Here is a 57042-nt window from a genome sequence, read left to right as displayed (position 1 = left end):
GCGTAGGACTGGTTCGGGTGTCTGACACCGTGCGCGGTGCTTGCATGCGGTTCTTAAGACGCCCGGCGCGTCGTCGGTCTGGGGCGCGCGGGGCTACGATTGCGGTCCGGAGCCTTCGCTCCGGACTGCCCCTTCGTCAACCTCGTACGCCTTCGGCTCCCTTCGGTTTCCCTCGGGCGCATCTACACGCCCCGCGCACCCCAGACCGCCGCCACGCCGGGCTCGGGCAGCTTCAACTTGTCGGGAGCCGGGGCGGATTGAGTTCTTGAGGTTCTTGCCTGCGATTGCTCGAGCGCGAAGCATCTTGCGGTGCCCGCCCCACGCCGGCCGCGCGGGCGGCCTGGTGGGGCTTACGCCGTGTCTCGCGTCCACGGGCCTGCGCTGCGCGCGTAGGACTGATTCCGGTGTCAGACACCCGCCACGAGCGCGTAAGACTGATTCCGGTGTCAGACACCCCTCGCTTCTGCATCTTCTTATAGGCATGCCGCCGAATTCAGGTGTCTGACACCCGTTTGAGAAAGCCGTCATCGCGCTGCGGTCTTCGCCGGGTGTCTGACACCGTGCGAGCCTCTGCGCACTTTCTTATAGGCATGCCGCCGAATTCAGGTGTCTGACACCCGCATGAGAAAGCCGTCATCTTGCGGCAGTCTTCGCCGGGTGTCTGACACCGTGCGCGGTGCGTAGGACCGATTCCGGTGTCGGACACCTGAATCAGTCTTACGCACCCGCGCGCCGGGTCTCTTTCGGCAACTCCCCAAACCTCTCCCGGTAATACTCCGAGAACCTCCCCAAATGCCCAAACCCCACGCTCAGCGCCACCTCCGTGACGCTCGCATCCGGCTGGGTCTTCAGCCGGCTCCTCGCCGCGTCCAACCGGAACGCCCGCAGCGCATTCATCGGCGTCGTATTCCGGTGTTCCTGAAAAAGCCGGGTGAGCGCAGTCGCGCTCGCCCCGGCATGGCGGGCGATGGTGTTCAGGGTCAATGGCGCACCCAGGCGTTCGCGCATGAACGCCTCGGCCACGCTTAAACGTCGGGGAACCGCGTGGGGGACGCCCGCGTGGGTCTGCCACGTGTTCGGCTGGTTGTACAGCAGGTGCAAAACCAGCGTGTCTTCCAGGTGTTCCAGCCACGCGGCGGGCGGACGGCGGGCGCCATCGTCCAATGTGGGCAGCAAGTGGATCAGGCTGCCCATCATGCTGCGCCAGGCGGCGCCGATGGGGGTGTCCAGGCGCAGGGCGGGGCTGAAGTCCAGGGGGCGGGTGGCGGCTTCGCCGAAGGCGCGTTGGCCCATGGCTTCCAGTTTGCCTCTTGGGATCTTTAGCAGCAGTTGTTCGCAGCCGGCTTCCCAGTGCAGCCGCAGGCGGCGGTTGGGGGCGATGACGGCGGCGCAGTCGGGGTCGGCGTTGACGCCTTCGTCGCCGCATTCGATGCGGGCGCGGCCGCGTAGGGGGACCTGCACCAGCATGAAGTCCTGGAGGCGGTCGGGTTCGATGTGGACTTCGGCGCCGTAGCGCAGCGTACAGACGGTGAGGGAGCCGAAGCGGCCGCGGTTCAGTTCGGCGTCGACGCGGCCGCCCTTCCAGGTGAGGCGGTGGTCCTTTAGGGCTTCGGACACGCGGGCGCGGGTCTCATCCTGTTGCGTGGAGCTGAAGACGCGCCGTTTCAGCAAGGGCGCCAGCTCTAGTCGGGACCAGCCGTGCATGGAAGCCTCCGGGACGGGACCGATCCCGTATCTGCGGGCAGCGTAATGGAATCGCGCGTCATTGGGAATTAAGTGAATCCCGGATAAGCCTGGCGGAATTCGGATAGAGCCGGGGTGGGCGCGGGCCTAATCTTGCCGGGAGGCGCGTGCACGGTGGGCGGGCCTGTTGGAATGGAGGCGCCGCGGCGCGTAAGCTGGGCGACTTGGATCGGCGGCATGCGTGTACCGACGGCAGACGGGTTCTGTCAGCTTTCCGCCAGCGTGACTGGCGGCGAATACGGGGTGGCACATGAATCGACATGGATGGAGCCGGCGCGCGCTGGCGGCATTGGTTTGCATGGGCGCTGCGGTGGGCGCGCCGGGTGTGGCGTCGGCGGCCGACAAGGTGAAGGTGGGGCTGCTGACGACGTTGTCGGGGCCGGGCGCGGCGCTGGGCAACGAGATCCGGGACGGCTTCAATCTGGCGCTGCAGCATACGGGCGGCAAGCTGGGCGGGTTGGCGGCGGAAGTGGTGGTGGCCGATGACCAGCAGAAGGCGGATACCGGGCGTCAGGCGGTGGAACGTCTTCTTAAGCGTGACCGCGTGAACGTGATGACGGGCATCGTGTTTTCGAATGTGCTGCTTCCTGTGATGCCGGCGATTCTGCAGTCGGACACGATTTATCTCAGCACCAATACGGGCCCGGAAAACTATGCGGGCGCGGGCTGTAATCCGAATTTCTTTGCGGTGGCCTGGCAGAACGAGGACATTCCGGCGGCGATGGGCAAGTACGCGGCCGATCAGGGGTACAAGCGCGTGGCGTTGATTGCGCCGGACTACCCGGGCGGGCGCGAGTCGCTGAACGGTTTCAAGCGCCTGTACAAGGGCGGCGTGGCCGAGGAGATCTATACGCAGCTCGGCCAGCTGGACTATGGCGTGGAGATCACGCAGCTGCGCGCCAGCAAGCCGGACGCGGTGTTTTTCTTTTTGCCGGGCGGGATGGGCGTGAATTTCATCAAGCAGTTCAACGGCGCGGGGCTGTCCAAGGACATCGCGCTGCTGGCGCCGGGATTTTCCGGGGATGAAGACACGATCGCGGCAGTGGGCGCGCCGATCAAGGGCCTGCGCAATACGGCGCAATGGGCGGCCGAACTCGACAACCCGGCCAACCGCAAGTTCGTCGAGGATTTCAAGAAGACCTACAACCGCAGCCCGTCGCTGTATGCGTCGCAGGGTTATGACGCGGCGATGCTGCTGGACAGCGCGGTGCGCCAGACGGGCGGCAAGCTGGATGCCGAGGCGCTGCGTCCGGCGTTGCGGCGTGCGGACTTCAAGTCGGTGCGTGGCGATTTCAAGTTCAACCGCAATCAGTACCCGGTGCAGAACTATTACCTGCGCGTGGTCGAGGCGGACGCCAGCGGCAAGCTGTCGAACAAGCTGTCGGGCACGGTGCTGACGCATTACCAGGATCCCTTCGCCGCCGCATGCCAGATGAAGTAGGCCGCCGCAGCTTTGCAATAAAGGAGATACGCATGACTGAACGCATTACGACGCGCGAGGTGACGATCGCCTCGCACGATGGCAAGTCCTTCGGCGCCTATCTGGCGGTGCCGGCCTCGGGCCGCGGCCCGGGCCTGGTGTTGTGCCAGGAGATTTTCGGCGTCAACGATTTCATGCGGCGCAGCGCGCAGCTGCTGGCCGAGGAAGGCTATGTGGTGCTGGTGCCGGATCTGTTCTGGCGTCAGCAGCCGGGCATCCAGCTGACGGACGGGCCGGGGGACATGCCGCGCGCGTTCGAGCTGTACAAGGGTTTTGACGTGGATCTGGGCATCAAGGACATTGCGTCGACGCTGGCGGTGCTGCGCGAACTGCCCGAACAGGAAGGCGGCGCGGGCGTGCTGGGCTATTGCCTGGGCGGCAAGCTGGCTTATCTGGCGGCGTGCCGTACGGACGCGGATGTGGCGGTGGGATATTACGGCGTGGGCATCGAGGACAGCCTTGAGGAAGCCGGCAATCTGCGTGGCCGCCTGGTGCTGCACATTGCCGAGCAGGACGGGTTCTGTCCGCCCGAGGCTCGCAAGCGCATCCTGGAAGCGCTGGGCGGCAAGCCGGGCGTGGAGCTGTACGTGTATCCCGGCGTGGACCATGCGTTTGCACGCACGGGCGGCGATCACTACGACAAGCCGTCGGCGTTGATGGCGCACCAGCGCAGCATGGCGGCGCTGCAGCGCACGATCGGGCCGGAGTTCGATTATTCGTATCTGTGGGACAAGCACTGCGAATATGAATTCGGCACGCGCGACGTGGCGGCGACGATGGCGACAATGGTGGCCGAGCCTTACGTCAACCACATCCCGACGATGACGGGCGGCGTGGGCTACAAGGAGCTGTCGCGCTTCTATCAGCATCATTTCGTGAACAGCAACCCGCCGGACACGCGGCTGGTGCCGCTGTCGCGCACGGTGGGCGCGACGCAGATCGTGGACGAGTTGCTGTTCTGCTTTACCCACACGACCGAGATCGACTGGATGCTGCCGGGCGTCGCGCCGACGGGCAAGTATGTGGAGATCCCGCTGGTGGCCATCGTGAAGTTCCGCGGCGACAAGCTTTATCACGAGCACATCTATTGGGATCAGGCGAGCGTGCTGGTGCAGGTGGGCCTGCTGGATCCGGCCGGCCTGCCCACCGCGGGCCGCGAGACGGCGGCCAAGCTGCTGGACGAAACCCTGCCTTCCAACACGCTGATGGCGCGCTGGAAGGACAGCGCGAACAAGTAGGGAGACGACATGCCATATACCGACGAACAACTGGCGGGGCTGGTGCGCGGCGACAGCGTGCACCGGGCCCTGTACACCGATCCGGCGATCTTCGACCTTGAGATGCAGCGCATCTACGGCCGCGCTTGGATCTACGTGGGCCACGAAAGCCAGGTGCCCAAGACGGGCGACTATCACACGACGCGCCTGGGCGATCAGGACGTGCTGATGGTGCGCGCGGCCGATGGGCGCGTGCACGTGCTGTACAACCGCTGTCCGCACAAAGGGGCGAAGGTGGTGGCCGACGGCGAAGGCTGTGCGGGCAAGTTTTTCCGTTGTCCGTACCACGCGTGGACGTTCAAGCTGGACGGCAGCCATCTGGGGGTGCCGCTCAAGCAAGGGCTGGAAGGCACGTCGTACGATCCCACGGATCCGTCGTTCTCGATGCGGCGGTTGCCGCGCGTCGAAAGCTACCGCGGCTTCGTGTTCGCGAGCCAATCCGCTGAAGGGCAGCCGCTTGTGGATTTTCTGGGCGGCGTGCGCTCGTCCATCGACAACCTGTGCGACCGTTCGCCGGTGGGCGAGGTGGAAGTCGCGGGCGGCATCTTCCGTGTGATGCAGCGGTCGAACTGGAAGGTATTCTACGAGAACCTGCACGACACGATGCACGCGCGCGTGACGCATGAATCGTCGTATGCCGCGGCGCGCGACGAGGCCAAGGAAATGGGCGAGATGCCGCTCGAGCTGCACATCATGGATGGCAACGGCGAGCCCTACGAGTTCTGGGAGAAGCTGGAGCTGCGCGCCTACGACAACGGCCACGGCTACATGGAAGGCATCTTCAATCCGGGCGCCGCCGAACGCGATCCGGTGTCGCGCGCGCACTTCGAATCGCTGACCGGGGCTTATGGCGAGCAGCGCGCTCGCGAGATCCTGGGGATGAACCGCCACAACACGGTGATCTACGGCAGCGGATCGCCGCATACGGTGTTCCAGCAGTTCCGCGTGATCCGTCCGGTGGCGGTGGATCGCACGCTGATCGAGATCCAGACGTTTCGCTGCAAGGGCGCGCCGGAGGGCGTGTTCAAGCGCGCGATGCTGTACGCCAACGTCATCAATTCGCCGTCGTCCAACGTCATGCCGGACGACATCGAGCTCTACAACCGCTGCCAGGAAGGCAACGCGACGCGGGGCGGCGACTGGGTCAGCATGCACCGCTATCACGGCACAGACCGCGTCGAGGCCGACGGTATGGTGTCCGTGAACGGCACCAGCGAATTGCCCATGCGCAATCAATTCCGCGCGTGGAAGGCTTACATGGAGGCGGGCGCCGGGACCGGCGCAGACGCCACGGCCAAGGGAGACGGCGCATGCTGCTAGATCTGGATTTCGACGTCGGCACCGCGAATCTTGCGCCGGCCGACGTGCCCGCCGACGCCTATCATCGCATCGCGCAGTTCCTGTACCGCGAGGCACGGTTGCTGGACGAGCGGCGCTATGACGAGTGGCAGGCGTTGTGGACCGAGGACGGCATGTACTGGATGCCGCGCAAGCATGGCCAGGAAAGTCCGTACGACTTCATCTCGATCTTCTGGGAAGACCGCATGCTGCGCGACGTGCGCATCCGGCGCCTGGAGCATCCGCGCAACTGGTCGCAGCAACCGCCGACGCGCAGTGTGCGGCTGGTGGGCGGCGTGCAGGTCGAGGGTGTGGATGCAGCCGGCAACCTGGTTGTGCACTCGGTCTTTCAGATGACCGAATGGCGCAAGCGGCAGCCGCGCCAGCTTGCAGGCCGTTATACGCACAAGCTGGCCGCCGAGGGCGATGGTTGGCGCATCCGGATGAAGCGCGTGGACCTCGTGAACTGCGACGATGCGCACGACGCGTTCGAGGTGTTTGTGTGATGAACGCGGACGTGGCGGTGCTGGCGCTGCACTATCAGAACGATGTGCTGCATCCGGATGGCAAGATCCGCGTCGGGCTGGATGCCGACAGCGGGGCGCGCCAGCGCCTGCTGGACAACGCCGCGGCATTGCTAGAGGGCGCGCGGTCGCACGCGCTGCCCATCGTGCACGTGCGCATCGCGTTTCGTCCGGACTACGCGGATCTGCTGCCCAATTGCGAGATCTTCCGTAACGTGGCCACGATCGGCGCGGTGCCGGAAGGGCAGTGGGGCAGCGCGTTCTACGATGGCCTGCATCCGCTGGCGGGCAGCGCGCGCGAGTTCGTCGTCAAGCACACGCGCATCAGCGCGTTCTACGGCACGCCGCTTGAGGAAACCCTGCGGCTGCTGGGCGCGCGGCGGCTGGTGGTGGCGGGCGTGGCGACGCATTCGGTGGTTGAGGGCACGGTGCGCCATGCCGCGGATATCGGCTTCTCGGTGATGGTGGCCGAAGATGCCTGCGCGTCGGCCGATCCGGCGGTGCACGAGGCGTCGCTGGCCAGCATGCGGCTGATCGCGCAGACGGGCTCGGTGCACGACGCGGTACGCTGGGCCGCCGCGCCAAACTGACAAGGAATACACATGGATTTCTCCGGCTTTCCCGGCCTGGCGGGCAAGACCGCCATCGTCACCGGCAGTACGCAAGGCCTGGGCGCGGATATCGCGCGCGGCCTGGCGGCGGCGGGCGCCAACGTCGTGCTGGTCGGCCGCAACGCCGAGGCAGGCGAGGCGCTGGCCAAGGCGTTGGGCGAACGCGCGCTGTTCTGCGAAACCGATATCGGTGAGGACGCCCAGATCCAGGCCTGCATCGACGCCGCGCTGGCGCGCTTTGGCCGGCTGGATTTCCTGGTCAACAACGCCTGCCAGTATGCGGACCGCGGGCTGGCATCGTCGCGGGAGGAATGGCATCGGACGCTGGACACGAACCTCGTGTCGGCGGCGATCTTCACGCAGCTGGCGGCTGCGCATCTGCCCCGCGGCGGTGTAATCGTGAATCTGGGCAGCACGGGCGGAAAGTTCGGCGCGGCCGGACGCGCGCTGTATCCGGCATCCAAGGCGGCGCTGCTGCAGATCACGAAGAATTTCGCGGTGGAATTGGCGCCGGCCGGTGTGCGTGTGCTGGCCGTGTCGCCGGCGTGGACCTGGTCGCCGTCGGTGGAACAGCTGTCGGGCGGATCGCGCCAGGCAGCCGATGCGGTGGGCGCGCATTTTCATCCGCTGGGCCGCGTGGGTTCCGGCGAGGAGATCGCGGCTGCTGTGTGTTTCGCGTGCTCCGACGCGGCATCGTGGATGACGGGCGTCGACATTCCCGTGGACGGCGGCTTCTCGATCCTGGGCCCGGACCGCGGCATCTCGCCGCGCGTGTGGTTCAAGGAACTGATGCCGGACGACGGCGCCTGAGAGGGCTGCCTGAGAGGGTGTCAGACACCTGACTTAGTCCTAAGCCGGTCGGAGGGGAAAGCCGCAGGGGGGCAGCCCCCCGATTGGGTGCTATGTCCGTTGCGCACGAGGGCTGCGCGGCTGCCAACGCCCTCGCGCGCCCATCAGCGAATCACGATCTCCCCTTCTTCCAGGCCAGCCTTGCCGCCCACCTGGTCTTCCAGGAACTCCTGCATCTTGTTGCCCAGCTGAATCTTGGTGCCGCTACAGAACCGCCGCGTGGCGGCGATGGTGGCGTTCTGCTGGGGCAGCAGGTCGCGGGCCAGTTGCGCTTCCTCGGTTTCCAGCCCGGCCAGGTCGCCGATGAGCCTGGTGTGCGTGTTGCGCGCGCGTTCGACCACGTCGCCCGTGGCCCGTTGCGGGTTCGCCTGCAGGAACATCAGCAGTTGTTCCAGCTTGGCCTTTTCCTCGTTCATCTTCAGGCGCTTGCGCGTGAGCGCCGAGCGTTTGATGTCGGCGTGCGGGTCCAGGCCTGCCTGCACCAGCGTCGGAATGCCTGCGGGCGAGCCGATGGTGCCGGCGCGCACCGCCAGCAGCGCGCGGGTCTCGCCGCCCGTGATGGCGCTCTGCTGCGTGTTGGGCGGGCCGACGTTCACGCTGCCGCCGGCGGCGATGCTGCACTGGCGGATTTCACGTTCGACGTCGATGTCCTGGCCCGCGCTGATGACGGCGTTCTCGATGAATTTGGCCCGCAGCGTGCCGCCGCAGACGATGTGCGCGGTGCGCGGCGTTCCCGAGGCGTCGTGCACGGTTTCGGCCATGCCGATGATGCCGCCTTTGACGGTGACGCTGCCGCCGGCCTCGACCAGCGCGGCTTCGATGGTGCCGTTGACGACCACGTCACCGGTCACGCGCACTTCCATGGTGGCGGCGATGTCGCCGCGCACCTGCAGGGAGCCTTCGAAGTTGATGTTGCCGGTGGACAGGTTGACGGCGTCCACCTCCACCATGGGGTTGACCTGCACGCCGTGGGTGATGAGCGTCGGCGTGCCGGAAATGGCCGCGCGCAGCAGCAGCGGATCTTCCGGATCGATCTCGACGCCGGACAGTTCCTTGGAAAACGGGGTTTCCGGCAACTCGTCGGGCAGCACGGCCTCGCCCAGCACGTTGGTGCCGTCCACGCCGGGCAGCGGCGGAAAGCGGCGCATGAGCGGCGTGCCGGGCGACACAAGCAGCAGGCTGCCGAGATCGCGGTAGTCCACCTGGGCCAATTCGTCGATGTCCTCGGCGCGAGGCTTCAGGCGGTCGAGCAGGCTTTCAAAGCGGGTGGGCGTGCCGCGCGTGGGCGGCGTGCCCTGCGCGGCCAGGATGGTCTCGGCGCGTCCCAACGCCACGGCCTCGGCCAGCGCGCCGTCCAGCACGCCGTGCACGATGCCCTGATCCGCCAGGGCCTGGCGCACCGCTTCCAGCGTGATGGGCTTGCCGCCCTTGGGCGGGTGCAGCGTCAGCGTTGCCGCCATGAGGGTGGCGTTCAGCTCGATGTCGAAGCTGCCGTCCACGACCTTGCCGACGGGGCTCTGGACGGGCTCGGTGGCCGTGCGGCACAGGTCGATGAAGGCAACGATGGCGTGATTGTCGAGCGCATCGGGGCCCCAGCCTTGCGCGGCCGCGGCAGCGACCAGCACGTCCCACGTCGGAAGGTCGGTGTTGACCGGCAGGGCGTCGGCTTCGTCGGCAACCGCAACGTCGGCATCCTCGTCGGCGGTCTGGGCATCGGTCTGGGAGGCGGACGGTGAACCAGCCGGTGCATCGGCAGGGGCGCCGTCTTCCGCTTTCGCTGTGCCGGGTGCGCCGTCGGCGACGGCGGATTCGGGACGAGGTGGCGGCGTATACGCCGCCGTCAGGACGTTGGTGTCGGCATCCAGTATCAACTGGAGCAAGTTTTCTGCGCCCATTTCACCCTCTCTCCGATTCCGGCACGAGCGGCCGGTTCAATCATTTGGTAATTGAACGAAATATTACGTCATATTCTTTGCCGCGACGATCTTTACCGGCGGTAACAGCCAAAATTTATCGGCCGCATGGCCTAGTCGCGTCCCCGATTTTCCCTGGGAAACGTGCGCGCCATCGCGATCTAGATCATCGGCAGGAAAGACAGGACCGGGATGGCGCAAGCAGCATAAGGGCTCGCCAACGCGTCTCAGGACGCCGCCGGAGCCCCGTCCCATGTCCCAATCACCTTCCTCCATTCTTTCGGCCACGCGCGCCATCCTGGCGCGCGCCGGCGGGATGGCGGCGCTGGCGACGGGTGCTCTGGCGCTGGCGGCCGCCGCGCCCGTGCAGGCCGCCGACACCTACCGCTACAAGGATCCGTTCGGCGTCTGGCGCACGATGAAGGTGCCAACCGGCACCGGTAAATACTACAAGCGCGCGCAGGCAAGAACGGCGCTCCGCGGCGGCGCCGAGAAATTGTGCCTGACCTGTGAGCCGGAAGCCGGTGACGGCGCCCGCCGCGTGACTCGCGCGCCCGCCGAACCGGCGTTGCGCTGGAGCACCGTCAAACCCACGACCAAGCACGACAACCTGATCGCCCGCGCTGCGTTGGATTCGGGAGTCGACCAGGCGTTGCTGACGGCCGTCATCGCCATCGAATCGGGCTTTCGCAGCGATGCCCGCTCGCCCAAGGGTGCGCTGGGCCTGATGCAATTGATGCCGGCCACGGCGGCGCCGTTGCTGTCGGTGGATGACGTGGAACGCGCGCTGGTGGATCCGGCGACCAATGTGCAGGCCGGATCGCGCCACCTGCGCCGGCTGATCGACCGGTATCCGGGCCGCCTGGATCTTGCGCTGGCCGCGTACAACGCGGGCGAGGGCGCGGTGCGCAAGTACGATGCAGTGCCGCCGTACGCGGAAACCCAGGCCTATGTGAAGAATGTGACGGCGCTGTACGAGCAGTACAAGGCGCCGTGAAGCAAGCGTGCGCGAAGCCCGCTCGGTCAACCGCTTAAAGCCCTGCGAAGACCTTGTCCGCGATATCCAGCGTGGCCTGGATGACGGTGTCGTCGTGCGTGGCCGACACGAAGCCCGCTTCGAACGCGGACGGCGCGAAGTGCACGCCGTTGTCCAGCATGGCATGGAAGAAGCGGTTGAATGCCGCCGTGTCGCAGGCCGAGACCTGCGCGAACGAGGCCGGGATGCTGTCGCTGAAGTAGATGCCGAACATGCCGCCCACCGAGTCCGCCGAGAAGGGCAGGCCGGCCTTGCGCGCGCGTTCCTGCAAGCCTTGCGCCAGCTTGGCGGTCTGCGCCGACAGATTCTCGTAGAAGCCCGACGCGCCGATCAGTCGCAGCGTGGCCAGACCCGCTGCCACGGCCACCGGATTGCCGGACAGCGTGCCGGCCTGGTAGACGCCGCCCAGCGGGGCGATGTGCTTCATGACTTCGGCGCTGCCGCCGAAAGCGCCCACCGGCATGCCGCCGCCGATCACCTTGGCCAGCGTGGTGATGTCGGGCTTGACGCCCGTCAGGCCCTGCACGCCTTGCGGTCCCACGCGAAAGCCCGTCATGACTTCGTCGAAAATCAGCAGCGCGCCGTGCTGCGTGCAGACCTCGCGCAGACCTTCCAGGAAGCCGGGCGCCGGCTTGATGAGGTTCATGTTGCCGGCGACCGGCTCCACGATGATGCACGCGATATCGGCGCCGTGCTGCGCGAAGGCTTCGCGCACGGCATCCAGGTTGTTGTATTCCAGGGTCAGCGTGTGCGACACGAATTCCGGCGGCACGCCTGCCGAGCTGGGGTTGCCGAAAGTCAGCAGCCCCGATCCGGCCTTGACCAGCAGGCTGTCCGAATGGCCGTGATAGCAGCCCTCGAACTTGACGATCTTGGCGCGGCCGGTGGCGCCACGTGCCAGACGGATCGCCGTCATGGTGGCTTCGGTGCCCGAGCTGACCAGCCGCACCTGTTCCAGCGACGGCAGGCGCGAGATCAACACTTCGGCCAGCTCGATTTCCGCTTCAGTCGGCGCGCCGAACGACAGGCCGTTGACGGCCGCTTCCTGCACCGCGCGCACCACTTCCGGGTGCGAGTGGCCCAGAATGGCCGGGCCCCACGAACCGACGTAGTCGATGTACTGCTTGTCTTCCGCATCCCACACGTACGGGCCTTGCGCGCGCTTGATAAAGCGCGGCGTGCCGCCCACAGAGCGGAAAGCGCGAACGGGCGAGTTGACGCCGCCGGGAATACTGCGGCAGGCGCGGTCGAAGAGCTGAGCGTTACTGGACATGGCGATCAAGGCTTACGGTTGGAGTTGGCGGAATAGGGGGCGGAGCAGGCCACGGCGGCGGCCCGGACGCAGGGCGCCTCGAACAGCGCCGTGATGACGGCGATGGCGTCGGCGCCGGCCTGGGCCACAAGCGGCGCATTGGCGGGCGTGATGCCGCCGATGGCGACCACCGCGGGCCGGGGCGCGTCGCGCTCGTCGGCAAGGCGGCGGGCTTCGGTCAGGACGGACAGCGGCGCGCGCACCGTGTCGGGTTTGACGGTGGACGCGAACATGGCGCCGAACGCGATGTAGTCTGCGCCCGCGTCGAGCAATTCACGTGCCCGCGTCAGGTCGTCGTAGCTGGAGCCGCCCAGGATCAAATCGGGGCCGGCTTCGCGGCGGATGTGCGCCAGGCTTTCGTCGTCGCGCCCCACGTGCGCGCCGTCTGCGCCGACGTCCAGCGCCAGGCGCCAGTCGTCATTGATGAGAAACACCACGCCCAGTTCGCGGCACAGCGGCGCCAGGGCGCGGGCCTGCGCGGCGCGCACGGCGTCGGGCACGTTCTTGCGGCGCAATTGCAGCGACCGCATGCCGCCCGCGGCCGCGTCACGCACGGCCTCCAGCAGGCGGTCGGTGTCGTCCCATTCAGGCGTCACGCCATACAGGCCGGTGGGAAAACGCAGCGATTTCATTGGGGCAGGATCCGGTTGGGAATGCGCCGGCCCATGCCCGGCAGGAAGCTGGCGGCCACGGCGGCGTCGGCGTGGACCAGACCCTGGCGCACGGCCTCCGGCATTTCCAGGCCCTGCGCCAGCATGGCGGTGATCGCGGTGGCGGCCAGGCCGCCGGCATCGCCGTTGCGGTCGGGGGGCGCCTGCCAGGGCCACGTATGGGTCTGACCGCCGGGTCCGAGCAGCACGTTGGCGAAGTGGCCGGGCCGCTGGGGGCTACCCAGCACCAGGACCCACGCCGCGCCGGCCGCCACGAGGGCGTGCATGGGCGTAGGTGCGTCCCCGATATCGATGTCGCCGTCGGCGTGCCACTGGGCGAGGCGCAGGTGTTCAATGACCAGCAGGTCGGTCTGCGGCAGCACCAGTTCGAGGGTCGCGGCCAGCAGGTCGTCGGCTTCGTCCTCGTCGGCGGCATTGGCGGGCACCTGCGCGCGCTGGCCCAGGTGCAGCACCAGCGGGACCTGGCTGTAGTCGGCGGCAACCTGCGCCGCCACGCTTGCCGTTTCCGCGGTGTATAGTCCGCCCACCTTGATGGCCTGAACCGACATGTCTTCGAGCAGGCAACGCGCCTGGTCGTCCAGCAGATCGGGGGAAACGGGGTGGATTTCTTCGATGCCGGCGGTGTCCTGCACGGTCAGCGCGGTCACGGCCGCCAGGCCATGACAGCCCAGACGGGCGCAGGTGACGGCATCCGCGGGCAAACCGTCTGATCCCGAGGGATCGAGCGGGCCGAAGACCAAAACGAGAGGGGGAGTAACGGGGGCCACGTGACAGTGCTTGATTGAGGGCGCCCCGGCTCATTTGGCATGAATCAGGGGAACCCCTATTGGGTTTCGGTAAGATTGTCCCCATTCTAATGGAAGCCCCTCACCTTTGCCCCACCGCGGGGACGCCGGTGGGGTTTTGATGTAAGAGAGAACTATGCGTACTTGGATGTGTCTGATTTGCGGCTGGGTCTATGACGAAGAGGCCGGCCTGCCCGACGAAGGCATTGCACCCGGCACCCGCTGGGAAGACGTGCCGCCAAACTGGGTCTGTCCCGAATGCGGCGCCCGCAAAGAGGACTTCGAACTGATGGAAATCTGAAACCGTCACGCCGACAACTTCCGCCAGGGCTCGTAAGATGGGGCATACCCCATTCTTCGTAACCGCCGGACTGCCGCCAGGCATGACGTTTGCGTCTGCGCAATCACTCCCAACGGTTTTCTCAGACTACCCATGAAGGGGTTGCCATGACGGAAAAACACCACGAAAACGCCAGCACCGAGGCGGCCAACTTCGCCAACCAGTTCCTGATCGCCATGCCGGGCATGGTCGAGGGAAGCCTGGCGGGTTCCGTCATCTACGTGTGCGAGCACACTGACCGCGGCGCGCTGGGACTGGTCATCAACCGTCCCACCGATCTCACGCTGGGCACGCTGTTCGAACGCATCGACCTGACGCTCGAGATCGGACCCGTCAAGGACACGTTCGTCTTCTTTGGCGGACCGGTCCAGACGGATCGCGGCTTTGTGCTGCACGCGCCCGCCGGCGACTACAGTTCCAGCATCAAGCTGGGCGATATGGCGCTGACCACCTCGCGCGATGTGTTGCAGGCGGTGGCCGATGGCAACGGGCCGGCACGCATGCTGGTCACGTTGGGCTACGCCGGCTGGGGCGCAGGCCAGCTCGAAAGCGAAATGGGCCAGAACGCCTGGCTGAGCGTGAGCGCGGACGCGCACATCATCTTCGACGTGCCGCCCGAGGAACGCTACCCCGCCGCGCTCAAGCTGCTGGGCATCGACCCGGTCATGCTGGCGGGCGACGCTGGCCATGCCTGAAGAAACCCTGCTCGCCTTCGATTTCGGCGAAAAGAAGATCGGCATTGCCATCGGCAATACGCTGACGCGGCAGGCGCGTCCGCTCGAAATCATCTTCAGTGAAGTCCGCGACGCGCGCTTCGGCCGCATCGCGGCACTGCTGCAGGAATGGCAGCCGCACCGCGTCGTCGTCGGTCTGGCGCTGGACGCCGAAGGCGGCGAACAACCTGCCACGGCACGCTGCCGCCGCTTCGCCAACCAACTGAATGGCCGTTTCGGCATCGCCGTGGAACTGGTGGACGAACGCGGCTCCAGCATGGAGGCGCAACGCCTGCTCGGCACACATGCCGCGGACGACGCGATGGCGGCGGCGGTTATCCTGCAACGCTATCTGGACGCCTTGCCCGCGGTCTGACGGCCGCGGCCTGTCTTGCCCATGCTAAATCCGCAACTCGACCGCCGCGGCGAACTCACGCATCTGCTGACTACCGAAGGGCTGCCGCGCCGGCACGTCGAGCGCCTGCTCGAGATGGCGCGCGCGCCGTCGGCGTCCGACGATTCGCCGCCGTCCATCTTGCCGGATATGCCGGTATTTCTGTGTCTGCCCGACACGGATACCGCGGCCCGCGACGCTTACGCCGCTGCCGCGGCCAGCCTGTCGATGCTGCCGGTGCCGCTGGAAGCGCAAGCCATTGAGGCGCTTGCGGAAACGGCCGCTGCGCTGGCGCCGGGTGTGCTGATCCTGCGCCACGGCCAGAGCGGCGCGGCCCATTGCGCCGCGGCCCATGCCGCGCCCGGCCTGCACGTGCTCAATGCGGGCGACGGCCGGCATGCCGATCCCGTCCCCGCGTTGGCGCTGGTACAGGCCATCATCGAGATCAAACCTGACCTCACCAGCCTCGTCGTGACGCTGGTGGGCGACATCCGCCATTCGGGTGTGGCGCGTTCCGTCATCCATTTGCTGACCACACTGGGCGTGCCCGAAGTGCGCGTCGCTGCGCCGCGCACGCTGCTGCCTGACGGCCTGGCCCAACTGGGTTTGCGCGCGTGCGCAACGCTGCATGAAAGCCTGAGCGATGCGGACGTGGTGATCGCGCTGCCGCTGAATGTCGAAGAAATCAGCGGCGCGCAGCTTCCGTCGGCGCGCGAATACGCCTGCACCCACGGCATCACGCTCGCGGCGCTGGCGTTCGCCAAGCCGGATGTGCTGCTGCTGCCCGCGGGCGGGCTGGTGCCGGGCGTCGAAGTGGATGGCGATATCGCCGCGGCCCTCGAACCCGCCGAGGCGCGCGTCGCGGCACTTGAACAACCCCTGCGCACGGCGGTGCTGCGCGTGCTGGCCGGAGCGGCGCCATGAGACTGCACATAGCCAACGGCCGGCTGATCGATCCCGCAAACGGCGTGGATGGTCAGCACGATCTCTTCATTGCCGCGGGCCGCATCGTCGCTGTGGGCGCGGCGCCCGACGCCTTCCAGGCGGATCGGCGTATTGATGCAACGGCCCTGGCCGTGTTGCCGGGCCTGATCGATCTGTCGGCGCGCGTGACGCAGCCGGGCAACGCGGGATTTGCGCCCGGCGAACTGCGCGCTGCCTTGGCCGGTGGCGTGACGCGCCTGGTGCTGCCGCCCGATGCCGAAAATCCGCCGGACGAACCGACCAAGCTCGAGGCGCTGCTGCGCCACACGCAGGCGGAGCAGTGCGCAGTTCACCCGCTGGGCGCGATGACCGTGGGCCTGGCCGGCGAAACACTGACCGAAATGGCGCTGCTGGCGCGGGCAGGCTGCATCGCGTTCGCACAGGGCGAGTCGCTCGTGGCGGATACGCGGGTGCTGTGGGGCGCGATGCGTTACGCAAGCGGTCTGGGCCAGACGCTGTGGCTGCGTGCGCAAGACCCCTGGCTCGCACGGGGCGCCTCGGCCGCCAGCGGCGCGTACGCGGAACGCCTGGGCCTGGAAGGCATGCCGGCGCAGGCAGAGACGGTGGCGCTGCAGACGATCTTCGAATTGCAGCGCGCGACCGGCGCGCGCGTGCACCTGTCGCGCCTGTCGACAGCGGCCGGCGTGGATTTGTTGCGCGCGGCCCGCCGGGAAGGCCTGCCGGTCACGGCGGATGTGTCCGTGAACAACCTGCTTTTGACGGACGTGGACATCGGCTTCTTCGACACGAATCATCGCCTGTCGCCGCCGCTGCGCGGCCAGCGTGACCGCGACGCGCTTCAGTCGGCGCTGGCGGAGGGCGTGATCGACGCGCTGTGCTCGGATCACACGCCGGTGGACGCACGAGGCAAGGCCGCCCCGTTCGCGGCCGCCACACCGGGCGCAACCGGTCTTGAACTGCTGCTGTCGCTGGCTCTGAAGTGGGCGCGCGACAGCCGCCGTTCAGTCGGCGACGCGTTGGCACGCGTGACGTCGGGCCCGGCCACCGTGCTGTCCGCCGTCGCGCCGCACCTGGGTCCATGCGGGAATCTGGGCGTGGACGCGCCGGCAGACCTGTGTCTGGCGGACCTGGACACCGAATGGATGGTGATGCCGGCAGCGCTGCAAAGCCGCAGCGCCCAGACACCTTTCGCAGGTATGATGCTGCCCGGTCGAGTACGAGCCACCGTGGTCGGTGGCCAACCGGCCTGGGAGACTCCAGTTTGAAGCTGCTGCGCTTTGTCCTACGGCTGAGCCTTGTCCTGCCCCTGATCATTTTCGGCCTGCTGAGCGTGGGCCTGGCCTACCCCCTGATGCGCCCCGCAGCCCGCGCCCGGCTGAACCGCCGGTGGTCGCGCTGGCTGATGGCAGCCTGTGGCATCAAGGTCATCCTCAAGGGCGAACCACGCCTGGAAGGACCGGTGCTGCTGGTGGCCAACCACGTGTCCTGGGTCGACATCTTCGTCCTGAACTCGGCCCGCGCGACGTCTTTCGTGGCTAAGAGCGAGATCCGCGCCTGGCCGGTGATCGGCTGGCTGGTCGCCGGCGCAGGCACGCTGTTCATTGAACGCGGCCAGCGCCATGCAGTGCACGCGATGGGTGAGTCGATGCAGGCGCGCTTCAAACAGGGCGATGCGGTCGGCCTGTTTCCGGAAGGCACGACGACCGAAGGCTTCGAGCTCCTCCCTTTCCACGCCAGCCTCTTCGAACCCGCCCGCGCGGCGGCGGTTGAAATCCAACCCGTGGCGTTGCGGTTCATGCAGCACGGCAAGCGCAGCGGATATGCGGCGTTTGTGGGGGAGGAGTCTTTGGTGGGTAACCTTTGGCGAGTGCTGGGCGTGACGGGTTTATCCGTCGAAGTGGTATTTCTGCCGCCGCTGGCTGCGCGTCATCCGGATGGGAGTCTGCCGACGCGGTTGGAACTGTCGCATCAGGCTCGGGATGCGATCGCTTCGGTGCTTTGATTTGCGTGATTTCTGATTGGTTGTGAACTAGCGCCGTAGGGCTTTGTACGCTGCTTGCTGGTGATGCGGGTTTGGTTCTTAAGACGTCCGGCACGGTGGCGTCCCGGGGCGCGCGGGGCCACGATTGCGGTCCGGAGCCTTCGCTCCGGACCGCAATCGTGGGCGATCGTGCCCACGGGGACCGCGGCGTCGGGCGACCTACGAAGAACGAAAGAAAGCGACCTACGAAGACCTAAAGAAAACGCCCGACGAAGCCGCCAAAGCAGAACCCCGACGCTTCACTCCGCCAAAGGATCCTGAAACTGCGAACACTTAACCTGCACGAGCTTCCGATCCTGCAACCGCAACGCAGTCAACGACCCACCCCAAACACATCCCGTATCCAGGCAGATCACGTCCGGCCGCTGCAACAACCCCAGCGTCGACCAATGTCCGAACACCGTCGTGACGTTACGCGTCGCCCGATTAGGCACATCGAACCAAGGCACCAATCCAGGTGGCCAAGCCCCCGGCGTCACCTTCGTTGCAAACTCCATGTGCCCGTTCGGCGTGCACAAGCGGATCCGCGTCAGCGCGTTGATGATCACCCGCATCCGCTTGCCGCCCTTGTGGTCTTCCTTCCACGTGGCCGGCTCGTTGCCGTACATTTTTTGAAGCGCCTTCTGCCAGTTCGGGCCGCGCAGCGCGTCCTGGACTTCGCCGGCCAGGGCCAGCGTCTTGGCCACGTCCCACTTGGCCAGCGTGCCAGCATGGACCAGCAGATGGTTCTGCTCGAAATGCGCCAGCGGCCGGAAACGCAGCCAGTTGAGCAGGTCAGTGGCGTCCGGCGCACGCAGGATGGATTCCAGCGTGTCCGATTTGGACGGTTTGCGCACGCCCGCGGCCGCGGCCAGCAGGTGCAGGTCGTGGTTGCCCAGGACGACCGTGGCGCGATCACCGAGGTCGATGATGCGGCGCAGGGTTTCGAGCGACTGCGGGCCGCGGTTGACCAGGTCGCCAGCGAACCAGAAGCGCGACTTGGGGTCGCCAACCAGGTCGGGGTGGGACAGCAAGCGATCCAGCGGCGAGCAGCAGCCCTGCACGTCGCCGATCATCCAGATACTGCCGTTCATGCGGGACTCTTGCTCCAGGGCCAACGTTGTTGGACGAGACGGGTGATGGTGTGGCGGTATTCCATGTAGCTCATGGCGCCCAGCGCCAGCGCCATGGCGCCCAGGTTCGGGCCCAGGGCGGTCAGCCAGGGCGGCCACTTGCCCAGCATGCCGACGTTCAGCGCAAGCTGGTTCAGCATGAAGAAGCCCACGCCCAGCAGGATGCCCACGAAGACCTTGGCGCCGACGCCGCCGCGGCGGGTTTGCATGAGGCCGATGGGGGCGGCGATGGTGATCATTACCAGCAGGGTGAAGGGGTAGGCCAGTTTGCGCCACAGGGCGACGACCTGGCGGTCGTATTGAAGCTGGTTGTCCCGCAGGTATTCCACATAGTCGAGCAGCGTGACGATCGACATGCGTTCTGGCGTCAGCACGCGCGCCAGCAGGCGTTCGGCGCTGAGGGTGGTGTCGATGGAGCGTTCGGGCAGCTTGATGACGGTGGCCGGCGGGTTCTTGGGCGGGCGGGCGTTGGCGAGCGCCTCGGCGGCTTCGGCGTCCAGGCGGGTTTCGGAGACGTCCTTGAGCACCAGGTCGCCGCGCGTGAATGAGCCGGTGGGGGCGGTGGACAGCGCGGACAGCGTCAGGTCTTTCTTGAATTCGTAGAGGGTCACGCCCGCCACTTGGCCGTCGCCCTTCAGTTCGGCGATGTTGATGATGCGGGTGCCGCCATTGGCGGTGGGTTCCTTGAACCAGTAGCCGCTCTTGAGGCGGTCGCCGCCGGCCTTGCCGCGGAACATCAGGTTGGCTTCGCCGGTCTTGACCTCTGCCCAGGGCGTCACGTATTCGGACAGCAGGCCCGCGCCGATCATCAGGGGGATCGTGACGATCCACAGCATCCGCAGCAGCTTCATGCCGCTGACGCCGGAGACGCGCAGGATGACGAGTTCGTTGCGCTGGGCCAGGCCCGCCAGCGCCAGGATGGCCCCGATCAGGAGCCCGATGGGCAGCAGGTCATAGAGACGGGTGGGGATCGCCAGCGCCTGCATGTACAGCAGGGCCATCATGGAGAACTTGTCGCCCACGTTGTCCAGGTCGTCCACCAGTGCGAAGAACGTGAAAAGGCCGAGCAGGGCCAGAAGGACCACTGCGCAAGAGCGATAGACCTCTCGGGCCAGGTAGCGACGTGCAGTACGCATGAAGGAAAAAGGAGTGGAGCGCGTAAACGTGAAAGCTTAACAAATCCCGCAGCGGGAAGATGGCCGGCAGGACCGATTTGTCCGGTTCCTCTTTCAGGGGATGTCGACCATCTGCATCCGGCGCGTCAGCACGCCGACCCGGGAATTCAGATAGTTGGACTTGCGATGACTGTCATAGAAGCGCGGGTTGGGCAGCATGGCCGCCAGCCGGGCCGACTGGCTGTTGCCCAGGTTGGCGGCTGTGGTATTGAAATAATGCTTGGCGGCGGCCTGGGCGCCGAACACGCCCACGCCCCACTCGGCGACGTTCAGGTAGAGCTCCAGGATCCGTTCCTTGCTCATGACGTGTTCGATCATGTAAGCCAGGACCAGTTCCTGGCCCTTGCGCAGGTAGCTGCGAGAACCTGACAGGAACAGGTTCTTGGCCAGTTGCTGGGTGATGGTGGAGCCGCCACGCATCTTGGAGCGTCCGGCCTCTTCCTGTTTCTGGTTGTATTCCCAGGCCTTGCGGATGGCGTCCCACTCGACCCCATCATGACCCGTGAAATTGGAGTCCTCGGACGCGATCACCGCGCGCTTGAGCGACCGGTTGATCTTGTCATACGGCACCCATTCGTATTTCAGTTCGATGCCGGGGTCTTCCTTGCGCAGGCGCGACAGCTCTTCGCGCATCATCGCGCTGCTGCCCGGGGCGCGGTAGTTGTACCAGACCACCTGGGCGAACAGCCAGAATTGGTACAGCAGGATCGCGCACACCAGCGCCATCACCAAGCCGGTGGTGATCCGGAACCAATTGCGGCCGCCGCTGCGGCCCGTGCGCGTCGCCATGCCGTTCAGCTTCCGGCGGCCAGCGCCTCGCGCAGCGCTGCCAGGACGGGCGCGGCATCGGGGCGTACGCCGTGCCAGATGAAGAAGCTTTCGGCGGCCTGGCCGACCAGCATGCCCAGCCCGTCGGCCGTCAGGGCGGCGCCGTCAGTCCGGGCCTGCCGCATGAACGCGGTGGGCTGCGCGCCGTACATCATGTCGTAGGCGGCGGCGCCGTCGGCGTACAGGCCGGGCGGGAGGTCGGGCGCAGCGTTCTGCAGGCCGCTGGCGGTGGCGTTGATGACCAGGTTCCAGCCGCCGGGCACGGCGGCGGTGGTCAGGGCGCCCGCGGTCACCTGGGTTTGCGGCGACACGCCGCTCGCGGCCCACGCGGCGGCCAGTTCCTCGGCGCGGGCGGCGGTGCGGTTCACGATGTGGATGCGCGCGCAGCCGGCCTCGGCCAGGGGTTGCAGCACGCCGCGCGCCGCGCCGCCGGCGCCGACCAGCAGCACGGCGGCGCCCGGCAGGCGTACGCCCAGGCGCAGCAGGTCGTTGACCAGACCCACGCCGTCGGTGTTGCAGCCGTGCCAGACGCCATCGCGCCACGACAGCGTGTTGACCGCGCCCGCCAGCCGCGCGCGATTCGACAGATGGTCCGCCGCCAGCGCATAGGCGTCCAGCTTGAACGGCACCGTGACATTCAGGCCCAGGCCGCCGTCCGCCACGAAGGCGGCGACGGCGTCGGCAAAGCCGTCCACCGGGGCAAGCAGGCGCTCGTAGCGCAACGGCTTGCCGGTCTGCTGCGAAAACATGGCGTGGATCTGAGGCGAGCGGCTATGCGCGATGGGATTGCCGATGACGGCGTAGCGGGCTTGAGGAATCGCCTCGGTCATGGGGCCTGTGTTTCCAGAGTGTCGTTGACGAAATGCCAGGTGCGGGTGATGACCAGCACGTCCGTATCGCGGGCGATATCGGGAGGAAAGGGGGGAAAGGGCGCGGCCAGCTGGACGATGCGGCGCGCCGCCTGGTTCAGGACCGCGTGCGGCGAGGGCTGGTCGATCTCGACCTCGGCGATGCTGCCATCGGCGCGCACCGACACGGTGATGCGCAGCGATCCGTAAATGCGGCCGCGCGCCTCGTCTGGGTAATGCTGGGTGCCGACCGTTTCGATCCGGGTGCGCCAGGCATCCAGGTAGCCGGCGTAGCGGGACGCCTCGGCAGAGGGGGCGATGAACTGTTTGCGCGGCTCGGCGCTGTACTGCTGGACCCGCGCCGCCAGCGCCGCCACCTGGGCGTTCTGGATGACGCTGGCCTGGTCCTGGGCGTCCTGGCCGACGTCGGCGCCGTCGGGCCACGGGTTGACTGCCTGGCGCTCGGGGCCGGCGTTGTGCGGCGAGCGCAGTTGGGTCATGAGGCGGGCCTGTTCGGCCTCCAGCTGCACCTGGCGCTGGCGCATGGCTTCCAGGACGATGGTCTCGGCCGAGCTGCCGGTCTGGGGAAGGGGCGTGGTGGACACGCCGCGGTCGGCGTTGCCGCCGCCCGTCATCTGGTTTTGCGCGACGGTGCGCGGGGTTTCCGGCGGCGTCTCGCTGCGGGCATTGAGCAGCACGACTTCCAGGCTGGTCACGGGCGGGCGCGTCTGCGTGGGCGCGCTGAAACGCCACGCCAGCGCGCCGGCGTGCACCAACAGCGATATCGCGATGCCGATACGCAGGTAGTGCTGGGCGGGGGCGCCCAGCCACCAGAGGTAACGGCTCAGCATGGAGGGGGAATCAGCGCGTTGCACCAGCGCATTGTAAGGCGAGTCCGCACCCGCCGCGCGGTCCGTCCGAAGGCGGTATTCACCCTCGGACGGACGGCCTAGACCCCGTCAGGCGGACGCCCGGGGGAAGATCCAGACCTTGTCGGCGGGCAGCGCGAGGCGGCAGGGGCCGGGCTCGCGGCCTTCGGGACCGTAGGCGCGCAGGGCGAGGCTGCGGGCCGGATCGGCGTCCGGCGTGCGGAACAGGTACTCCCAGCGGTCGCCCAGATACATGCTGGTCAGAAGCGGCATGTCGACGTGGTTGCCGTGCGGGTCATCGGCCAGACGGACCTGCTCCACGCGGATGACGGCGGTGGCGTCCTGGCCCGCGGCGACACCCGCGCCGGCCTTGCCCCATAGCGACCAGCCGGCGCCCTCGATCCGGGCCTGGCCGTCGCGCAGCTCGGTGACCTTGCCGTCCAGCCGGTTGTTGCTGCCCATGAATTCGGCCGTGAACAGGGTGGACGGCGATCCGTACATCTCCTGCGGCGTGCCCTGCTGCTCGATCTTGCCGTTGTTCAGCAGCAGGATGCGGTCGGAGATCGCCATGGCTTCGCTCTGGTCGTGCGTCACCATCAGCGCGGACAGGCCCAGGCGGATGATGAGTTCGCGCAGGAAGGCGCGCGCTTCCTCGCGCAGCTTGGCGTCCAGGTTGGACAGCGGCTCGTCCAGCAGGATGACGGGCGGGCTGTAGACCAGCGCCCGGCCGATGGCCACGCGCTGCTGCTGGCCGCCGGACAGCGCGTGCGGGTGGCGCTGGCCAAGCTTGCCCAGGCCCAACTGGTCCAGCACGGCCTGCACGCGTTCGCGCACCTCGGCGCCCGGCGTCTTGCGCAGCTTGAGCGGATAGGCGACGTTCTCGAATACCGTTTTATGCGGCCACAGCGCGTACGACTGGAACACCAGTCCCAGGTTGCGCTCTTCGGCCGGGATCTCGGCGCGGGCCGCGCCGTCGTAGACGACGTTCTCGCCGATGGTGATGCGCCCGCGCTTGGGACCTTCCAGGCCGGCCACGGCGCGCAGCAGGGTGGTCTTGCCGCTGCCCGACGGGCCCAGCAGCGACACCACTTCGCCCTGGCGCAGCTGCATCGACACGCCCTTGAGCACCGGGTTGTCGCCGTAGTCCAGGTGCAGGTCTTCTACAGAAAGCTCAATCATGAAGTTTGACTCCGAATCGCAGGGCGATGCCCAGGCCGATCACGACCAGAACGATATTGATGAAGGAAAGCGCGGCCACGATGTCGATGGCGCCGGACGCCCACAGCGACACCAGCATGGACCCGATGGTCTCGGTGCCGGGCGACAGCAGATAGACGCCGGTGGAGTATTCGCGCTCGAAGATCAGGAACATCAGCAGCCACGAGCCGATCAGGCCGTACTTGGCCAGCGGCACCGTGACGTGACGGGTGACCTGGCCGCGGCGCGCGCCGGCGGTGCGGGCGGCTTCTTCCAGTTCGGGCCCCACTTGCAGCAGGGTCGAGGAAATCAGGCGCAGGCCATAGGCCATCCACACGACGGTGTAGGCGAGCCACACGCTGAAGATGGTGCTGCGCAGGGCGCGCAGCCATTCGACGAAGTTCTCGCGCAGCCATTCGGCGAAGGGCAGGGCCGACAGCCAGCCGTTTTCGTCCACGTCCAGCGCGTTGTCCAGCCACATCGGCACGAACAGGAACACCCACAAAAACGCCAGACCGGCCAGGAGGCCCGGCACGGCGCGCGGCACCAGCACGCTGTAGTCCATGAAGCGCGTGACGTTGTCCGGCTTGCGGTGCATGGCCAGGCCCACGAACATGTAGCACATCACCGCCAGCGCGCCGCCGAAGACGCCAATGGCGACCGAGTTGACGATGGCGCGCATCAGGTTGGGCTGCGAGAACACGGTGCGGAAGGCGTCGAGCGACAACACGTCAAAGAGCGAGACGCCCAGGCCCCAGTTGGACACGAACGCGCGCAGCAGCACGCCGGTCAGCGGCACGATGATGGTGACGAAAAGCCAGAACGCCACGACCGCGCCCGCGACCCAACGCCATTTGCCCAGCGGCAGCGGCCGCGCACGCGAGGCCTTGCCCTTGACGGTGACGAAGCGGTTGGCGGTGCGCATCAGGCGGCGCTGCAGCATCACCAGCGGAATGGTCATGCAGATCAGCACCACGGCCACGGCGGCCATCAGGTGATAGGACGGGATGCCCAGCTTGTTGGTCAGTTTGTACAGGTAGGTCGCCAGCACGAGATTGCCTTCCGGATCGCCCAGCACCAGCACCAGGCCGAAGACCTCCAGACCCAGGAAGAAGAGCAGCACCGTGGCGTACAGCATGGCCGGCCGCACCATGGGCAGGCTGACCGACACCATCACGCGCAGCGGCGACGCGCCGGCCACGCGGGCGGCTTCCTCCACGTCGGACCCCATGCTGCGCAGCGCCGACGAGATGTACAGGTAGGCATGCGGCACGTGGGTCAGGCCGGCGATGATGACGATGCTGGTCAGCGAATAGACGTTCCAGGGCACGAAGCCCAGGATGTTCTGCACCCAGGTCGAGAAGAAGCCGACCGGACCGGCCGCGACGACGTAGCCGAAGCCCAGCACCATGGGAGACACGAACACCGGCACCAGGATCAGCGGCTCGATCCAGCGGCGGCCGGGCAGGTCGGTGCGGATCATCAGAAACGCCAGCATGCCGCCCAGCGGAATGGCGATGGCGGCCAGACCGAATGCCAGGATGAAGCCGCTACGTAGCGCCTTGTAGAAATCGGGATCCGCGAAGATGAAGCGGAAGGCGTCCAGGCTCCAGCTCTTGGACGGGGCAAAGAAGGGCGCCGAGAGAAAACTCTGGATGATGATGAACGACAGCGGCACGTAGATGGCGAGCGCCGTGATCAGCACCACCACGCCGCGTGGCAGGGACTGCCATTTTCTGCGCAATGACTGCATGGGAAATCCTGTGGTCGGAAATGACGCGGTGGCCGCGCCGCCGGGGACGATGGCCCCGGGGCAGGGTCAGGCGGACGGCGCGCCGTCCGCTGCGTTGGCGGCGGCTCCGGGCCGTGTGGCCGCCCGGAGCCGGGGCATCACTTGCCCGCTGCCGCCCGCCATTGCTTGATGAATTCCAGGCGCTTGTTCTGCTCCAGGTAGTCCAGCAGCGTTTCGTCGACCGGAATCGGCTTGAGCGAGGCGCCCAGCTTCTTGGTCATGCCGTCCACGTCGTTGTCGCCTTCGATGTCATCACGCACGGATGCCAGGTCGGCCTGATTGGCCATGATCTCCTGGCCCTTCTGCGACAGCAGGTAGTCCATCCACAGCTTGGCGGCGTTGCGGTTCTTGGCCTTCTTGCTGATGAAGGCGACGCGCGACAGCACCAGCGCGTAGTCCGTGGGATAGGCCACGCCCAGCGACGGATCGTTCTTGGCGCGCGTTTCGGCGTAGGAGCCCAGGATGTTGTAGCCGATCAGGTTTTCGCCCGAGGACACGCGTTCCATCATCGTGCCGGTGGACGACTGCACGATCAGGCCGCCCTTGGCGATGTCCTTGAGGGTGTCGAAATACTTGGGATCATTGGCCTTGTCCTGCACGGCCAGCATGAAGCCGACGGCGGACTTCTCGATGTCGTAGGTGGTGACCTTGTTCTTGAACTTGTCGGGCTGGCTGGCGATCAGCTTGGCCAGCGCGCCGTGCGTCGTGGGCACTTCATTCGCGGGAATGAGGCGCTTGTTGTAGATGAAGACGGCCGGCTCGTAGGTGGTGCCGTAGGCCGAATCCTTCCAGTTGGCCCACGCCGGCAGCTTGCCTGCCTCGGGTGACTGGTACTTCAGCGCGTAATCGGTGGCCAGCTTCAGGGCCGAGTCCATCGACGAGCTCCAGACGATGTCGCCGCTGCCGCCGCCCGCCGCCTGTTCGCTGATGTAGCGGTTGTAGAGCTCGGTGCTGTTCATGTCGTTGTATTCGACCTTGACGCCCGGATACATGGCTTCGAAGCCCTTGATGATGGGGCCGGCGGCCTTGGTGTCGGTGGTCGAATAGATGACGACCTTGCCTTCCTTCTTGGCGCCGTCCAGGATCTTCTGGTAGTCGGCCGGGTAGCCCGCGGGCACTGCCTGCGCAAAGGCGCTGCCGGAGGCGATGGCGAATGCGGCGGCGCAGGCGGCCGCCAGTTTGGACTTGGCAAGCATGGGGGATGTCTCCGATTGATTTGGCTTGTTGCGGACTCTGGGGTCCGCGTGCAGCCATCTTAGGAGTGCGCGTCTGTCGTCGTCCTGTCATGGCGGCAGGCAGCGTCTAGGGGAAATCCCTGGGCATGGCGGCGGGGACGTCTTGGGCGTGTCCGTGGTCCGCCCACGTTTTTGTATGTGCGTGGTAGGCCCACGTTTCTATTACGGCCGCTGCGGCGTATCGGTGACGAGCCGGATCCAGTTCTGCACGAAGCGCGAATGCCGCCGCTGATCCAGTCCCACCAGCAAAGCCGGACTCAACACCACCGGCTGCACGATGCCCTGCGACCGCGCCAGCACCGCTTCGGAGGTCCAGCGCCCCGGCGTGTCTTCCATGATGGAGCCCAGCGCGGCATGGCTGGATGCGACCTGCTGGCCGGCGGGCGACAGCAGCCAGTCGACCAGCGCACGTCCCAGATCGGGATTGGGGGCGCTGCGCGCGATCAGCACCGAGCGCGCCAGCACGAGCACGTAGTCCTGCGGAAACACCACGCCGATGGGCCTGCCCGCGGCCTGGCGCGACAGGGCGTACGAACCGAGGATGTTGTAGCCGATGTCCAGTTCGTCGCGCTCGATGGCGTCTAGGATCTCGGCGCTGGTGGCGGCCAGCCGCACGCCGGCCTGGCCCATGGCGTTGGCCAGCCCCCAGAAGTTGGACGAGACCAGTTCGTCCTGTTCGGCCAGCAGATAGCCCAGGCTGCTGGCGGCAATGTCGTAGGTGCCGATGCGTCCGCGCAGACGCAGGGGGTCCTGTTCCAGCAGCCGCAGCAGGTCCTGGCGCGATCGCGGCACGGCCGCCTCGGCAAAACGCTTGGGGTTGTAGACGATGACCGCGGGCTCGAACGTGAACCCGTAGACCTCATGCCGCCAGATGGCCCAGGACGGCAGCCGCGCGGCGTAGGGCGAGGCATAGCTTTGCGCGTACCCGTCGTTGGCCAGCCGGATCTGCAGGTCGGATGCCGAACTCATCAGCACGTCCACGTCCTGCAAACGCCCTTCGATGGCGGCCTCGTAGAGCTCGCGGCTGCCCATTTCGCGGTAGACGACGCTGACGTCGGGGCGGTGGGACTGAAAGCCTTGGATCAGTGGCGCGACAACGGGCGTGTCGGTCGGGCCGGCGATGGTGAGGACGCGGGAGGAGGGCTGGGGGGCGGGGTAGCGGGTGACGACTTCGGGGATTTGCGAGGGGCGGAGGGTGTCGGCAGTTTTGGCAGCGGCGGGAGCGGCAACCGGATCTGACGTGACCCGCGCCGGCGCAGCTGCGCCTGCCGCGCGGACCTCAGCGGACGGCGCAGCGAGCAGCAGGCATGCCGTGCAGAACGCCGCTGCGGCTGTGGTCAGCGCGCGCCCGGCGCCGCCGCGCGCCAAGGGCAGCACGACGCGAGCCGTCAGGCCGCCGCCGGGCCGGTCGAGCAGCCACAACGAGCCGCCATGCGCGACGGCCACGGACCGCACGATGGCCAGTCCCAATCCGGACCCGGGCAGCGATTCCCCCGCACGGCCGCGCGAAAACCGCTGCTGTACGCTTTCCTTCTCATCGTCGGCCACGCCAGGCCCGCGATCCGAGACGGTCAGCGCGACACGATATCCGGCAACCGGCATGGCCTGGATCTCAACGGGTCCATCCGGCGCGTAACGCAAGGCGTTGTCCACCAGGTTGCGCAGCATTTCGCGCAGCGCGACGCGATCTCCGGCGATGCGCGCGCGGCGGACCTCTGGCGCAATGGCGATGCGCAGCCGCTGTGCATCCAAAGGTCCAATGCGCCGGCGCGTTTCGTTGACAGTCTCGGCCACGCCGACAAGCGCGCGGGCGCCCTTGCCCATGCGGTGGGTGATGGTGGCGTCCATGAGCAACTGGTTGATGAGCTGGCTGGCGTGGGTGGCGTTCATATGGATGCGTTCAAGCCGCGCGTGCAATCGCTGCGGATCGGTCTCGTCCAGGGCGACCTCGGCCTGCGCGCGCAGCGACGCGAGCGGTGTGCGAACCTGATGCGCAGCGTCGGCCACCAGGGTGTTGAGGCTGTCCATGGCGCCGGACAGGCGCTGCATGAAGCCATTGAGCGCTTCGATGAGCCGCCGCACCTCGCGCGGCACGGGCTTGGACAGCGGCTCCAGATCATCGGGCGCCCGACGCCGCAATTCGCGTTCGACGACGGCAAGCGGCGCAAAGGCGCGCTGGACGCCAAACCACAAGAGGCCGAGCGCGACCAGCGATACGGCAAGCAGCGGCAACACGCTGCGCTGCAGAATTTCACCGGCCAGCGCCTCGCGCGACCCCAACGTCTCGGCGACGCGCAAGGTGACCCAGCCGGCATGCTGGCTGGCGGACACGAGGCGGCCGACGGTCGCGACGCGGATGGGTTCGTCGTGATACCGCAAGTACGTGAAGACGGGCGTGGCGGACTGCGCGAGCGGCAGGCCGGGCGCAAGGTCGCCGTACCCGGTGATGAGCCTGCCGTTGGAGGTGCGCGCCTCGTAGAACACCCGCTCGCCGCCGGACAGCATGGCAAGCGAGGAGACTGGCGGCTCGACGGTGACTTCGTTGTCTTCGATCTGAACCGATCCGGCGATGGTCAACGCGGAGGCGGCGAGCAAGCGATCAAACGCCTGTTCCGCAGCACGCTGGGCGTAGCCGCGCAGGAAGAACACCAGCCCGATGAGCGCGCACGCAAGCAACACGGCGCCCAGCGTGAAGACGCGTTGCCGGATGGAGAAGCTTTCAGGGATCTTCATGGCCGCGGGCCTGATACCCGACGCCCCGCACGGTGACGATGTCCACGGACGCGCCGGCCAGTTTCTTGCGCAGGCGCGAGATCAGCAACTCAAGCGCATTGAGCGAGCCGTCGTCCAGGTCGAAGATCTGATTCATGAGGCGTTCTTTGGCGACGGTCTGACCCAGCTTTCCGACCAGAATCTCAAGCAATCGGAATTCACGCCGGCCGAGTTCGAGCGGGGCGCCGGCCAGTTCGACATGCCTGTTTGCCAGGTCCAGACTGAGATTGCCGAAATGCGCAACACTGGTGGTCTGCCCCGCAGGCCGCCGCAACAGGGCGCGCAGCCGTGCTTCGAGTTCGCGCAGGTCAAAGGGTTTGACGAGGTAATCATCGGCGCCAAGATCCAGCATGTCGATCTTGTCCTCGATCTCGGCGCGCGCGGTCATGACGAGCACGGGCGCGTCGAGCCCGGCGGCACGCAATTCACGGATGAGCGTGAAGCCGTCCTTGCCGGGCAAGTTGATATCCAGCACGAGCGCGTCCCAGGTCTCGTCCAGCGCCCATCGAGACGCCTGCACGCCGTCGTGCACCCACTGCACGCTGTGACCTGCCGAACGCAGCTTGCTCTCAACGGCATCGCCAAGATCGAGGTTGTCCTCGACCAGCAGAATGCGCATGGTGTCTTCTCCTCCGTTTGCTTTTTTGTTGGGAGTTTAACGGGGAGATCGTTAGCGTTGCGTTGGGATTCGGGTTTGGGGTTTTTCGACTTGGGCGCGTGCTGGTTCTCGAATTTTGGCGGCTTTGGTTCTTTAGGCGTTCAGTGCTGCGGCGACTTCGGTTCTTAAGACGTCCGGCACGGTGGCGTCCCGGACCGCAATCGTGGGCGATCGCCTCCCCGGTGACCGCGGCGTCGGGCGACCTACGAAGATCGATGAACGCGACCTACGAAGATCGATGAACGCGACCTACGAAGATCGATGAACGCGACCTACGAAGATCGATGAACGCGACCTACGAAGATCGATAAACGCGACCGACGAAGATCGGAAGAATGCGACCTACGAAGCCGCAGCCTCCCCCTTAACTTCGCCCACAAATCGACAATCCAACTCCAGAGACAACTCATCCATCCCCAGAATATCCACCTCAACCGCAGTCCCGCGCTCAAACTCCGGCATCCCCCCCACCCGAGTCACCAACGGCGCATTCGCAAACCGCACCAGATCATCCCGCAGCACATGTGCCACCGTCCGCGTCACGCCGTTCTGCTTCAGCCAGCGCAGGCACCAGTAGCGTTCCATTGCGCTCTGGAACTCGGCCCAGGCCGCGTATTGCGCGTCGAAGGCGCCGATGATGGCGAACAGGTCTGCGTCGCGCGGCTTGAAGGGGGCGATCAGGCGGGCCGAGACGCCGTGTTCCACCGCGGCGATCAGTTGCCATTGGTTGACCAGGTCGACGTAGCGGCGCAGCGGCGACGTGCTCCACGCGTATTGGGGAACGCCGATGGCCTCGTGCGGCAGCGCCTGCGTGCTCATGCGCACGCGGCCAGCTTGCTGCGAGCGGTAGATGCCCGGCACGCCGTGCTGGTTCAAGAGGCCGCCCCACAGGTTGTTGGCCAGGATCATGTATTCGGCCACCATGCGATCCAGCGGCGCGTTGCGCTGGCGCGGGACCAGGCGCACGGGCGTGTCGGGATCGTCGGGGTTGCCGTCCAGGTAGAAGCTGTACTCCACCCGGGAATTGTTTTCCGGCTTGCCGCGCACGTTTTCGCGTTGCGCGGACAGGGCCTGCGCCAGCTTCCAGAGCGGGCGCAGCCAGTGGCCGTAGGGCAGATCGGCGTCCGGATCGGACAGGCTTGCCTCGGTGACCTGGCTGTCCAGCATGTTGTGGCGCAGGTTTTCGCGCACGACGATGCGTTCCAGGCGGGTTTCCGATTCGATGACTTCGCCGGTTTCGGGATTGGCGGTGACGTACAGCGATAGCGCGGGCACTTCGCGGCCGGCGTCCAGGGAGAACGCCTGGATGACGCTGTCCGGCTGCATCGGGATCTTGTCGCCGGGCATGTAGACGGTGGACAGGCGGGCGCGGGCCAGTTTGTCCAGTTCGCTGTCGCGGGTGACGGACAGGCCGGGCGCGGCGACGTGGACGCCGACGCGCACGCGGCCGTCGGGCAGCATGGAGACGGAGAGCGCGTCGTCGATTTCCGTGGTGGTGACATCGTCCACGGAATAGATTTCGGCGTCGGCCAGCGGCAGTTCGCGGTCGATGGGCGGCAGTTCCACGTCGGGGAAGGCCAGGCCGCGCGGGAAGTTGACGGCCAGGAAGCGGCGCTTGTGCAGCGCGAGCGCGTGCGGCCAGGCGCCCAGTTCTAGCAGCAGGCGGTCAGGCGTCTTGCCCAGCTTGGCGCACGCGGCGTCCAGGGCCTTCCATTGCTGCGAGTTCTTGTCCGGACGGATCAGGAGCGATTCGGCGGCCTGGGCGATGGGTTCGGGCAAGCGGCCCGCGGCCATTTCGTCGACCCATTCCTGCTGCTGTTCGGCCTGGCGCTGCTTCTTTTCCAGCGCAGCCAGTGCGGCGGCCAGGATGTCCGGCGGGGCGGGGCGGTAGCGGCCCTTGCCGCGGCGGTGGAAGTACGCCGGCGCGCCGTGCAGGCGCATCAGCAGTGCGGCCTGCTCGACGGGCGTGGGGGCGTGGCCGAAGTAGTCGGCGGCCAGGGCGGGCGAGTCGAATTCCTCTTGCGGCGCGCATTCCCACAGGAATTGCAGATCCAGCGTCTCGGCCGTGGCGGCCGCCTGGGTCATCAGGGCTGCCGGATCCGGCGAGGCGAAGTTGAACAGGGTGTTGGCGCGCTTGATTTTGCTGCGCTTGCCCGACTCCGACTCCACCTGCAGGCTGGCGTCGGTCTCGGACAGGATATTGCCGGCCTTGAAGCTGCCGTCATCTTCGTAAAACACATACATGGTGGGGATCGTCCTGGGCGGCGGCCTCGCGCCGCCTTGCGCAGCTTTGTGGGTGTTGAAAGTCGATATTGATTATCAGGTGCGTACCGGCTTGCCGCCTAGGGCGAATTCAAGCACTTCCGGCATCCAATCCGCGAAATCGGACAGGCCGTGGTCGCTGCCTTGCACGATGCGCTGGCGGCAGCCGGCGTAACGGTCGCGCATCTCGCGCCAATCCAGCACTTCGTCGCCGGTCGCGGCCACCAGGAAATACCGGTCGGGCTGCGTGATGCGCGGCGCATGGATGGCGGCCAGTTCGTCCACATATTCGGGCAAAAAAACGAACGGCGCGCCGGAATGATACATGTGGTGCTCGCCGACCTGGGTGGCAAGGTCGCGCGCGGCGTGGACGGCGGGATTTAGCAACACGGCCTTGCAGCCCAGCTGCTCGGCGATCCAGGTGGCGTAGAAACCGCCCAGCGACGAGCCGATGACAGTCAGTTCGCGCGGCGAATCGGCGTCCGCCAGCCGGTCGCGCGCCATGCCCAGCGCCAGGTCGATGGCTTGGCGCGGGCTGGCGGGCAGTTGCGGGCAGGCCCACGCATCGGTCAGGCCGCGCGCGGCCATGGCGTCCGCCATCAGGCGGGCCTTGAAAGAATCGGGCGACGATCGGAAACCGTGTAGATAGAGGATCATTGCTTGCTGTTTCCGTGTGCGTTGCGGGAGGCGGCCGGCTGAGGGCTTGAATTCCGGACATGCGGGTCTGGCAGGGCCAGCCCGGCATGTCCGGCAGGGCGCGCTTTGCCGGGTTCGGCCAAGCGGGCGGAATCAGCCGCGCGCCTGCAGCGCATCCAGCAGCTTGCCATGGATGCCGCCGAAGCCGCCATTGCTCATCACCAGCACCTGGTCGCCTGGCCTGGCGGCCCCCGCAACGGCGTCGACGAGCGCGCCGATGTCATCGTAGCTGGACGCCCGGCCGCCCAGGGGCGCCAGCACTTCGGCCGGGTTCCAACCCAGCGCATGCTTGCCCTCGCTGGCGCCAAAGCAGAACACCAGGTCGGCGTCGGCCAGCGCCTCGGGCAGCCGGGCGGCCATGGTGCCCAGCTTCATGGTGTTGGAACGCGGCTCCAGCACGGCCAGGATTCGCGCTGACCCAACCTGACGGCGCAGGCCTTCCAGCGTGGTGGCGATGGCGGTGGGGTGGTGAGCGAAGTCGTCGTAGACCTTGATGCCGTTGACCGTGCCGCGCAGCTCCATGCGGCGCTTGACGCCGCCGAAGCGGGTGAGGGCATCGATGCCCTGCTCTGCGGGCACGCCAACGTGTTCAGCGGCAGCCAGGGCGGCCAGCGCGTTCATGCGGTTGTGTTCGCCGGTGAGCGACCAGCGGACGGTGCCGGCGTGGACGCCGGCGCGCGTGACCTCGAACGCGCCGTCAGCGTCCGGTGGCGACGCCTGCCACTGCCCTTCCGGACCGAACGTGACGGTATCCGACCAGCATCCCCGTGCAATCACGCGGTCCAGCGCGTCCGATTGCGTCGGTCGGACGATACGGCCCGAGCCGGGGATCGTACGAACCAGATGGTGGAACTGCGTTTCGATCGCCGTCAGATCGGGGAAGATGTCGGCGTGATCGTATTCCAGGTTGTTCAGGATGGCGGTGCGCGGGCGGTAGTGAACGAATTTGGAGCGCTTGTCGAAGAACGCCGTGTCGTATTCGTCCGCTTCGATGACGAAGGGGCGGCGCGCCGGGTCGTAGCGGGCAGATACGTGCAAGTCCTGCGCCACGCCGCCGATCAGGAAGTTCGGGGCCATGCCTGCGGCTTCCAGCACCCACGCCAGCATCGAGCTTGTGGTGGTCTTGCCGTGCGTGCCGGCCACCGCCAACACGTGTGCGCCCGGCAGGATGTTGTCGCCCAGCCATTGCGGCCCGGACACATAGCGCGCCCCGGATTCCAGAATGGCTTCCATCAGCGGGTTGCCGCGGCTGACCACGTTGCCGATGACGTACAGGTCAGGCTTGAGCGCCAGTTGCTCGGCGCCAAAGCCTTCGATCAGTTCGATACCCTGTTCGGAAAGCTGGGTGCTCATCGGCGGGTACACGCCCGCGTCGCAACCCGTGACTTTGTGGCCGGCGGCGCGCGCGATCAGCGCCAGTCCGCCCATGAAGGTGCCGCAGATGCCAAGAATGTGCAGGTGCATTGATAAATCTCCTGCCCCGCATTGTATATATAGCGGCCCGACAAGCCGGCGCCTCGCGCCTGCGGCGTAAAACGGCCGCAACGGTTATCATCGCGCCATGAATCGACGCCTACTTCTTTCCGCCGCCGTGGCGGTGGCCGCGACTGTCGCGGGCGGCTATACGCTGATGGGCCGCAAGCCCAAGAACGATGCCACGCCGGCTGACGCGGGCGATCCGGTCGCGGGGCTCATGCAGATGCAGCTTCCGGATCTGAACGGCGCCTCGCATTCGCTGGCCGACTGGAAGGGCCAGCCGATCGTGGTCAATTTCTGGGCAACGTGGTGCGCGCCGTGCGTCAAAGAGATGCCCGCGCTCGACGCTTTGCAGAAAAAATACCCGCAAGTACGCTTTGTTGGTATCGGCGTTGATTCTGCCGCCAACATGCAGAAGTTTGTGGAGAAAGTACAGGTTTCATACCCTCTATGGGTGATCGGCGCCGGCGCCATCGATACGCTGCGTAAGCTGGGTAATCCTAGCGGTGGTCTGCCTTTTACTATCGTTTTCAATGCAGATGGCAGCATTAACCGGAAGATATTGGGTGAAGTTCAGCCCGACGATCTGGATCGCACCCTTTCGGGTTTGAAGGCGTAAGTCTGTTGGACAAATAGTAGGAATTGGCGTAAAAAGCTGGTTTATCGGCTGTTTTGCCAACAATTGGCAATCCACAATTTGGCACGCGCATGGCGCAAAACATACTGGTATTGCATGGCCCGAACCTGAACCTGCTTGGCACCCGGGAACCTCATATCTACGGCAGTCTTACGCTGGCCCAGATCAATGAGCGTCTCGAGCTGCTTGCGGGCGAATTGGGCGCCACGCTGACTGCGTGGCAAAGCAATCACGAAGGTGCGCTGGTTGACCGCATTCAGGCGGCACGGCAGGACGGCACGGACTTCATCATCATCAACGCAGCGGCATACACGCACACCAGTGTCGCGATTCGCGACGCGCTGGCCGGGGTCGCGATCCCATTTATTGAAGTACATTTGTCCAATCTGTATAAGCGAGAGCCGTTCAGGCATCACTCTTATCTGTCCGACTTGGCGCAGGGCCTGATCAGCGGCCTGGGCGCGGACGGCTACGAGGCCGCGCTGCGTTACGCAGTGCGGCACTGATCTCGCATCAATTCAACGCTTTTACATCTTATACGGCGCGAACCCCGACGCTGGGACGACGCCGACACTATCTCGGGAAGCAGCTTCTATGGATCTTCGAAAACTCAAAACCCTGATCGACCTGGTGGCTGAATCGGGCATCGCCGAGCTGGAAATCACCGAAGGCGAAGGCAAGGTCAGAATCGTCAAGTTCTCGCAGACGCTGCAGCCGGTGGCCTACCACCAGCCCGAAGCCGGCGTGCCCGCCGCGCCCGTCGCCGCCGCCGCCGCGCCCGCCGCTGCGCCGGCCGCGCCCGCTGCCCCGGTCATTCAAGGCCACGTCGTGAAGGCCCCGATGGTCGGCACGTTCTACCGTTCGCCGAACCCGGGCGCCGCCCCGTTCATCGACGTGGGCGCCACCGTCAAGGAAGGCGACCCGCTGTGCATCATTGAAGCCATGAAGCTGCTCAATGAAATCGAAGCCGACAAGGCCGGCGTCATCAAAGAAATCCTGGTCGAAAACGGTGAGCCCGTCGAGTACGGTCAACCCCTGTTCGTCATTGGCTGATAGCTGAACATGTTCGAAAAAATCCTGATCGCCAATCGGGGCGAAATCGCCCTGCGCATTCAGCGCGCCTGCCGCGAGCTGGGCATCAAGACCGTCGTCGTGCACTCCGAGGCCGACCGCGAAGCCAAGTACGTGCGCCTTGCCGATGAATCCGTGTGCATCGGGCCCGCGCCGTCGCGTGAAAGCTACCTGAACATGCCGGCCATCATCTCGGCCGCCGAAGTCACGGATTCCGAGGCAATCCACCCGGGTTACGGGTTCTTGTCCGAAAATGCCGACTTCGCCGATCGCGTCGAGAAGAGCGGTTTCGTGTTCATCGGCCCGCGTCCGGACACGATCCGCCTGATGGGCGACAAGGTCAGCGCCAAGCGCGCCATGATCGAAGCCGGCGTGCCGGTGGTGCCGGGCTCGGAAGGCGCGTTGCCCGACGATCCGCAGGAAATCCTGCGCACGGCGCGCGAAGTCGGCTATCCGGTCATCATCAAGGCAGCAGGCGGCGGCGGTGGCCGCGGCATGCGCGTGGTGTACACCGAGGCCGCGCTGCTCAATGCCGTCACGATGACGCGTTCCGAAGCAGGCGCCGCGTTCAACAACCCGGAAGTCTATATGGAGAAGTTCCTCGAGAACCCGCGCCATATCGAAATCCAGGTGCTGGCCGACGGCGGCCGCAACGCGGTCTGGCTGGGCGAGCGCGATTGCTCCATGCAGCGCCGCCACCAGAAGGTCATCGAGGAAGCGCCGGCGCCCGGCATTGCCCGCCGCCTGATCGAGCGCATTGGCGACCGCTGTGCCGACGCCTGCCGCAAGATGGGCTATCGCGGCGCCGGCACGTTCGAGTTCCTGTACGAAAACGGCGAGTTCTATTTCATCGAAATGAACACCCGCATCCAGGTCGAACACCCGGTCACCGAGCTGATCACAGGCGTCGATCTGGTGCAGCAGCAGATCCTGATCGCCGCCGGCGAGAAGTTTACGCTGCGTCAGCGTGACATCACGTTCAGCGGTCATGCGATCGAATGCCGTATCAACGCCGAAGATCCGTTCCGTTTCGTGCCCAGCCCGGGCCGCATCACGAACTGGCATACGCCTGGCGGTCCTGGCGTGCGTATCGACTCGCACGCGTTCAATGGCTACTTCGTGCCGCCCAACTACGATTCGATGATCGCCAAGGTCATCACGTACGGCGACACGCGTGACCAGGCCCTGGCGCGCATGCGCATCGCGCTGTCGGAAATGGTGGTGGAAGGCATTTCCACCAACATCCCGCTGCACCGCGAAATGCTGCAAGACGCCCGCTTCATCGAAGGCGGCACCAGCATCCACTATCTGGAACACAAGTTGGCGCAGCGTCCCTGACCGACTCTGGGGCCTCACGGCCCCTTTTGCGTTTTACCTTGTTGATGTTTTAAGGTTGATCGGGCCGCGGCGGATGCCGCGGCCCGTTGACCAGATGGAAGAGAAAAATCATGCGTGAACTCGTGCTCCATTGCTCGGAGACGCAGGCCGAAGCCCTGTCGGACGCCTTGCTCGAAGCCGGCGTGCTGTCGGTCTCCGTCGAAGATGCCGACTTCGGCACCGAAGTTGAGCGGCCGTTGTTCGGCGAGCCGGGCACCGAGCCCGACGTCCAGGCATGGGACCGCAATCTCGTCGTCGCCTTGCTGCCCGACGGCGCCGATCCCGCGCAGATCATGGAAGAAGCCGCCCAAACCGGGGAGCTCGATGCTTCGGTGTTCGACGGCTGGAGCCTGCGCGACGTGCCGGACGCCGACTGGGTGCGCCTGACGCAATCGCAGTTCGGCCCGATCCACATCGCCGAACGTCTCTGGATCGTGCCCAGCTGGCACCGCGACAATCCCGATGTGCCCGGCGTGGACACGGCCTTGCCCGACCAGGACGGCGCCATTCATATCGAACTGGACCCGGGCCTGGCGTTCGGCACTGGCAGCCACCCGACGACACACCTGTGCCTGGCGTGGCTCGAAGCCGAGCTTCCCGCCGGCGCGACCCTGCTGGACTACGGCTGCGGATCCGGCATCCTGGCCATCGCGGCGCGCAAGCTGGGCGCCGGCCCCACGCAGGCGGTCGATATCGACGCCCAGGCGGTGCAGAGCACGGTGTTCAACGCCGAGGTCAACAAGGTCGAGCTGCAGGCCATGCTGCCCGACGGACTGGCGGACGGCACGTTCGAAGTCGTGGTCGCCAACATTCTGTCCAACCCCCTGAAGGTGCTGGCCCCCATGCTGGCCGGACGCGTTGCCGCGGGTGGCCACCTGGTGTTGTCGGGCGTGCTGGAACGGCAGGCCGAGGAGGTCGCGGCCGCCTATGCGCCCTGGCTGGCCATGTCGGTCTGGCGTGCGCGCGACGGCTGGGTCTGCCTGCACGGCAAGAAGCCCTGAGTCCCGGCAGCAGGAGCACGCCTCATGGCTCTGACCACCCGCTGCCCGCAGTGCGGCACCTCGTTCAAGGTGGTGCCTGATCAGCTTCGGGTCCGCAATGGCCTGGTGCGTTGCGGCGCCTGCTCGACCGTTTTCGATGGCCGCGCGTGTCTGGTATCCGCGCCGGGTGCGCCTGTCGCGATCACCCCGCCGGCCGCAGCGCCGCTGCCATCGTCCGCCGCCGCCGTGGCCGCGCCCGTGCTGGCCGCGCCCGAGCCGCATCCGCCCGCCGCACCGTTTCCGGAACCGGCCTTTACGCCGGTGTCGACACCGGCCCCGGCGCCTGCACCCGCCGTCACCCCGGTGCGTCCGGCGGCGGTTCCGCCGCATGTGCCGCCGCATGTGCCGCCGCCCGCCATCGTGCCGCCCCGCGCAACGCCCGCCGTGCCGGTTGAGCCGCGTGTGATTCTGCCCTGGGAAGACGAGCCCGAGGCTCCGCCCGCCCCTTCGATTCCGCCCGCGCCTTCGATTCCGCCCGCCGTGCTGCGCGGCCGCGACGACATCCGCAAGCGCGCCGAGCCGGAAGCGGTCATGCCGGATGACCACGCCGACGACGACGAGTATCTCGACGATGACGGCGAACCATTCCTGCGCGAGCCGGAGCCGCCCCGCACCGCGCCCGCGCCGCGGCCCCCCGTGTTTCGCAACGAACCCATCGTCGCCAGCCGGTCCGGCGAGCCAACGCTGGACTGGCGCGCCGGGCAGCCGCGCAGCGAAGTGCGCAGTGATCCGCGCCATGATGTTCGCCACGACCCGCGCCAAGGCCCCCGCCAAGATCCTCGTCACGACATCGCCGACGACTTTCGCGACCAGCATCGCGACGATGTCCGCGACATCGAGCGCGACGACGAATACGAGGACGAAGACGACCTCGATCACGCCGCCCACGAACCGGTGCTGGGCGACACGCGCACGCGTTATTCCAGCGCCACCGACGTGGGCCGTGCGCCGCCCGAGTTCCTGGACCAGGACCGGATCGAGCGCAGCGGCCTGGTGCGCAAGCTGTGGGCCTACGCCTGCCTCATCGGCCTGATCGTGCTTGCCCTGCAACTGCTCTACGCATACCGCACCGATATCGCCAATTCCGTGCCGGCGCTGCGACCGGTCCTGGAGGCCGCCTGCAAGCCGCTGGACTGCACGGTCGGCTACGCGCGCCGCCGCGATCTCATCAGCATTTCATCGTCGTCGTTGCAGCCGCCCAAGGGCGCCGCCGCCATCGATGACGGCCGCACCCGCCTGGTGCTGACCGTGATGCTGCACAACCGCTACGACAAGCCGCAGCATTGGCCGGCGCTGGTGCTTGAACTGAACGACCTGTCGGATACGGTGGTCGTGCGCAAGGTGCTGATGCCCGAGAATTACCTCACGCCCGAGCAGTTGAAGGGACCGTTCGGTCCCCAGGGTGCATTGAAGATTTCAGTCCCCATTGAAGTGACCGGCGTTCAGGTCAATGGCTACCAACTCGACAAGTTTTTCCCGTAAAGGATGACAAGCATGGCAACCCCTGTTCTGGTCTGCGGTTCGATGGCGTTCGACACCATTGCGGTGTTTGAAGGCCGCTTCAAGGAACACATTCTTGCCGACCGCATCCAGTCGCTGAGCGTGTCGTTCCTGGTGCCCAGCATGCGCAAGGAATTTGGCGGCTGCTCGGGCAACATCGCCTACAACATGAACCTGCTGGGCGGCGCGCCGGTGCCGGTGGCCACCATCGGTGAAGACGCCGGCGAATACATGCAGCGGCTGTCGGGCCTGGGCATCGACGTCAGCCGCGTCAAGGTCATTCCCGACACGTTCACCGCACAGTGCTTCATCACGACCGACCTGGACGACAACCAGATCACTGCCTTCCACCCGGGCGCCATGTCGTTTGCCGCGCAAAACGACCTGAGCGACGCCGACGCCGCCTGGGCGATCGTTGCGCCGGACGCGAAAGAAGGCATGTTTGCCCACGCCGAACGCCTGCACAAGCGCGGCATCCCCTTCATCTTCGACCTGGGCCAGGCCATGCCGCTGTTTGACGGCACCGACCTCGAGCGCATGCTCAAGCTGGCGCAGGCCCTCACGGTCAACGACTACGAAGCTGGCGTGGTCGAGCAGCGCACCGGCCGCAGCGTCGCGGACATTGCGCGCACGCTGCAGGCGGTGGTCGTGACGCGTGGCGCCGAAGGCGCCACCCTGCACACCGAAGGCAAGACCATCCAGATCGAACCCGTGCGCGCCTCGCAGGTGGTGGATCCCACCGGCTGCGGCGACGCGCAGCGCGGTGGTCTGCTGTACGGCCTGACCAGCGGCTGGAGCTGGGAAGACAGCTGCCGCCTGGGCAATGTCATGGGCGCCATCAAGATCGCTTCGCGCGGCCCGCAGAACCATGTGCCGACGCGTGCCGAGATCGACGCCGTGCTGCACGCCACCTACGGCATCCATCTGCCTGCCTGATCGGCCAGGACTCCTCGGGAACCGACACCTCGCACACAGGTCGAACGTCAGCGCATATTCAATGGCAACGGGCTGTAGCCCGTTGTTTCGCGCCCGAGTTTGCAGCTTCTGGCGGAGCGTTTCAGTCTGTTGCGGGTGCGCTTGCCGGGCGTTGCGGGCGGAGTATCATCAGTCACCGTCGGTCGTGCCCGAATGAGGAGTCCAAATGAATCATATAAAGTCTTTTTCCCTGGTGACGCCGCGTGCCGGCCGTTGGCTGGCTGTCGCGGCAGTGGTGACATCGATGGCAGTACTTGGCGGTTGCGCAAACCCCAGCGCCTCCAGCGGCGTGTACAGCTACGATCAAGCGCAGCGCGAACAGATCGTCCGTAACGGAACGGTCACCGGCGTGCGTCCGATCGTCATCCAGAACGACAAGTCCAGCGGCGTCGGCATGGTGGCCGGCGGTGCGTTGGGCGGCGTGGCCGGCAACGCGATCGGTGGCGGCACGGGCCGCACCATCGCCACGGTCGGCGGCGTCATCCTTGGCGCGCTGGCGGGCAACGCCGTCGAAAACCGCGCACAAAAGAACTCCGGCCTGGAGATCACGGTGCGCCTGGATAACGGCGAGACCCGCGTGGTCGCCCAGGAAGCCGACGTGCCCATCAGCGTGGGCCAGCGCGTCCAGGTGATCAGCGGCGCCGGTCCGACCCGCGTCACGCCGATGTAATCGGCCCAGCCCGCAATCAAAAAGCCCGCGCAAGCGGGCTTTTTTGTCGCTCGCTCGCAACGCAGCCCCCCGGGATTTACCCGCGAACGTTACCTTTCCAAGCGTTTTCTCGTCATTTCCTCCATAAGTTTCATGGCGATTCGACGGCCGAAGTGCAATGATTGCGACGGCGCGGCAGTCCGGATTTAATGTAACCACGTGCTTCCGGAAGCCCCGCTTGCTGGCTGGAATTTTTCAGTTTGGTTTCAGCTGTTTTCTGTATCCTCGTCGCCTGAATCCCGGGGCGGGGGATGGTTTGCCGAACAGGCAACGTTACGCTGCAATACCTATGCATACCGAGCAAGAACTCCACACCAAGATCGGCGAGATCGTCGAGTCGATCGTCATGAAGAAAGTCACCCCCGACACGCAACTGATTGCCACCGGCCTGGTCGATTCGCTCGCCGCCGTGGACATCACGCTGGCGGTTGAGTCCGAGTACGGCTGCAGTATCCCGGCTCCCGAAATCGCAGAGCACCTTCAGTCGGTCCGCGTGCTTGCCGGCTATGTCGCTGCCCATACTTCGTAATACCCGGTTCCTGTCGCACGTCGCGGCGGCAGCGACGGCGGTGGCGTTGGCGGTAGGGGCGTATTGCGGGGCGGACGATCTGCTCAGCCGCGTCGTCAATCCGTCGTCATCGCCCTCGGCCATCGCGGCCGACAAGAGCAACTATCTGCCCAATCTCGGGCCGGACTGGGGCACCCAGCACGTCAACCTGAACCGTCTGGGCAACGCGCTCAGCGACGGCACGCTGGTGGTGCTGGGCTCTTCCGAGCTGTCCAGCCACGACCTGCGCTTCGTTCCCTACCGCTTCTTTCCCGAAGAGCTGAAAGTGCCGACGCTCGCATACGGCCACGCGATGTTCCAGTCGTATGGCATCGTCAGCGTGCTGGAATCGGTATCTGATTCGCTCACGCCCAACACGCGCCTGGTCATCATGCTGTCGCCGGCCTGGTTCGCGTCGGGCGGGCAGCTGCCGCGCAGCGCGTTTGCCGAGCACGTCACGGGACCGGTCTGGGATCGGTTGTGGGACCAGCCCAGTACGCGCGAGCAGATGCAGAACTGGATCAGCGACAACGCGAATTGGGGGTTGCTGTGGCTCATCGCCAATGGTCAGGTGTCCGAGCTGAAAGACAAGCTGGCGCTGTGGTGGCATGCCCGCCAGGAGCCGGCCCCTGACAAGCCGCGCACCAAGCTGTCCGTGCCCGCGCACCGCTACGTGTCCTGGCCGATGTCCGCCCGCCTGAATGCCGGACAGTGGTCGCGGATCACGCACGAAGCGCGCGTCGTCGAACACAACCTGGGCGGCAACAACCCCTACGATGTGCGCGACGACTACTACCAGCAGTACCTCGCGCCGCTGTACTCGCCCGCGCGCAATGAATTCGCGGACGTCGATCCCATTACCCGCACCGAGCTGGGCGACCTCTCACGCGTGATGGCGTTGCTGCAAAAGCGCAAGGTCAAGGCGTACTTCGTTATCCAGCCGTTCAACCCCAAGCTCATCCTGGACGTCGAACGGTTCGACCCCGTGGTGGCCGCCATCACCGGCATGTGCACGCGGTACCAAATGGGGTGCCTGGATCTTTACAGCATTCCTTTCGAGCCGGGCATGCTGCGCGATGACATGCATCTGGCCGAACTTGGCTGGGCCATGGCCGATCAAGGCATTGCGGAGTACTTTTCCCGATGAAATTCTTTCGTAAAGACGAAGCCCGCAATGCGGGCGTGGCCTGGGCGCGCCGCTTCTTCTGGCACCTGTGCCTGTACGTGGGCGTGATCCTCGTGTTCGTGCTGCAGGCGCAGCCCACGACGGGCAGCGGCGGACCAATCAAGGTCGAATTCCAATACCAGCAGTTCTGAGCGCACCATGGAACTCTTCGCAAGCTTGAGCTTCTTCGGCGGCGCCCTGTTCGGCGGCCTCGGCCTGGTCGCCTACCGGTCGTCCGGCATGCCGCTGCGTATCGGCTATCGCCACATCATCGGCGTCATCTGCCTGGGCGTCTGGATGGCGGTGTTCTGGGCGCGGCCGTACCAGCCCATCGCGCTCTTCGCCATCTCCGGCGCCGCGCTGTGGGCCATGCGCCGCAACTACATCCCGACCTGGCTGGCGGTGATCATCACGATGACGCCGTTGCTGCTGGTCAAAACCGGCGTATCGCACCTGGGCGCCATGCTCGGGTTGTCCTTCGCCACCTTCCGCGCCATCGACGTGCTGCTGTTCGCGCCGCGCAACGAGCGCGTCTCGCCGCTGGATTACTTCATCTACCTGTTCTTCCCGCTGACGCTGCTGGCCGGTCCCATGTACCGCTGGCGCGCCTTCCAGGCCGATCTGAAGCGCGGCTATGAAGGCGTCAACCTGAACACCTGGCTGACCGGGCTGGAACTCATCATGGTGGGCGTGATCCAGAAGTTTGGCCTTGCCGAGCTCATCTGGCGTTACGGGCTGGCCACGCTGGACGCGCACGACTATTCGTTCACGGGTGTGGCGCTGAATGCCTCGCTCTACAGCGCCTACCTGTTCTTCGATTTTGCCGGCTACTCGACCATGGCGATCGGGATCGGCATGCTGTTCGGTTTCACGCTGCCGATCAACTTCCGCAATCCGCTGGCCACGCTGAACCCGCAGGATTTCTGGCGGCGCTGGCACATCAGCCTGTCCGAATGGCTGCGCGATGTCGTGTTCATGCCGATTTACAAGGCGTTGAGCAAGACCAGCTTCTTCGGCCGCCATCGCCTTGCGGCGCAGAACATCGGCATCTTCGCGACGCTGCTGGCGATGGGCGTGTGGAACGGCCTGTCGCTGCACTACATCGTCAGCGGCCTGATGTTTGGCGCGTATTCAGTGGGCCACAACCTGCTGATCAACGCCGCGCGCACGCGGCCCGGTCTGCAGGCGCTGCTGGCCAAGCCCGTCATGCGCTTTCTGGGGCGCGTGCTCACCCTGATTCTGGCCGCGCTGGCGCTGTACGTGTTCAGCGGCCGCAGTCCCATCTGACGCCGGGAGCTTCGGCATGCGTTTCGACTTGAAGTCCTTCCAGTTCGCCGACGACGGCCGCGCGCCCGACGCGCTGGCCGTCGCCGCCGCCGACCGCAGCCTGACCTGGGCGCAGTTGCGCACCGAGGCCGAGGCCTGGGCCGACGCCGCCCGCCAGCACGGCGTGGCGCCCGACGTGCCGGTGGCCATCTACGGTCACAAGGAAGCCGCGTTCTTCGTCGCGATGGTCGGTGCGCTGCTCATCGGCGCGCCGTTCGTTCCGGTGGACACCATCTACCCTGCTGAGCGCCTGCGCCGCATCGTCGAGATCGTGCGCGCCGCCGCCGTCTTCGATGCCGCGGCTGGCACCTTCACGGTGGGCGAGGGCGAAGTGCTGCAAGAGCGTGGCCTGGCCTACGTGATGTTCACGTCGGGCAGCACGGGCGATCCGAAGGGCGTGCAGATCGGCCGCGAAAGCGTCGGCCTGCTCGGCGACTGGATGCTCGGCAGCTTTGGCCTGGGCGAGGCGCCCGTCTTCATGAACCAGGCGCCGTTCAGTTTCGACCTGTCCATGTACGAGGTCTTCGCCACGCTGGCGTCCGGCGGCAGCTGCGTGCTCAACGCGCGCGAACAGATCGCCGCGCCCGGCCCGTGGATGGAACGGCTGGCCGGCCACGGCATCACGGTGTGGGTGTCCACGCCGTCTTTCGCCCACCAGCAATTGGCCAACCGCGACTTCTCGCCCGCCACGCTGCCGACGCTGCGCACGTTCCTCTTCTGCGGCGAGCCGCTGCCGGCGGCGCTGGCCAAGAAGTTGCGCCAGCGTTTTCCCGACGCATCCATCCTGAACACCTACGGCCCGACCGAAGCCACGGTGGCCACCACCTGGATCGAAGTTACCGATGCGGTGCTGGCGGCGCACGATCCGCTGCCGGTCGGACACGCCAAGCCCGACAGCGTGCTGCTCGTGGACGAGGGCGAGATCTGCATCGTGGGAGACCACGTCATGCGCGGCTACCTGAACCGCGCCGACCTGAACGCGGCCAAACTCTACACCTATGACGATGGGCGCCGCGCATTCCGCACGGGCGACCTGGGTCTGATGGAAGAGGGCGGGCTGCTGTTTTGCCGCGGCCGGATGGACGATCAGATCAAGCTGAACGGCTACCGTATCGAGCTGGCAGAGATCGACGAGGCTTTGCATGGCCTGCCGGGGGTGGAAGGAAGCGCCTGCGCGGTGCTGCGCCGTCCCGACGGCACCGCGGTGCGGTTGATCGGCTTCGTAACTGGGCTGGACGGTGCGGGGCAGGAGGCGTCGCTGCTTGCGCCGGAGACCTTGTCCGGCTGGAAGGAGCGGCTGGCCGAGCGCCTGCCGCCGTACATGGTGCCGTCAGAGCTGGTTGCCTGCCCGGCGCTGCCGATGTCGAACAACCACAAGATCGATCGCAAGAAGCTGATCGAGATCTACAGCGCCATTCCGGTCTAGCGCAAGACGCCGCCGGCCGGATGGACCAGCGCCCCGCTGATGGGGGCGCTGTGCAAAGCAATGGTGCAGCGGGCGATTACACGCCCATCATGCCGTAGCTCAGGCGAGCCAGCACCATCAAGAGGATCTGCGCGGCCACCAGCAGGATCAGCGGCGAGAAGTCGATCGAGGTGCGCGGCAGGATGCGGCGGATGGGATCGAGCAACGGCGCGGTCAGCGACTGCAGCAGCGGCATCATGGGCGCCATCGGGTTGACCCACGACAGCACGGCCTGGATCAGCGTCAACCAGACCACCAGATTCAGCGCCCACTTCGCGGTCATGATGAGCGCCGAGCCCATGGCGGCGGGCAGCAGCGCGGCGGGAATCAGCGCGCCGATGGCCACCAGCCACAGCAGCACCAGATAGACCAGCGCCGACAGCCATGCGCACACGAGGCTGGTCCAGTCGATCTTGTTGCCGGCGGGAATGATCTTGCGCAGCGGCATCACGAGCCAGTTGGTGGCGCCGTAGATCGCGCGCGCCAGCGGGTTGAAGGGATGCAGCCGTATCGCGTGCATCCAGGCGCGTGCAATCAGTGCCGCGCCAAACAGCGTGAACACGATTTCGAGAAGGAAGCGGAAGATTTCACCGAGCATGGACGCGATCACCCCAAAAAAGAGGAGTCAATTGTCGCACGGCCAGACGTAAAAATTGCGTACGGTCCTAGTGCTTCAGGCCTAGTGCAAAGGGTCAGCCACTTGGATGGCATTGACGCGGGGACGACAAAAAAGCCGCCCGGTAAATACCAGGCGGCTCTGATGAAGCTAACGCTTCGGCGCGTCCGGATTAGGGACGGCCACCCGTCGGGAACGGCCACGACGCGGCGGGGTTCAGCGCGGTCTTCGCGCCCGGGGCAGCAGCCGTGGTGGGCGGCGTGGCGGGCTTCTTCGGAGCGGCTTTCTTCGCAGCGGGCTTCTTGGCGGCGGCGGGCTTCTTTGCGGCGACAGCCGGCTTGGAAGCGGGAGCCTTCTTGGCAGCGGGAGCCTTCTTGGCAGCGGGAGCCTTCTTGGCAGCGGGAGCCTTCTTGGCAGCCGGGGCCTTCTTGGCTACGGCCTTCTTGGCAACCGCTTTCTTGGCAACCGCTTTCTTGGCAACCGCTTTCTTGGCGGCCGGGGCCTTCTTGGCAGCAGCCTTCTTGGCTACGGCTTTCTTGGCGGCCGGGGCCTTCTTGGCAACAGCCTTCTTGGCAACAGCCTTCTTGGCGGCCGGGGCCTTCTTGGCTACAGCTTTCTTGGCAACCGCCTTCTTGGCGACAGCCTTCTTGGCTACGGCCTTCTTTGCGACGGCTTTCTTGGCAACTGCCTTCTTGGCAACTGCCTTCTTGGCGGCCGGAGCCTTCTTTGCTACGGCCTTCTTGGCGACTGCCTTCTTGGCAACGGCCTTCTTGGCGGCCGGCGCCTTCTTGGCGGCAACCTTCTTCACGGCCGGCTTCTTGGCGGCTGCGACTTTCTTCACTGCGACTTTCTTGACGGCAGCTTTCTTGGCCGGAGCGGCCTTCTTTGCTGCTGCCTTCTTGGCGGCGGGTTTTTTCACCGCTGCTTTCTTGACGGCTTTCTTGGCTGTTGCCATGGTCATGCTCCTTAGGTTCAGGGGTCCCAGAACTTAAACCCGTGCCCCGACCCGCCAATCGGCGGACCGTGCCCGGGCTATTCATCGGCGCATGCCGCTGTTCTGTGCGAGCAACAGCTACTACGGTTTGCGCTAATGAATTCGGCACAGCCATTTGATATGGCCCCCGCTCCTTTGGCGCGAGCCATTTCAAATGGCGCCGGCAGGCAGCCTGTCCACAGGCCGCCGACCGCTTGTTCTACGTGTTCGAAGACACCCTGACCAAGGAGATTGCCATCAAGCCTGTCGCGAACGCGACGCCCATCAACGAGAAGAGGGCGTGCCCGCGCCGGGCTCGATGGCGTACTGCGTTACTCCCAGCTCAGCGTGCCACCGGTTTGGTATTCGATCACGCGAGTTTCAAAAAAGTTGCGTTCCTTTTTAAGGTCGATCATTTCCGCCATCCACGGGAAGGGATTTTCTTCCTGGGGGTACAGAGGTTCGATACCGATCTGCTGGCAACGACGGTTGGCGATGAAGCGCAGGTAGGATTTGAACATGGGTGCGTTCAAGCCCAACACGCCGCGCGGCATCGTGTCTTCGGCGTAAGCGTATTCGAGTTCGACCGCTTTGCGGAAGAGTTCTCGAATTTCTTCGCGGAATTCCGGCGTCCAGAGATGCGGATTTTCCAGTTTGACGGTGTTGATCAGATCGATGCCGAAGTTGCAGTGCATGGATTCATCGCGAAGGATGTACATGTACTGCTCGGCAGCGCCGGTCATCTTGTTCTGGCGGCCAAGCGCCAGGATCTGCGTGAAGCCAACGTAGAAGAACAGGCCTTCCATGAGGCAAGCGAAAACGATCAGCGACTTCAGCAGCGTCTGGTCGGCTTCGGGCGTGCCCGTCTTGAAGTTGGGATCAGCGATCGCGTCGATGAACGGGATCAGGAACTCGTCTTTTGCCCGGATGGACGGCACTTCGTTATAAGCGTTGAAGATCTCGGCTTCGTCCAGATCCAGGCTTTCGACGATGTATTGATAGGCGTGCGTGTGGATGGCTTCTTCGAAGGCCTGGCGCAGCAGGAACTGGCGGCATTCGGGAGCCGTGATGTGGCGGTAGGTGCCCAGCACGATGTTGTTGGCGGCCAGCGAGTCGGCGGTCACGAAGAAGCCGAGGTTGCGCTTGACGATGCGGCGCTCGTCCTCGGTGAGCCCGTTCGGGTTCTTCCAGAGGGCGATGTCGCGCGACATGTTGATCTCTTGCGGCATCCAATGGTTGGCGCAAGTGGCCAGGTACTTTTCCCACGCCCACTTGTACTTGAAAGGCACAAGCTGGTTGACGTCGGTCTGGCCATTGATGATGCGCTTGTCGGCAACCTTCACGCGCTGCGAGGTGGCCGAGCCGCTGGCGGCCAGGCCGGCAGCGTGTTCAGGCGCGGCCGGCGTGGGCATGGCGGTGTCGCCGAAAACACCCGTCGCCGCCCGGACTTCCGGGGCAGCCTGACCGCCCGCCGCGGGCGCGGCAGGTTGTGCAGGTTGCGTGGCGGTGGTGTCGTCGTCCCAATTAATCATGATTCATTCTCCGGAGGCGGTTATTGGCAGGCTTCGCACTCTTCGAAGCCGGGGTCGCCCGGCCGCATGGTGCAAACCGCCCCGAGAACTTCGGGTTCCGGCAAAACAGGTGCTGCGGCAACGGCGGAAGCAGTGGACGGATTGCCTGCGCTGACGGCGTTCAGTTCGCCGCCGCGTCCGGTGGACTTCTCGGCGCTGGTGGCGCCAAGGGTGCGCAGGTAGTACGTGGTCTTCAGGCCACGCGTCCATGCCAGCTTGTAGGTGTCGTCCAGTTTCTTGCCCGATGCGCCGGCCATGTAGATGTTCAGCGACTGGGCTTGATCGATCCACTTCTGACGGCGCGACGCGCATTCAACCAGCCAGCTCGGTTCGACTTCGAACGCGGTGGCGTAGAGTTCGCGGAGTTCGGACGGAACGCGATCGATGCGGGACAGGCTGCCGTCGAAGTACTTGAGGTCGGCGACCATGACTTCGTCCCAGAGACCGAGTTTCTTCAGGTCACGCACGAGGTAATCGTTAACGACCGTGAACTCGCCGGAGAGATTCGATTTGACGTACAAGTTCTGGAAAGTGGGTTCGATGCACGCAGATACGCCAATGATATTGGAAATAGTGGCGGTTGGGGCGATTGCGATGCAATTGGAGTTGCGCATGCCGTGTTCTTTGATGCGCGTGCGCAACGTATCCCAATCGAGCGTGCTCGATTCATCAACCTCAACGTGACCACCACGTTCATCACGCAGCATCTTCAGCGTGTCTTGCGGCAAGATGCCACGCGACCACAGCGAGCCTTCATACGATTGATAGCGGCCGCGTTCTTCAGCGAGCAGGCTCGACGCGAAGTACGCGTGATAGCACACCGCTTCCATCGAACGGTCCGCGAATTCAACTGCGGCTTGCGATGCGTACGGCACGCGCATCATCTGCAGGCAATCCTGGAAGCCCATGATGCCCATGCCCACCGGACGATGGCGCGCGTTGGAATTGCGGGCCTTGTCGACGGCGTAGTAGTTGATGTCGATCACGTTGTCGAGCATGCGCATCGCGATGCTGACCGTGCGCTTGATCTTGTCGTGGTCCAGTTCGAAACCGCCGCCGGCAGCCGGCTTCATGTGTGCGACCAGGTTCACGGAACCCAGATTGCAAACCGCGATTTCGGATTCGTTGGTGTTCAGCGTGATCTCGGTGCACAGGTTCGAGCTGTGGACGACGCCCACGTGCTGCTGCGGCGAACGGATGTTGCACGGATCCTTGAACGTGATCCACGGGTGGCCGGTTTCGAACAGCATCGACAGCATCTTGCGCCACAGCGTCAGCGCCGGCATCTTCTTGAACAGCTTCAGTTCGCCGCTGGCGACGCGCGCTTCGTAGCCCACGTAGGCTTCTTCGAACGCGCGGCCATACTTGTCGTGCAGGTCGGGGCAGTCGGACGGCGAGAACAGCGTCCACTCACCGCCTTCCATGACGCGCTTCATGAACAGGTCGGGAATCCAGTTCGCCGTGTTCATGTCGTGCGTGCGGCGGCGTTCGTCGCCGGTGTTCTTGCGCAGTTCCAGGAATTCTTCGATGTCCAGGTGCCACGACTCGAGGTACGTGCAGACCGCACCCTTGCGCTTGCCACCCTGGTTCACGGCGACGGCCGTGTCGTTGACGACCTTCAGGAACGGCACGACGCCCTGGCTTTCGCCGTTGGTGCCCTTGATGTGGCTGCGCAGCGCGCGGACCGGGGTCCAGTCGTTGCCCAGGCCGCCGGCGTACTTGGCCAGCAGCGCGTTTTCCTTGATGGCGTCGTAGATGCCTTCCAGGTCGTCCGAGACGGTGGTCAGGTAGCACGACGACAGCTGCGAGTGCAGCGTGCCCGAGTTGAACAGCGTGGGCGTGGAGCTCATGAAGTCGAACGAGGACAGGATCTCGTAGAACTCGATGGCGCGCGTTTCGCGGTCGGTCTCGCGCAGCGCCAGGCCCATGGCCACGCGCATGAAGAAGACCTGCGGCAGTTCGATGCGGGTGCCGCGGATGTGCAGGAAGTAGCGGTCGTACAGGGTCTGCAGGCCGAGGTAGCCGAACTGCAGGTCGCGCTTGGCGTTCAGCGCCTTGCCCAGCTTGGTCAGGTCATAGTTGGCCAGTTCGGGCGACAGCAGGCCGCCTTCGATGCCGCGGGCAATGAACGTGGGGAAGTATTCGGCGTAACGCGCGCCCATGCCGTCTTGCGAGACTTCCTCGCCCAGCACTTCCTTGCGGATCGTGTGCAGCAGCAGACGGGCGGTGACCTGGCTGTAGGCCGGATCCTTTTCGACCAGCGCGCGCGCGGACAGGATGGCGGACTTGAAGACTTCGTCGACGGGGATGCCGTCGTACAGGTTCTTGACCGTTTCCTTCAGGATGGCTTCGGCGTCGATGAATTCAGACAGGCCTTCGCCAGCGGCGACGATGGTCGCGCGCAGTTCGGCGACGTCCAGCGGACGGCGCACGCCGCCGTCGGTGACGTTCAGCACGTGTTCCTGCGGCGCGGCGGCGGCCTTTTGCTGGCCTTCGGCGGCAGCGGCGGCGGCGCGTTCCTGCGTGCGCTTTTCGCGGTACAGGACATAGGCGCGCGCGACGTCATGCTCGCCAGAGCGCATCAGCGCCAGTTCGACCTGGTCCTGGATGTCTTCAATATGGAAGGTGCCGCCGTTGGGGCGGTTGCGAACCAGCGCGTTGACGGCTTGGCCGGTCAGCGTTTCGACGAGTTCGCGCACACGGGCGGATGCGGCGCCTTGGCCGCCATTGACGGCCAGGAAGGCCTTGGTCATGGCGATGGCAATCTTGCTGGGCTCAAAGCCAACCACCGAGCCATTGCGGCGGATGATGTTGTAGCTGGCCCATTTGCCGCTATTGGCGTCGGCGGGGGAGTCGGTTTGGGAGGGCGGCACGGCCGAAGGCCGGGTCACAGAGGCGATCGTAGTCTGCATGGAAGCTCCTGTGCGTAAAAGCGCGTAGATAACGGCATGACGGCGTCATGTCGGGTCAAAATTGGATCTTGTAATGGGGGTCGCAACGTCCGGACAGGCTAGTCCGTAAGGCGTGGCCGGCGGGAATCCGCGCTTGGGCGACCACAAGATGTAGTGTAGCACCCCTCGTTGGCCACTAATTCTAGTGATCGAGGTTTACAGGGACAAGAAGAAGATAAGACGAATCCCACAAAATATTGTAACCAAATGCACCAGGCGCGCCCCGTAAGGCGCGCCCAGGTCAGTGACCACTCAGACCGGCTGTTTATGCGGTTTTCCGCAAGGGGACGGCGTGTGAGGCCGGTGCTGTATAGCTCTGCATGAGTCGGGCCAGATCGGTCCGATACTTGTCGACATTCGCGGCCTTCACGTGGCCGAAACCGCGAATGTTTTCTGCCAGGGCGGCGATTGTAGCCGCTTGCGCGAGGTTGTCCGAGGTCAACCCTGCAACGAGCTGGTCTATGGTCTGGCGGTACTCCTTCACCAGCGCCCGTTCCATCTTGCGCTCGGCCGTGTGGCCGAACGGATCGAACCACGTGCCGCGCAGGCCCTTCAGACGCGTCAGCAATTTCAGTGCCGACATCGTGCGCGGACCCAGCGTCATCTTGCGCGGCACGCCGGTGCGCGGATCCTTGCGCGCGAAGATCGGCGGGGCCATGTGAAAGCGCAGGCTGTAGTCGCCTTCGAACTGACCCTCCAGCTGCGCCTTGAACGCGTCGCCGGTATAGAGGCGCGCCACTTCGTATTCGTCCTTGTAAGCCATGAGCTTGTACAGGCCGCGCGCCACCGCCATCGCCAGGCGCGGCGACTTGGCGTCCGGCGCCAGCTCCCGCTCGCGTGCCGCGACGGCGTCGACGACCTGCTGGTAGGTGCGGGCGTACGCGGCGTCCTGATAAGCCGTCAGGTCTTCGACCCGGCGCGCCACGGCGCGTTCGAACGTTTCGGGGACGTGAAGCTGCACGACCTGAGCCCGGGGACGCAAGGCGCCTTGCAGCGCGTCAGGTTGATGCGCCGCGAGCCGGCCGTTGTCGAAGGCGGCGCGATTGGCCGCGACCGCCACGCCGTTCAGTTCGATCGCGCGGTAGATGGCGGCCTGCGACAGCGGCACGCCGCCGCGTTGCCAGGCATAGCCCAGCATGAACATGTTCGACAGGATGCTGTCGCCGAAGAGCGCGAGGGCCGCTTCGTGCGCGTCGATCGCCGCGGTGTGCGTGTCGCCGGCCGCGTGGCGGATCTTGGCGAGCAGCGCTTCGGGGCGCATCGCGGCGTCGGGATTGCGCGTGAAGTCGGAGACCGGCGCCACGTAGGTGTTCACCGTGACCTTGGTGTGGCCGCGGCGCAGGGCGCCCAGCGAATCGGGCGCGACGGCGGCGACCGGATCGCACAGGATGGCCGCGTCGGCCTGCTGCCAGTCCAGGCGCACGGGGCCGGCGGTTGCGCCGGCGGGTGCAAGACGGATGTGGCTGACGACGGTGCCGCCTTTCTGCGCCAGCCCGGTCAGGTCCAGCACTGCCGCGGACAGGCCTTCCAGATGCGCGGCCATCGACACGATGGCGCCGATGGTGATGACGCCCGTGCCGCCCATGCCGGCGACCAGCAGGCGATAGGGATGCTCCAGCGCGTGGATATCGGGCAGCGGCAAGCCGGCGATCAAGCCTTGCAGTCGTTCCTGGTCGGCCTTCGGCGCCGCGCTCTTTCTGGGCTTGCCGCCCATCACGGACACGAAGCTGGGGCAGAAGCCCTCCGCGCAGGAATAGTCCTTGTTGCAGCTGGATTGATCGATCGCACGCTTGCGGCCATAAGGCGTTTCCAGCGGAACGACCGACAGGCAGTTCGACTTCACGCCGCAGTCGCCGCAGCCTTCGCACACCGCGCTGTTGATCAGCATGCGGCGCGCCGGATCCGGAAACTGGTTCTTCTTGCGGCGGCGGCGCTTTTCGGCGGCGCAGGTCTGGTCATGGATCAGCACGGTCACGCCGGGAATTTCGCGCAGCTCGCGCTGCAGCGCGTCCAGCTCGCGGCGGTGGTGGACCTTGATGCCGGGGCCCAGGTCCACGCCCTGGTACTTCTCGGGCTCGTCCGTGGTGACCACGATGCGCGCCACGTTCTCGCCGCGCAACTGCTGGCAGATCTGCGGGACAGAGATGGGGCCATCGACCGGCTGCCCGCCCGTCATCGCCACGGCATCGTTGAACAGGATCTTGTAGGTGATGTTGGCGCGCGCCGCGACGGCCTGGCGGATGGCCAGGTAACCCGAGTGGTAGTACGTGCCTTCGCCCATGTTCTGGAAGATGTGCGGCATCTTCGTGTAGCGGGACAGGCCGATCCAGTCGACGCCTTCGCCGCCCATCTGCGTCAGGCCACCCGTGTCGCGGTCCATCCATGCAGCCATGTAGTGGCAGCCCACGCCGGACAGCGCCTGGCTGCCCTCGGGCACCTTGGTCGACGTGCTGTGCGGACAGCCCGAGCAGAAGTAAGGGCGGCGGCGCATGCCGTCCGCGTCGTTGGACAGCGGGGCCTGGCATTCGAACGCCGACAGGTCGCGGTTCACCGGAAGTCCTGCGGCGCGCGACAGCCAGCCGGCCAGCGGCGCGGCCAGCAGCGACGGGCGCAATTGGCCGGCCGACGTCACCATCGGCTCGCCGTCCAGACCCTTCTTGCCCACGACCGTGGGGCGCTCGGGCAGGTTGAACAGCATGTCCTTGATCTGGCTTTCGACCACCGCGCCTTTTTCTTCGACGACCAGGATGTGCGACAGGCCACGTGCAAATTCGAGCAGACGGCCCTCGTCCATCGGCCAGGTGAGACCCGGCTTGTAGATGCGTACGGGCGCGTTCGCCGTCACCGTATCCACGCCCAGTCGCGCCAGCGCTTCCATGGTGTCCAGGTGGGCCTTGCCCACGGTGACGATGCCCACCGTTGCCTTGGGCGCCGGACAGGTCAGCTTGTCCAGGCTGTGGCGGCGCGCGAAGGCAGCCACCGCCTTCATGCGCTGGTTCATGCGCGTCTCGACCGCCAGGGACAGAAAGTCGCGCGCCGAATACTCAAGCGATCCGGACGGCATGTCCGGATCTGCGGGCATGTCGTAAGTCTGGATCGGGGCAGGGGTGAAGGAGTGGCCGCTTTCGATGGTCTCGGACACCGCCTTGAAGGCGACCCAGGTGCCGGCATAACGCGACAGCGCCCAGCCCCACAGCGCGAAGGTCTCGTATTCGTCGATGGACGTCGGATGCACGATGGGCATCTGCCAGCCGATCAGCGAGGCCTCGCTGGCGTGCGGGATCGAGGACGATACGGCGGTGTGGTCGTCGCCCACCACCACCAGCACGCCGCCGTTGCGCGAGGCGCCCGCGGCATTGCCGTGATGCAGCGCGTCGCCGGCGCGATCCACGCCCGGGCCTTTGCCGTACCACATGGCAAACACGCCATCGACATTGCGGTCGTCGCGCACGCCGGCCTGCTGCGTCCCCATCACCGCGGTGGCGGCCATGTCTTCGTTGATGCCCGGCAGGAAGGTGATCTGGTTGGCGTCCAGCGCCTTTTGCGCCTTCCACATGGCCATGTCCACGCCGCCCAGCGGCGATCCGCGGTACCCCGACACGAAACCGGCCGTGTTCAGGCCGCGCTCGCGGTCCACCCGGCGCTGCGTGAGCATCATGCGCACCAGGGCCTGCGTGCCGGTCAGGAAGATGCGGCCGGACTCGCGCGTCAGGTTGTCGGCGAGCTGATACTCAAGGTCCAGCTCGGGTGCGGCGGCGGGGGTACCGTCCATAGTCAATGCTCCTCGTATTTGGCACCATGATAGGTTCGCGAGGGATCAGGTTTATTGCGTTTTTGGATCGTGCTATCCCTATAATTCGCAATGAACATTTCGTATTCCAAAAAAATCAGGAGACAAACGAATGGACAAGACCGATATCGGCATCCTCAAGGCCCTGCAGGAAGACGGCCGGGCCTCGGCGCAGCAGCTTTCCGAGAAGGTGGGGCTGTCGGCCGCGCCGGTGTGGCGGCGGGTGAAGGCAATGGAGGCGAGCGGCGTGATCCAGGGCTACAGCGCCCAGGTCGACCGCAGCAAGGTGGGGCTGGGCTGCATGTTTGCGCAGATCAGCCTGGAGCGGCACTCGGCCAACACCGTTGAACACTTCGAGCGGTCGGTGCGCGATGCGCCGGAAATCCTGGAGTGCTATGCGGTCACCGGGGATTCGGACTTCCTGTTGAAAATCCTGG

Annotated in this window: 50 protein-coding genes (1 of these 50 cut by a window edge); 27 read left to right on the top strand and 23 right to left on the bottom strand. The window is 65.9% G+C overall.

Translation table 11 applies throughout. The features are described 5' to 3' along the window. Positions 1–717: 717 nt before the first annotated feature. A complete protein-coding gene (locus B3098_RS28490; RefSeq protein ID WP_286900739.1) occupies positions 718–1704 on the bottom strand; it encodes an AraC family transcriptional regulator in 987 nt (328 codons plus the stop codon). Between the two features lie 289 nt (positions 1705–1993). Here B3098_RS28490 and B3098_RS28485 point away from each other — a divergent pair, with 289 nt between their 5' ends. Genes B3098_RS28485 through B3098_RS28460 form a run of 6 tightly spaced genes read left to right on the top strand, consistent with a single transcriptional unit; the run spans position 1994 to position 7783 of the window. Then, entirely contained in the window at positions 1994–3184 is a 1191-nt protein-coding gene (locus tag B3098_RS28485) for an ABC transporter substrate-binding protein (RefSeq protein ID WP_286900738.1), read from the top strand. Between the two features lie 32 nt (positions 3185–3216). Continuing rightward, the gene (locus B3098_RS28480; protein WP_279975163.1) at positions 3217–4461 is read left to right on the top strand and encodes a dienelactone hydrolase family protein; all 1245 of its coding nucleotides are present in this window, start codon (positions 3217–3219) and stop codon (positions 4459–4461) included. Between the two features lie 9 nt (positions 4462–4470). Continuing rightward, positions 4471–5820, top strand: coding sequence for an aromatic ring-hydroxylating dioxygenase subunit alpha (locus B3098_RS28475; protein ID WP_286900734.1), 1350 nt, complete (start codon positions 4471–4473; stop codon positions 5818–5820). Continuing rightward, complete coding sequence (locus tag B3098_RS28470) at positions 5811–6344, top strand: aromatic-ring-hydroxylating dioxygenase subunit beta (protein ID WP_105237233.1); 534 nt, start codon at positions 5811–5813, stop codon at positions 6342–6344. The genes B3098_RS28475 and B3098_RS28470 overlap by 10 nt, the downstream gene beginning before the upstream one ends. Then, complete coding sequence (locus B3098_RS28465) at positions 6344–6952, top strand: cysteine hydrolase family protein (protein ID WP_175139627.1); 609 nt, start codon at positions 6344–6346, stop codon at positions 6950–6952. Before B3098_RS28470 ends, B3098_RS28465 begins: the two co-directional genes overlap by 1 nt. 12 nt (positions 6953–6964) lie before the next feature. After that, the gene (locus B3098_RS28460; RefSeq protein WP_279975165.1) at positions 6965–7783 is read left to right on the top strand and encodes an SDR family oxidoreductase; all 819 of its coding nucleotides are present in this window, start codon (positions 6965–6967) and stop codon (positions 7781–7783) included. A 143-nt stretch (positions 7784–7926) separates the two neighbouring features. Here the strand turns inward: B3098_RS28460 and B3098_RS28455 are convergent, their stop codons facing one another. Further along, the gene (locus B3098_RS28455; RefSeq protein WP_414631320.1) at positions 7927–9717 is read right to left on the bottom strand and encodes a DUF342 domain-containing protein; all 1791 of its coding nucleotides are present in this window, start codon (positions 9715–9717) and stop codon (positions 7927–7929) included. A gap of 271 nt (positions 9718–9988) precedes the next feature. On the opposite strand from B3098_RS28455, the gene B3098_RS28450 reads away from it, so the two are divergent. Then, a complete protein-coding gene (locus tag B3098_RS28450; protein ID WP_279975168.1) occupies positions 9989–10732 on the top strand; it encodes a lytic transglycosylase domain-containing protein in 744 nt (247 codons plus the stop codon). Positions 10733–10766: 34 nt separating this feature from the next. Here B3098_RS28450 and hemL read toward each other — a convergent pair whose 3' ends face one another. The 3 genes from hemL to B3098_RS28435 are packed head-to-tail and all read right to left on the bottom strand — an operon-like array spanning position 10767 to position 13536. After that, on the bottom strand, positions 10767–12044 hold the full coding sequence (hemL, locus tag B3098_RS28445) for a glutamate-1-semialdehyde 2,1-aminomutase (protein WP_286900728.1): 1278 nt from the start codon (positions 12042–12044) through the stop codon (positions 10767–10769). A 5-nt stretch (positions 12045–12049) separates the two neighbouring features. Further along, entirely contained in the window at positions 12050–12715 is a 666-nt protein-coding gene (gene thiE, locus B3098_RS28440; RefSeq protein WP_286900726.1) for a thiamine phosphate synthase, read from the bottom strand. After that, positions 12712–13536 (bottom strand): hydroxymethylpyrimidine/phosphomethylpyrimidine kinase, encoded by an 825-nt coding sequence (locus B3098_RS28435; RefSeq protein ID WP_349677776.1) that lies wholly within the window; start codon positions 13534–13536, stop codon positions 12712–12714. The genes thiE and B3098_RS28435 overlap by 4 nt, the downstream gene beginning before the upstream one ends. 139 nt (positions 13537–13675) lie before the next feature. On the opposite strand from B3098_RS28435, the gene B3098_RS28430 reads away from it, so the two are divergent. From B3098_RS28430 to B3098_RS28405, 6 genes are all read left to right on the top strand, one after another. After that, a complete protein-coding gene (locus B3098_RS28430; RefSeq protein ID WP_003814980.1) occupies positions 13676–13840 on the top strand; it encodes a rubredoxin in 165 nt (54 codons plus the stop codon). Between the two features lie 146 nt (positions 13841–13986). Beyond that, the gene (locus tag B3098_RS28425) at positions 13987–14574 is read left to right on the top strand and encodes a YqgE/AlgH family protein (protein ID WP_175125921.1); all 588 of its coding nucleotides are present in this window, start codon (positions 13987–13989) and stop codon (positions 14572–14574) included. After that, positions 14567–14968, top strand: coding sequence for a Holliday junction resolvase RuvX (ruvX, locus tag B3098_RS28420; protein WP_175125920.1), 402 nt, complete (start codon positions 14567–14569; stop codon positions 14966–14968). The genes B3098_RS28425 and ruvX overlap by 8 nt, the downstream gene beginning before the upstream one ends. Before the next feature lie 21 nt (positions 14969–14989). Next, the gene (locus tag B3098_RS28415) at positions 14990–15910 is read left to right on the top strand and encodes an aspartate carbamoyltransferase (protein WP_286900523.1); all 921 of its coding nucleotides are present in this window, start codon (positions 14990–14992) and stop codon (positions 15908–15910) included. Next, the gene (locus tag B3098_RS28410; protein ID WP_286900522.1) at positions 15907–17196 is read left to right on the top strand and encodes a dihydroorotase; all 1290 of its coding nucleotides are present in this window, start codon (positions 15907–15909) and stop codon (positions 17194–17196) included. The genes B3098_RS28415 and B3098_RS28410 overlap by 4 nt, the downstream gene beginning before the upstream one ends. Beyond that, complete coding sequence (locus tag B3098_RS28405) at positions 17193–17933, top strand: lysophospholipid acyltransferase family protein (protein WP_279975174.1); 741 nt, start codon at positions 17193–17195, stop codon at positions 17931–17933. The genes B3098_RS28410 and B3098_RS28405 overlap by 4 nt, the downstream gene beginning before the upstream one ends. Before the next feature lie 278 nt (positions 17934–18211). Here B3098_RS28405 and B3098_RS28400 read toward each other — a convergent pair whose 3' ends face one another. From B3098_RS28400 to mpl, 13 genes are all read right to left on the bottom strand, one after another. Beyond that, positions 18212–19045 carry a symmetrical bis(5'-nucleosyl)-tetraphosphatase gene (locus tag B3098_RS28400; protein ID WP_175126250.1) on the bottom strand — a complete coding sequence of 278 codons (834 nt, stop codon included), beginning with the start codon at positions 19043–19045 and terminating at the stop codon, positions 18212–18214. Continuing rightward, entirely contained in the window at positions 19042–20220 is a 1179-nt protein-coding gene (gene lptG, locus B3098_RS28395; protein WP_175126249.1) for an LPS export ABC transporter permease LptG, read from the bottom strand. Before lptG ends, B3098_RS28400 begins: the two co-directional genes overlap by 4 nt. 93 nt (positions 20221–20313) lie before the next feature. After that, positions 20314–21048, bottom strand: a complete 735-nt coding sequence (gene mtgA / locus B3098_RS28390; protein ID WP_279975178.1) for a monofunctional biosynthetic peptidoglycan transglycosylase — start codon at positions 21046–21048, stop codon at positions 20314–20316. 5 nt (positions 21049–21053) lie between these two features. Then, entirely contained in the window at positions 21054–21917 is an 864-nt protein-coding gene (gene aroE / locus B3098_RS28385; protein ID WP_279975180.1) for a shikimate dehydrogenase, read from the bottom strand. Continuing rightward, positions 21914–22813 (bottom strand): TonB family protein, encoded by a 900-nt coding sequence (locus B3098_RS28380; RefSeq protein ID WP_175126253.1) that lies wholly within the window; start codon positions 22811–22813, stop codon positions 21914–21916. The genes aroE and B3098_RS28380 overlap by 4 nt, the downstream gene beginning before the upstream one ends. A gap of 81 nt (positions 22814–22894) precedes the next feature. After that, the gene (locus tag B3098_RS28375; protein WP_175126246.1) at positions 22895–23983 is read right to left on the bottom strand and encodes an ABC transporter ATP-binding protein; all 1089 of its coding nucleotides are present in this window, start codon (positions 23981–23983) and stop codon (positions 22895–22897) included. Beyond that, positions 23976–25754, bottom strand: a complete 1779-nt coding sequence (locus B3098_RS28370) for an ABC transporter permease (protein ID WP_175126245.1) — start codon at positions 25752–25754, stop codon at positions 23976–23978. Before B3098_RS28370 ends, B3098_RS28375 begins: the two co-directional genes overlap by 8 nt. A gap of 137 nt (positions 25755–25891) precedes the next feature. Next, positions 25892–26989, bottom strand: coding sequence for an ABC transporter substrate-binding protein (locus tag B3098_RS28365; RefSeq protein WP_279975184.1), 1098 nt, complete (start codon positions 26987–26989; stop codon positions 25892–25894). A gap of 201 nt (positions 26990–27190) precedes the next feature. Then, complete coding sequence (locus tag B3098_RS28360) at positions 27191–29761, bottom strand: extracellular solute-binding protein (RefSeq protein WP_286900516.1); 2571 nt, start codon at positions 29759–29761, stop codon at positions 27191–27193. After that, on the bottom strand, positions 29748–30419 hold the full coding sequence (locus B3098_RS28355; protein ID WP_286900514.1) for a response regulator transcription factor: 672 nt from the start codon (positions 30417–30419) through the stop codon (positions 29748–29750). The genes B3098_RS28360 and B3098_RS28355 overlap by 14 nt, the downstream gene beginning before the upstream one ends. Positions 30420–30800: 381 nt before the next feature. Next, entirely contained in the window at positions 30801–32702 is a 1902-nt protein-coding gene (locus B3098_RS28350) for a ribonuclease catalytic domain-containing protein (protein ID WP_175139137.1), read from the bottom strand. Positions 32703–32777: 75 nt separating this feature from the next. Next, positions 32778–33377 carry a YqiA/YcfP family alpha/beta fold hydrolase gene (locus B3098_RS28345; protein ID WP_175186478.1) on the bottom strand — a complete coding sequence of 200 codons (600 nt, stop codon included), beginning with the start codon at positions 33375–33377 and terminating at the stop codon, positions 32778–32780. Positions 33378–33509: 132 nt separating this feature from the next. Next, on the bottom strand, positions 33510–34880 hold the full coding sequence (gene mpl, locus B3098_RS28340) for a UDP-N-acetylmuramate:L-alanyl-gamma-D-glutamyl-meso-diaminopimelate ligase (RefSeq protein ID WP_286900510.1): 1371 nt from the start codon (positions 34878–34880) through the stop codon (positions 33510–33512). Positions 34881–34977: 97 nt separating this feature from the next. Between mpl and B3098_RS28335 the strand changes: the two genes are divergently transcribed. The 13 genes from B3098_RS28335 to B3098_RS28275 all read left to right on the top strand — a co-directional run bounded on the left by B3098_RS28335 (position 34978) and on the right by B3098_RS28275 (position 46665). After that, the gene (locus tag B3098_RS28335) at positions 34978–35511 is read left to right on the top strand and encodes a TlpA family protein disulfide reductase (RefSeq protein ID WP_279975196.1); all 534 of its coding nucleotides are present in this window, start codon (positions 34978–34980) and stop codon (positions 35509–35511) included. Positions 35512–35600: 89 nt separating this feature from the next. Continuing rightward, complete coding sequence (aroQ, locus tag B3098_RS28330) at positions 35601–36035, top strand: type II 3-dehydroquinate dehydratase (protein ID WP_056327805.1); 435 nt, start codon at positions 35601–35603, stop codon at positions 36033–36035. A gap of 88 nt (positions 36036–36123) precedes the next feature. After that, positions 36124–36582 (top strand): acetyl-CoA carboxylase biotin carboxyl carrier protein, encoded by a 459-nt coding sequence (gene accB / locus B3098_RS28325; RefSeq protein WP_175139133.1) that lies wholly within the window; start codon positions 36124–36126, stop codon positions 36580–36582. A 9-nt stretch (positions 36583–36591) separates the two neighbouring features. Beyond that, positions 36592–37938: an acetyl-CoA carboxylase biotin carboxylase subunit gene (accC, locus tag B3098_RS28320; protein ID WP_175139132.1), complete on the top strand. Its 1347-nt coding sequence runs from the start codon at positions 36592–36594 to the stop codon at positions 37936–37938. Between the two features lie 110 nt (positions 37939–38048). Beyond that, positions 38049–38978 carry a 50S ribosomal protein L11 methyltransferase gene (prmA, locus tag B3098_RS28315; RefSeq protein ID WP_286900508.1) on the top strand — a complete coding sequence of 310 codons (930 nt, stop codon included), beginning with the start codon at positions 38049–38051 and terminating at the stop codon, positions 38976–38978. 24 nt (positions 38979–39002) lie between these two features. Continuing rightward, positions 39003–40499 (top strand): DUF3426 domain-containing protein, encoded by a 1497-nt coding sequence (locus B3098_RS29220; RefSeq protein WP_286900506.1) that lies wholly within the window; start codon positions 39003–39005, stop codon positions 40497–40499. A 12-nt stretch (positions 40500–40511) separates the two neighbouring features. Then, on the top strand, positions 40512–41453 hold the full coding sequence (locus B3098_RS28305; RefSeq protein ID WP_286900503.1) for a carbohydrate kinase family protein: 942 nt from the start codon (positions 40512–40514) through the stop codon (positions 41451–41453). Positions 41454–41658: 205 nt separating this feature from the next. After that, a complete protein-coding gene (locus tag B3098_RS28300) occupies positions 41659–42162 on the top strand; it encodes a glycine zipper 2TM domain-containing protein (RefSeq protein ID WP_279974948.1) in 504 nt (167 codons plus the stop codon). Positions 42163–42490: 328 nt separating this feature from the next. Beyond that, a complete protein-coding gene (locus B3098_RS28295) occupies positions 42491–42730 on the top strand; it encodes an acyl carrier protein (protein ID WP_008159625.1) in 240 nt (79 codons plus the stop codon). Continuing rightward, a complete protein-coding gene (locus tag B3098_RS28290; protein WP_175126236.1) occupies positions 42708–43895 on the top strand; it encodes a D-alanyl-lipoteichoic acid biosynthesis protein DltD in 1188 nt (395 codons plus the stop codon). The genes B3098_RS28295 and B3098_RS28290 overlap by 23 nt, the downstream gene beginning before the upstream one ends. After that, a complete protein-coding gene (locus B3098_RS28285) occupies positions 43892–44065 on the top strand; it encodes a hypothetical protein (protein WP_191578213.1) in 174 nt (57 codons plus the stop codon). The genes B3098_RS28290 and B3098_RS28285 overlap by 4 nt, the downstream gene beginning before the upstream one ends. Before the next feature lie 7 nt (positions 44066–44072). Beyond that, the gene (locus tag B3098_RS28280; protein WP_175126234.1) at positions 44073–45200 is read left to right on the top strand and encodes an MBOAT family O-acyltransferase; all 1128 of its coding nucleotides are present in this window, start codon (positions 44073–44075) and stop codon (positions 45198–45200) included. Positions 45201–45216: 16 nt separating this feature from the next. Beyond that, positions 45217–46665 carry a D-alanine--poly(phosphoribitol) ligase gene (locus B3098_RS28275; protein WP_286900501.1) on the top strand — a complete coding sequence of 483 codons (1449 nt, stop codon included), beginning with the start codon at positions 45217–45219 and terminating at the stop codon, positions 46663–46665. A gap of 76 nt (positions 46666–46741) precedes the next feature. Here the strand turns inward: B3098_RS28275 and B3098_RS28270 are convergent, their stop codons facing one another. From B3098_RS28270 to B3098_RS28250, 5 genes are all read right to left on the bottom strand, one after another. Then, a complete protein-coding gene (locus tag B3098_RS28270) occupies positions 46742–47302 on the bottom strand; it encodes a YggT family protein (RefSeq protein ID WP_056566878.1) in 561 nt (186 codons plus the stop codon). Between the two features lie 190 nt (positions 47303–47492). Continuing rightward, positions 47493–48275, bottom strand: a complete 783-nt coding sequence (locus tag B3098_RS28265; protein WP_286900498.1) for a histone H1-like DNA-binding protein — start codon at positions 48273–48275, stop codon at positions 47493–47495. Positions 48276–48625: 350 nt separating this feature from the next. Beyond that, the gene (locus B3098_RS28260) at positions 48626–49825 is read right to left on the bottom strand and encodes a ribonucleotide-diphosphate reductase subunit beta (RefSeq protein ID WP_056564436.1); all 1200 of its coding nucleotides are present in this window, start codon (positions 49823–49825) and stop codon (positions 48626–48628) included. A 20-nt stretch (positions 49826–49845) separates the two neighbouring features. Next, positions 49846–52776 (bottom strand): ribonucleoside-diphosphate reductase subunit alpha, encoded by a 2931-nt coding sequence (locus B3098_RS28255; RefSeq protein ID WP_175139128.1) that lies wholly within the window; start codon positions 52774–52776, stop codon positions 49846–49848. A gap of 304 nt (positions 52777–53080) precedes the next feature. After that, the gene (locus B3098_RS28250; protein ID WP_239214267.1) at positions 53081–56587 is read right to left on the bottom strand and encodes an indolepyruvate ferredoxin oxidoreductase family protein; all 3507 of its coding nucleotides are present in this window, start codon (positions 56585–56587) and stop codon (positions 53081–53083) included. A gap of 130 nt (positions 56588–56717) precedes the next feature. Between B3098_RS28250 and B3098_RS28245 the strand changes: the two genes are divergently transcribed. After that, positions 56718–57042 carry the 5' portion of an Lrp/AsnC family transcriptional regulator gene (locus B3098_RS28245; protein WP_175126229.1) on the top strand. It continues 125 nt past the right edge of the window, so only the first 325 of its 450 coding nucleotides appear in the window; the start codon lies at positions 56718–56720; its stop codon lies off the right edge, out of view.

The sequence above is a fragment of the Achromobacter sp. UBA2119 genome (genome assembly GCF_002331005.1).
Lineage (GTDB): Bacteria > Pseudomonadota > Gammaproteobacteria > Burkholderiales > Burkholderiaceae_B > Achromobacter > Achromobacter animicus.
This window is presented reverse-complemented; position numbering and strand designations above follow the sequence as displayed.

Excerpts from the sequence above, each read along its gene's own strand:
- B3098_RS28490 (WP_286900739.1), bottom strand. The coding sequence starts at position 1,704 with ATGCACGGCTGGTCCCGACTAGAGCTGGCGCCCTTGCTGAAACGGCGC.
- B3098_RS28485 (WP_286900738.1), top strand. The coding sequence starts at position 1,994 with ATGAATCGACATGGATGGAGCCGGCGCGCGCTGGCGGCATTGGTTTGC.
- B3098_RS28480 (WP_279975163.1), top strand. The coding sequence starts at position 3,217 with ATGACTGAACGCATTACGACGCGCGAGGTGACGATCGCCTCGCACGAT.
- B3098_RS28475 (WP_286900734.1), top strand. The coding sequence starts at position 4,471 with ATGCCATATACCGACGAACAACTGGCGGGGCTGGTGCGCGGCGACAGC.
- B3098_RS28470 (WP_105237233.1), top strand. The coding sequence starts at position 5,811 with ATGCTGCTAGATCTGGATTTCGACGTCGGCACCGCGAATCTTGCGCCG.
- B3098_RS28465 (WP_175139627.1), top strand. The coding sequence starts at position 6,344 with ATGAACGCGGACGTGGCGGTGCTGGCGCTGCACTATCAGAACGATGTG.
- B3098_RS28460 (WP_279975165.1), top strand. The coding sequence starts at position 6,965 with ATGGATTTCTCCGGCTTTCCCGGCCTGGCGGGCAAGACCGCCATCGTC.
- B3098_RS28455 (WP_414631320.1), bottom strand. The coding sequence starts at position 9,717 with ATGGGCGCAGAAAACTTGCTCCAGTTGATACTGGATGCCGACACCAAC.
- B3098_RS28450 (WP_279975168.1), top strand. The coding sequence starts at position 9,989 with ATGTCCCAATCACCTTCCTCCATTCTTTCGGCCACGCGCGCCATCCTG.
- hemL (WP_286900728.1), bottom strand. The coding sequence starts at position 12,044 with ATGTCCAGTAACGCTCAGCTCTTCGACCGCGCCTGCCGCAGTATTCCC.
- thiE (WP_286900726.1), bottom strand. The coding sequence starts at position 12,715 with ATGAAATCGCTGCGTTTTCCCACCGGCCTGTATGGCGTGACGCCTGAA.
- B3098_RS28430 (WP_003814980.1), top strand. The coding sequence starts at position 13,676 with ATGCGTACTTGGATGTGTCTGATTTGCGGCTGGGTCTATGACGAAGAG.
- B3098_RS28425 (WP_175125921.1), top strand. The coding sequence starts at position 13,987 with ATGACGGAAAAACACCACGAAAACGCCAGCACCGAGGCGGCCAACTTC.
- ruvX (WP_175125920.1), top strand. The coding sequence starts at position 14,567 with ATGCCTGAAGAAACCCTGCTCGCCTTCGATTTCGGCGAAAAGAAGATC.
- B3098_RS28415 (WP_286900523.1), top strand. The coding sequence starts at position 14,990 with ATGCTAAATCCGCAACTCGACCGCCGCGGCGAACTCACGCATCTGCTG.
- B3098_RS28410 (WP_286900522.1), top strand. The coding sequence starts at position 15,907 with ATGAGACTGCACATAGCCAACGGCCGGCTGATCGATCCCGCAAACGGC.
- B3098_RS28400 (WP_175126250.1), bottom strand. The coding sequence starts at position 19,045 with ATGAACGGCAGTATCTGGATGATCGGCGACGTGCAGGGCTGCTGCTCG.
- lptG (WP_175126249.1), bottom strand. The coding sequence starts at position 20,220 with ATGCGTACTGCACGTCGCTACCTGGCCCGAGAGGTCTATCGCTCTTGC.
- mtgA (WP_279975178.1), bottom strand. The coding sequence starts at position 21,048 with ATGGCGACGCGCACGGGCCGCAGCGGCGGCCGCAATTGGTTCCGGATC.
- aroE (WP_279975180.1), bottom strand. The coding sequence starts at position 21,917 with ATGACCGAGGCGATTCCTCAAGCCCGCTACGCCGTCATCGGCAATCCC.
- B3098_RS28375 (WP_175126246.1), bottom strand. The coding sequence starts at position 23,983 with ATGATTGAGCTTTCTGTAGAAGACCTGCACCTGGACTACGGCGACAAC.
- B3098_RS28370 (WP_175126245.1), bottom strand. The coding sequence starts at position 25,754 with ATGCAGTCATTGCGCAGAAAATGGCAGTCCCTGCCACGCGGCGTGGTG.
- B3098_RS28365 (WP_279975184.1), bottom strand. The coding sequence starts at position 26,989 with ATGCTTGCCAAGTCCAAACTGGCGGCCGCCTGCGCCGCCGCATTCGCC.
- B3098_RS28360 (WP_286900516.1), bottom strand. The coding sequence starts at position 29,761 with ATGAAGATCCCTGAAAGCTTCTCCATCCGGCAACGCGTCTTCACGCTG.
- B3098_RS28355 (WP_286900514.1), bottom strand. The coding sequence starts at position 30,419 with ATGCGCATTCTGCTGGTCGAGGACAACCTCGATCTTGGCGATGCCGTT.
- B3098_RS28350 (WP_175139137.1), bottom strand. The coding sequence starts at position 32,702 with ATGTATGTGTTTTACGAAGATGACGGCAGCTTCAAGGCCGGCAATATC.
- B3098_RS28345 (WP_175186478.1), bottom strand. The coding sequence starts at position 33,377 with ATGATCCTCTATCTACACGGTTTCCGATCGTCGCCCGATTCTTTCAAG.
- mpl (WP_286900510.1), bottom strand. The coding sequence starts at position 34,880 with ATGCACCTGCACATTCTTGGCATCTGCGGCACCTTCATGGGCGGACTG.
- B3098_RS28335 (WP_279975196.1), top strand. The coding sequence starts at position 34,978 with ATGAATCGACGCCTACTTCTTTCCGCCGCCGTGGCGGTGGCCGCGACT.
- aroQ (WP_056327805.1), top strand. The coding sequence starts at position 35,601 with ATGGCGCAAAACATACTGGTATTGCATGGCCCGAACCTGAACCTGCTT.
- accB (WP_175139133.1), top strand. The coding sequence starts at position 36,124 with ATGGATCTTCGAAAACTCAAAACCCTGATCGACCTGGTGGCTGAATCG.
- accC (WP_175139132.1), top strand. The coding sequence starts at position 36,592 with ATGTTCGAAAAAATCCTGATCGCCAATCGGGGCGAAATCGCCCTGCGC.
- prmA (WP_286900508.1), top strand. The coding sequence starts at position 38,049 with ATGCGTGAACTCGTGCTCCATTGCTCGGAGACGCAGGCCGAAGCCCTG.
- B3098_RS29220 (WP_286900506.1), top strand. The coding sequence starts at position 39,003 with ATGGCTCTGACCACCCGCTGCCCGCAGTGCGGCACCTCGTTCAAGGTG.
- B3098_RS28305 (WP_286900503.1), top strand. The coding sequence starts at position 40,512 with ATGGCAACCCCTGTTCTGGTCTGCGGTTCGATGGCGTTCGACACCATT.
- B3098_RS28300 (WP_279974948.1), top strand. The coding sequence starts at position 41,659 with ATGAATCATATAAAGTCTTTTTCCCTGGTGACGCCGCGTGCCGGCCGT.
- B3098_RS28295 (WP_008159625.1), top strand. The coding sequence starts at position 42,491 with ATGCATACCGAGCAAGAACTCCACACCAAGATCGGCGAGATCGTCGAG.
- B3098_RS28290 (WP_175126236.1), top strand. The coding sequence starts at position 42,708 with ATGTCGCTGCCCATACTTCGTAATACCCGGTTCCTGTCGCACGTCGCG.
- B3098_RS28285 (WP_191578213.1), top strand. The coding sequence starts at position 43,892 with ATGAAATTCTTTCGTAAAGACGAAGCCCGCAATGCGGGCGTGGCCTGG.
- B3098_RS28280 (WP_175126234.1), top strand. The coding sequence starts at position 44,073 with ATGGAACTCTTCGCAAGCTTGAGCTTCTTCGGCGGCGCCCTGTTCGGC.
- B3098_RS28275 (WP_286900501.1), top strand. The coding sequence starts at position 45,217 with ATGCGTTTCGACTTGAAGTCCTTCCAGTTCGCCGACGACGGCCGCGCG.
- B3098_RS28270 (WP_056566878.1), bottom strand. The coding sequence starts at position 47,302 with ATGCTCGGTGAAATCTTCCGCTTCCTTCTCGAAATCGTGTTCACGCTG.
- B3098_RS28265 (WP_286900498.1), bottom strand. The coding sequence starts at position 48,275 with ATGGCAACAGCCAAGAAAGCCGTCAAGAAAGCAGCGGTGAAAAAACCC.
- B3098_RS28260 (WP_056564436.1), bottom strand. The coding sequence starts at position 49,825 with ATGATTAATTGGGACGACGACACCACCGCCACGCAACCTGCACAACCT.
- B3098_RS28255 (WP_175139128.1), bottom strand. The coding sequence starts at position 52,776 with ATGCAGACTACGATCGCCTCTGTGACCCGGCCTTCGGCCGTGCCGCCC.
- B3098_RS28250 (WP_239214267.1), bottom strand. The coding sequence starts at position 56,587 with ATGGACGGTACCCCCGCCGCCGCACCCGAGCTGGACCTTGAGTATCAG.